This is a genomic window from Bacillus sp. Medicinal_06 (genome assembly GCF_056711665.1).
On record NZ_JBWYHD010000006.1, the window covers coordinates 113,519 to 171,189 of the forward strand.

The window sequence follows — 57,671 nt, forward strand, 5'->3', positions numbered from 1 at the left end:
ATCCCTGCAAAGTATCCAGTAAAGTGACGTACGCCTGGAATAAAGAAGCCGATGAAAATAAGAAAATATCCATATTTATCGAACCACATTCTCGTTAAATCAATTTTTCTTTGTGTTAAAAACACATACTTCCCATATTTCTGCACAAAAGGCATACCAAGTTTATTCCCTAAAAGGTACTGAATTGTCATTCCAACGCTTGTACCAATAAATGACAAAATAATTAAAAGTGGTAATTGTAAATCTCCTTTATGCGCCAAAAAACCTGCATATGCTAATGTCGGCTCTCCAGGAAACGGAAGCGCAATATATTCTAACAGCAATCCTACAAGTACAACATAATAGCCGTATTGCTGAAATAATTCATGAATCCATTCCATGTCGATCTCTCCTTTTCTGTCTTATCTACAGCATTTACCACGCACAAACTGTTACTATTATTGTATAAAAAAAATGTCGAAATAACTATCACAATAACTTACATTTAGATTACATTTTTGTAAGGAAAGTACTAAAATAATCCATATTCATGCAAATTCTCCTAATATCTATTATATATTTGCAAATTTTTTCATTTCTCCTTTATTATATACGAAAAAATTGCGTTTTTCTCTTATTTTCGCATAGTTAACTTTAAAAAAGTTCATTTATCTTTATTTTTAATTGAAAATCTAAAAGAGATTGCTATAAACTAGAGTTATAATAATTATCCAATGTTTTATACCCAAACTCACACAAGATTGTGAGTGGCGGAATTTTGTAGAGTTTCCACTCTGTTTCGTTCGCCCGTTGTCCTGAACTGGACAGCGGGCGTTTTTTATTTATAAAGGAGGATTTTTTGTGGAGAAATTTAAGTTTTCATTATTAGTTTTATTTGGTGCCTGCAGCTATGGCGTACTTTCGACAATTTTCAAGCTGGGCTTTATGAATGGGTTTTCTGCGCATGAGCTATTAGGTGGACAATATGTATTTGGCTGGGTCGGACTTTTATTACTCGTTCTTTTCTTTTCACGTCATAAAATCTCGAAAAAACAAGCATTTTCCTTATTGGCTGTCGGAACAACAATGAGTATGACTGGAATTTTCTACGCTATTTCTGTAGAAGAATTACCAGCATCTATTGCCGTTGTCTTACTCTTTCAATTTACATGGATTGGGGTAGTCATTGAAGCAATCGCGAACAAAACATTACCAAGTCGCGAAAAGGTGATCTCGATTATCATTTTATTTGCCGGAACATTACTTGCAGGTGGTGTGTTCGAAGGTCTTGGCCAAAACTTCTCTACAAAAGGCATTATTTTTGGACTATTAGCCGCTGTTTCTTTTTCCTTTTATATTTTTGCAAGCGGACGCGTTGCTACAAATGTACCACCGTATACGAAAAGCTTTCTGATGACAACAAGCGCTACACTTATCGTTTGCTTAATTTTCCCGCCAACCTTCTTAACAGACGGTGCCTTGCAAGCTGGATTATGGAAATATGCATTCGTCCTTGGACTCTTCGGTGTTGTTGTACCGGTCATTTGTTTCTCCATTGGCGTACCAAAAGTAGGAATAGGACTTGGAACGATTTTAGGAGCAGCTGAATTACCAACAGCAATCATCGCTTCCATTACACTTGTTCATGAAGTCGTATCGCTATTACAATGGCTTGGTATCCTTTGTATATTAATCGGTATTTTCACACCGCAATTTCTTATTGTACGAAAAGAGAAGAAACGTAATATAGAACAAAGCGCCTAAAAAAAGAGCACATCATGTGCTCTTTTTTACTTTAATGCTCCGTACAGCTTTTCTACTTCCCTTTCAATTTGTTTCACATCGATTCTTTCAAACAATGGCTGTACATGACCAATCTGCTTTGGCAACACATTCTTACATTCCCAGCTCACACTCGAAATAGATAATATGTTCCGCACCCTTTCACTAGAAAAAGGTAAAAATGGCTCAAGTAACTGCGCAAAGTTCACAATCAAGTATACACAGGTGTAAATCGTCTCTTCACAAGCAGCAGGGTTTTCCTCTCTTTGTTTCCAAGGTTGCTCTTCATCAAAATATTTATTGGCAAAGCGTACCGTTTCAAAGATTGTTTCTAACGCTACTTTAAAATGAGCTTGCTCAATTGCACGTCCTACACTGCGATATAATCCCTCCACTCTTTCTTGCAATTCTAAATTCACATGACCTTTTGGCACAGCACCATCATAATATTTCTCAATGAACTTTAGTGTACGATTTACAAAATTCCCATATGCCCCTAAAAGCTCACTATTATGGCTATAAATAAATTCGCGCCAAGAAAAATCAGTATCACGATTTTCTGGTGCATTAATTGTTAAGAAATAACGAATCGAATCTGGATTATATCGCTCTAATATATCCGGCACCCATACCGCCCAGTTTTTACTTGTCGATAATTTTCGTTTCTCAACAGTCAAATATTCATTTGAAACGATATGACGCGGGATCGCCTTTTCTCCTATCCCAAGTAATACAGCTGGCCAAATAATAGAATGGAACGGGATGTTGTCCTTCCCGTGCACATAGTATGTCTTCGCACTACTACTCCAGAACTCCCCATCATCTTTCCCTGTTTCTTTAGCCCATCGTTTACTTGCTGAATAATAACCTGACACTGCTTCAATCCACACATAGATTTTCTTATCCTCATATCCCTTAACTGGAATTGGTACTCCAATTGGTAAATCACGTGATACAGCTCGGTCCTGTAATCCTTCTTGTAAGTAACGCTCTGTTAGTTGAACCGCATTATCACGCCATGCTCCTTTTTGTTTCGCAACCGCTACTGCATCTTTCATCTGCTCCTGAAATTTATGCAACGCAAAGTAGAAATGCTCTGTTTCCTTAACTGCTGGTGTACTTCCGCATAACTTACATTTCTTTTCTAATAAATCAAGCGGATCTAAAATGGCTGAGCACGCATCACATTGATCCCCGCGTGCTGGTTCCTGACAATGTGGACAAATTCCTTCTACATATCGATCCGGCAAAAATTGTGTACATGTTTCGCAATATGCTTGTTCAACTGTCTTTTTATAAATGAATCCTTCTCCTAATAAGCGTAAGAAAATCTTCTGTACCGTTTCATGATGGTGCTGTGTATCTGTACGTGTATAACAATCATACGTAAACCCAAGATGCTGAAAACATCGCTGGAATTCTTCATGATAATGGTCTGCAATTTCTTTTGCGCTAACTCCCTCTTGTTTGGCCCGAATCGCAATTGGTGTTCCATTACAATCACTACCTGATACATAAAGGACCTGTTCACCTTTCGCTCTATAATAACGCGCTAAAATGTCCCCTGGTAATAAACTCGCAACATGACCAAGATGTAACGATCCATTCGCATACGGCCAAGCGCCTCCAATAAAAATACTCATCATCTATTCCTCCTTTTAAATATAAAAAAGCCCCGCCCCTATCTTCAGAAAAGATAAGGGCGGGGCTTTATAAACAGTCGCGGTACCACCTTATTTCGCCAGCTATTCACATAACCGACCTCATCAAGTACGGAGCATTACTTACACTCTTATACTGTGGTTTTGATAACGAGAACCAACTCTCGTCGCCGCCTACTATTATCATTTGATAAGTTCAGGACGCAGCTCAAAGGCCATTGTTCAAATGAATATTCTTGCTTCTTCTCAGCTCCCGAAGCTCTCTGGAAAGAATGGTTTCATTCTACTTTTCCTTTTCAACGCTTTTCATATATAACACGTATTTTACGACTAAACTACAGAAAAATCAATTTTTTATTTAGAGAAAAAAAGGAAATAGAAAACCCCTTCCGAATATTTATATGTTCAGAAAAAGGAGGAGTTCTATTGAATCAAAAGCAATTAAGCACAATGAATAAAAAAGGCTGGAGTGCAGCAGCCTATGAAGCATGGACAAATCGGCATGGCATTCCAAAAGAATACGCAAAGAAACTTATGCAAGATCCTGCTCATGAAGTAGCCTACTACTTACCTTATATACAAAACCCCAAAGGGAAACGAATCATCAATTTACTTGGCTCTAAAGGCAATAAAGCTGTCGCACTCGCATTATTAGGTGCTGACGTCACTGTTGTAGATATTTCTGAGAGCAACGCCAAATATGCAAATGAGCTCGCAAACGCCGCAGGAGTATCTATCGAATATATCGTTTCAGATGTACTAGAAATCACACCTTCTCCAACATTTGATGTTGTTTTGTTAGAACTCGGTGTACTTCATTACTTTTTAGATCTCAAGCCACTTTTCAAATTAATCTCAAGACTTCTAAAAGACGATGGGACTTTTATCCTTCGTGACTATCATCCTCTTTATACAAAATTATTAGCAATAGATGATCAAAAGTTTAAGGCAAGCGGAGATTATTTCTCTGAAGAAGTAATAGAGGATAACGTTGCTTATAGCATTCTACTTGATAAAGCGCAGCAAGAATCACTTCCTAAAACGATGATTCGCCGCTGGACGTTAGGAGAAATTATTACAGAAGTTGCAGGGGCAAATCTACGCATTGAAAAGCTTATTGAAGAGCATGGTCCACATCAACGCTGGGTCTTTCCTTCTTCAGCCCCAGAAGGAATGGAAGAACGTATTCCAGGACTTTACACGTTAATTACGACAACAGCATGCAAAAAAGGATCCCTTCACGGATAGGATCCTTTTTGCATGCTTAACGCATATAAGTTGAGGTTGGAGATTACCATAATTCTGTAGAATAGGACACAAGGTATTTCAACATTTTGTCTCTGACTTACGCAGTCAAAAGGGGTATGACCAACATAACGAAGAGTAATGTTTAGTTGATACTGATAATCGTTATCAACTAATTAGAAGTATACATGATGTATCCTAAAAAGACAATAGGAATTTCACATTTTTCTTCGTAAAGCTTTCGGTACATATACACAATAAGGTTCGCTTTCTAAATAATCACCAGTTATCGCATATGCTCTTGAACGAGAACCACCACAAATATAGCGGTATTCACACTTCCCACACTTCCCTTTATAGCCATCTGGATTACGTAATGCTTGAAAAATTGGGGAGTGACGATAAATATCCCGTAAACGTTTTTCTCTCACATTTCCAGTTTGAATTGGTAATAGCCCGCTCGGATACACATCGCCAATATGTGAAATAAAAACAAAACCGTTGCCATCATTCACGCCTTTTGGTGCTCGTCCTAAGCCATCAATTTTGCCGGTTAAGCCATTTTGAAGGGCATCTTCATAACGAATTTCTCGATTCTTTCTTTGTTGCATGATAACGCGCCGATAATGCTGCGCAGCTGTTGTCTTTATATCAAATGAAGCCCTTTTCCCTATTTCATATAATTTACGAAATACAAGTTCATGTTCTACTGGTGAAATCATATCTTCTACACTTCCCCTTCCAGTTGGAACAAGGAAAAACACGCTCCATAGTACACCACCTAACTTTTCAACAAGCGCCGCCATCTCTTCTACTTCATGAATATTGTACTTAGAAATAGTGGTATTGATTTGCACAGGAATCTGTAGCTCATTTAAATATTGAATCGCATCCATCGTAAGCTGAAAAGACCCTGCCACGCCGCGAAAACGATCATGTGTCTCAGCTGTAGCACCATCCACACTAAAAGCCCAGCGAGCAAGCCCAACCTCTTTTGCTTTTCGAATTGCCTCTTTCGTCACATTTGGAGTCGCACTAGGCGTCATCGAAACGCGTAATCCTTTTTGCACTGCATAATCTGCTAGTTCATAAATATCTTTTCTCATAAGCGGGTCCCCACCAGAGAAAACTAGCATTGGCTGATTCATTTCATATATTTCATCAATTAATCTCTTCCCTTCAAGAAAAGTCAATTCTCTCGGGTCTCTCCTATACTGCGCTTCAGCTCGGCAATGCAAACACTTTAGTTCACAAGCTCGTGTAACCTCCCATATCACAATAAAAGGATTTTCATCATAATTCATTTTCCATCTCGCTCCTCCCTACATACTTATAATCAGTATAGGGAAGATTCTAAAAAACACTGTGAGCTATTTCACTGCATCTTTATCTTATTTCCTTTATAATGAGAATGAATATCATTAATATTAGGAGTGTTGTGCATGTCGCAAGAATTCGAAGAGAAATTATATGCCAATTTAGAAGCGGTTATTGATCCTGAATTAGGCGTTGATATCATTAATCTTGGATTAGTATATGACGTTACAGCAGATGAAAATAATAATGCTGTTATTACAATGACGATGACTTCTATCGGTTGCCCGATGGCGGGGCAGATCGTATCAGATGTCAAAAAAGTATTATCGACAAATGTACCAGAAGTAAATGAAATCGAGGTCAATGTGGTTTGGAATCCACCTTGGTCAAAAGAGCGTATGTCACGTATGGCGAAAATCGCACTGGGCATTCGCGATTAGTTAATAAGAAAAGACCTGACTTTATAAAGTCAGGTCTTTTTCACGTCTTATTTTACACCAACTGCATCATAAGCTTTCGTTACAGCTTGTACTTCTTTAGAGTTTTTGCCATATAAATCTGTCGCAGATTGAATTGCAGCTTGACGCATCATTTTAAAGTTAGAGTTTGCAGTTAAATATTTTGAAAGCGCACGGTAATAAATTTTTTCTGTAGCTTCGCGGCCAACGCCATTTACTTTCACACCATAATGAGTGCCACCTTCAGACACTAAATATGCTGCTTTATTATTGATACTACTGTTAATATGAACGCCGCCGTTATCAGCTGTTCCTTTATAACGTTTGTCGTAATGATCTGGATAGCCTTCAGTTGGTTTTAATGGGTTTGGAATAGAAGCAGGATCACTTAAGGAACGTAGTGAATCTCCTGGTTTACCTGGTGTATAAATATCTTCTCCGAGCTCCCAATCATCACGGTCTACCATCGCACCAAAAATATCTGATAACGATTCGTTTAGTGCACCAGATTCATCTTTATATACAAGATTTGCTGTGTGCTCTGTTACAGCATGCGTTAACTCATGGGCAATAACATCTAGACCTGCAGATAATGGAATAAATGTGTTTCCATCCCCATCTCCATACATCATTTGTATCCCGTTCCACGCAGCGTTATTCCAATTTTCCCCTACGTGAACAGAAGAAATTAACTTCGCACCTTGATTATCAAAAGAATTACGGTTAAATACCTTTTTATAATAGTCATATACTTTTCCTGCGTTTACATGCGCATCAACAGCAGCTTTATCTTCAAAGAACTTCGATTTACTTTCTACTTCTTCACCTGTATATCCAAACCATTGTGAGAAGAGATTAAACAAGTTCTCATCCATATTTTGTGCATCAAATGTATGAACACCATTTCCACGTTTACCATCAAATAAATTAAATGCTCCTGTTTTTTCATCTTGAGCAATTTCAAATGATTGTCTTTCTCCTAGCACACCATATCCAAAACCAGTAATATGATCGATTGCATTATATTTCTCAATCACATTTCCATTTGTTGCATCAACAAAGTAATGCCAGTAACCCGGAGCTGGTTTTGAAACAGATGCTTTTACAAGGTATGAAAGATAATATTTCCCATCTTTTTCATACACATATAAATCTTTTTTCACACCATCATATTGATTTACTTTGCCAATTTCTTTCTCAATATCAGCTTTCGCAATTTCTACCGCTTTCTCATCGGTAATGCTCGCTGCAGCTGGAATATTTTTATCTTCTAAATTCGGGATAACTTGCCCGAAGAATGCTTTCACATTATTGTCTTTATCAAGCGCAACTGTTTGATCAGATCCATACACAGGAATATTATTATGTTTCTCTACTAGTTTCACGTGTGTTGTACCCGATTCAGCATCCTTTTCTTCCCCTACAACACTAAAATGACTTTCTATATTTCCTGCTAGTTTAAACATATCCTTTTTGCTTTCTAAATACTGAAATACTGTTTCTTTTTTATCTAATCCTTCTGGTGCTTTCCATTCCTCACCTATGTAAGCTGGTGTTTTAAATTCTTGGTGATATTGAATTTGCCCTTCTGCCGCTTTTGTGTTTGTTGCTCCAAATGCTCCAAAACCTGAGGCGATAACGGATAAAGCTAATGCTGATGAAACGACTTGCTTTTTCAATCTAACACTCCCCATTCCCCAAAAATTTTTTGACACTCTTATACATTTCAAAAAAAGGAAAATATCTCCTGCCAAAAAAATATTGAGAAACATTTTTCTTATAATTTCATCCCCTCAAAAAAGAGAGTGTCACATTAGACACTCTCTTTTCATTCACTCATTATTGTTTTTTCATCTCAATCGCTAAATAATGTGATTGCTCTTTTGCTTGAATGCGAATGTCTTCTTCAACTGCTTCTGCTGCATCTCGCATCACAAGTGTTTCACCATTTACTACGCCACTTCCTTCAATTTGTACAAGGTACACTTGACGCCCTTCATCAACAGGTAAGCTAATTTCTTTTCCTGCTTCTAACGATAGAGAGTATAAGTTTGCATCTTGATGAATAGCAATTGGTGCACCGCCATCAACCGGAGAAACCATATGGAACCATACATTTTCACGCTTGTTCCAATCAAATTTAAACTCACCATAGTTTGGCTTGTGACCAGCACGATCTGGTAAAATCCAAATTTGTAATAAACGTAATGTCTCATTTCCTAAATTATGTTCACTATGAAATACACCTGTACCAGCACTCATATATTGTACATGTCCCCGCTCAATCGTACCGCGGTTTCCCATGCTATCTTGGTGTGTTAATTCACCATCTACAACGTAAGAAATAATCTCCATATCACGATGCGGATGCATATCAAATCCTGTTTGCGCTGCTACTAAATCATCATTAATAACGCGAAGTGCCCCGAAGTGCATATTGTCTGGGTTGTAATAATCTGCGAATGAAAAATGAAAATGTGTATTTAACCAGCCATGATTTGCTCTTCCCATATTTTTATGATCAATTTTTTTAAACATATCCTTCACCTCATATTATCTCGAATTCGAGATATTTATTTAAAATTTTTTATTGTAACTTTCGCAGTAATTCTAATAATTGTTTTTGTTCATTATGATCTAATTTATTAAATTGTTCTGCTTGAAACGTTTCTTGCGGCGGAACAGTTTCTTCATATAAAGTTTTTCCCTTTTCTGTTAACGAAAGATATTTCGTAGTCCCTTCTTGTTCTCGCTTAATCCAACCTAGTTGTTCCATCTTATTTAAAAGCTGCGTAATATTCCCTTTTGTAACAAATAGCTTTTTTCCAAGCTCCTGCTGCGTTAAGCGATCGTTTCCTCCGATTTGGGCTAACACATCAAACTGAGCAGCTGATAAACTCCACTCTTTCAAATGTTGATTTGTCTCGCGAATGCTCCTGTTATAAAAACGTGATAAACGAAACCATAATAACAACCCAAGTCTTTCTTCTGCTTTCATTTCATCACCTCGCTTGCTTGATATACATAGTTTAGAACTAAACTATGTAATTGTCAACTACTTTATTCTAGTAAGTAGAAAGGAAAAGTATAATGATGTTCCCACCACTATACTTTAGTTTATATTCCTGCGCATATATTCATTCATTTTACGTTCAGCAAATGTCCTAGCATCCCTTTCAATCCAACGTGCTTCGTATACTTCTTTTTCGATATACAATACATTGTTTTCATGCTGCATAGAATGACGAAACTCGTGTAATAAAGTTTTGAGCACTTGTTCATATTGTTCCCACATGCAAACAAAAATCATTTGTCTTTCTTTATGATAAAAACCGTTTAAAGGAAATAAAAATTCTTCCTCTTCTTCTCCTAAGTTCACGAGCACATCATTTGTATCACACGTATCGCAAAAAACAACTGGAATGTCGCGCTTCTCAATTAATGAAAACACATCATTTTGCACCTGCTGAATATCCCACGGAAATTCTGAATCCAGCACATACCAATTCCCAGCTTGCTGATATACGTTTTGAAACTGGAGTTCCATTGACCTCCATTCTCCTTTCTAAAATCCCTTTTCCTATACATATGCCACAATACGAAAAAAAATAAACACATATTGCAATATCACATTACACCTAGTTCAAAAAATGTTCAAAAATAATGTTTGGAAAAAGGTTGATTTATACAAATTACTAGATTATAATAATTATAAATTAATAAAAAATACAACATAATAAATAACTCAGAAGGAGATTGATCATATGAACACACAAGTAATCGAAGTATTAAACAAACAGGTAGCAGACTGGAACGTATTATTTACAAAACTACACAACTTCCATTGGTATGTAAAAGGACCTCAATTCTTTACACTACACGAGAAATTTGAACAATTTTATACAGAAGCAGCTGGACACATCGATGAAATTGCAGAGCGCATTTTAGCAATTGGCGGCAAACCAGTAGCGACAATGAAAGAATACTTAGAACGATCTTCTATTCAAGAAGCGGCTTACGGAGAAACTGCAGAAGGGATGGTCGAAGCAATTATGAAAGACTACGAAATGATGCTAGGCGAACTAAAAAAAGGTATGGAAATCGCACAAGACGCTGACGACGAAATGACATCTGACTTACTACTTGGTATCTACACAGAACTAGAAAAACACGTATGGATGCTACGTGCATTCTTAAACTAAAAGCGCAAGCGGCTCGTTTAGAACAGGAGGGCATTGGAACTCCTGATTCCGAGGCGCTTTTTGCCTCGAATGAAGGAGTGAAATGACCGACTGTTCTAGCCGCTGGAGCTGGATATCTCTAAAAGCGTAGGTGGCTCGTTCAGCTCTGAATGGCTAAGGTTCTTTCGCATAGAAGGCGCTTTTTGCCTTCTTATGCGGAAGGTTCTTAGACACGAAGAGCTTGTCACCGGAGCTGGATGCCACTAAAAGCGCAAGCGGCTCGCTCAGAATGTGAGGAGGATGGAGTTTCTGACGTAGAGGCGCTTTTTGCCTCGCAGGAAGAAGCGAAGCCACCGAACATTCTAGCCGCTGAAGCTGGATACCACTAAAAGCGCAAGCGGCTCGCTACGCTAAAGAACCCCATAAAACCCTCTCAATTTATGTTGAGAGGGTTTTATTATTATATCTATATATCTCAAACGTTTTTATGTTAAAATATAGAAAAGTCCGATATTTCCTTCTACGTAATATCATTTAGGTAGATATACCATTAAATGACGGGAGTGGTTCAGTTGAAAGACTATTTGATTCGAGCATTTTTCGCCTTATTAACTGTTGGAATTGCTTTAGGAATAGCGAATATTTTCAATCTGACCGTAGACACAAGAAGCTATCCTTTCCTCATTGTCCTCGCCATCGCTGGTGGTTGGGGCGGTTGGTACTTATATAAGAAAACTAAGAAAGACAACTCTAAAGGCATTCCTAAATGAACGGAATGCCTCTTCTTATTATGATAACTGCTTCCACTTATTCCCCATAACAGGTCGTTTATAATCTTGCATTTTCTGAATCAATTCATCCGCAGTAGTTGCTGAAACAATTAACTCTTTATTAGATGGATTCATAAATCCTTCTTCTGCTGCACGATCGACCATTTGCAGAATTGGCCCGTAAAAATCTTTAATATTTAATAACCCAACTGGTTTATCATGAATCCCAATTTGTGACCAACATACAACCTCGAATAATTCTTCAAATGTTCCATAGCCACCTGGCAATGCAATAAATGCATCCGCAAGCTCTCCCATTTTTGCTTTACGTTCATGCATTGTTTCTACTTCAATTAATTCTGTTAATCCTTCATGAACAATCTCCCCACGAAATAAACCACGAGGCATAACGCCCGTTACACGCCCGCCTAAGCGTAACACTTCATTGGCCACTTCCCCCATTAAACCAACACATGAACCGCCGTATACTAATTCACAATTATTTTGAACCAGCACCTCTCCAAGCTTGATTGCTTGCTCCTTAAACTCAGATCTCTCTCCTAAATTAGAACCTGCAAACACACAAATCTTTCTCATACCTACACCCCAAAACTATATATTGTTATGATACAATTAACATTGTACAACATATTGAGGGGATGAGGAAGAAGTGAATATAGTCGAATTTCAAAGATGGATCGAGGATTTTTACGAAAAACGAAGCTGGTCACAATATAACTCTTTTATTCGCTTAAATTTCTTAGTGGAAGAAGTAGGCGAAGTTTCACGCGTTGTGCGCGCGATTGAAATTGGACGTGATCGCCCAGATGAGCAGGAAAAGCAAGAAGAAGAATTGAAAATAGAGTTAAAAGAAGAACTTGGGGATGTACTTTCCAACCTCATTATTCTTTCTCAAAAATATGATTTAGACTTACAGGATATTATGGAAGCACATGTAGAAAAACTATCTAAACGTTTCCAAGAAACTAAATGAGAATATTTATCAATTATGATATAATATTCCCGATATTATACAAGGGAGGATTTTTATGTTATCTACTAAATTACACGATGCACTTAATGATCAAATGAACTTTGAATTTTACTCTGCCCATGTTTATATGGCAATGGCTGCTTACTGCACGGCAGAAAGCTATGATGGATTTGCAAACTTTTTCCTTGTACAAGCAGAAGAAGAGCGTTTCCACGCAATGAAGCTTTATAATTATATTAATGACCGCGGAGAGCGTGCGATTATTACTGGATTCGAAAATCCGAACAATGAGTACGAATCTGTTTTAAGTGCATTTGAAATCGCACTTGAGCATGAACGTGAAGTAACAAAGCGTATTTATAATCTATCTGATATCGCTTGGGATGAGCGTGAGCATGCAACAATTACGTTCTTGAAATGGTTCGTTGACGAACAAGTTGAAGAAGAAGCTTCTTTCGACAGCATCATTCAGAAACTAAAACGTATTACAAGCGATTCTAACGCTTTATTTATGTTAGATGCGGAATTAGAAAAACGTACTTTTACTCCTCCTGCTGAGTAATAAGCCGATCACCTTAACAAGTTTGTTAAGGTGATTTTTATTTTCTCTCCCAAATATCCACTTACCTTAAGCTTCCATTAAAATCACCTTAAATTTCCATTCATTCTGCATAGGACTTCCATTATTAATGGTATTATTTTCAAAGAAAAACAAAAAGAAAAGGAGAAAAACTATGAAACAACGCCTAGAGGCAATCGACTCAGTTCGCGGCTTTTCTTTATTCGGCATTTTGCTCGTTAATATGACATTAATTCAGTTTGGAATGTTTAGCGCTGACCAACCTACTTATGTGTTCGGAAAGATTGATGAAGGAGCCAACTGGTTTATTGAATTTTTTGGTACACACAACTTCATTTCCCTATTCTCCTTTCTATTTGGTCTTAGTATTATTCTGCTGCAAAAGAGCATTCTCGCAAAAGAAAAGCGTTTCTTTCCGATTTATATACGACGAATTATTATTTTACTAATTCTTGGATATATTCACGGTATATTTATTTGGAGTGGAGACATTTTATTTGCATATGGGATTGTAGGGATTTTCTTAATGATGTTCATCAATCGAAAACCAAAAACATTGCTTATTTGGGCCTTTATCTTACTAGCATTTACTATGTTTATTTCTTACCCTTTTGAGTCCAATGCAAATGTAGATGATTTTTCCTCCTATATTGAAAAAGAACAAACAGTCCACAAAACCGGGAGTTATACAGATCATATAAAATTCCGCCTCTACGAAAATCCATTCGAAGATATTGGAATCACTGGATTTTCCGGGGGATTTCTTCTAACCTTTTTAATGATCATTCTAATGGCTCCGCTGTTCTTGCTAGGAATATATGTCGGGAAAAAAGGATGGCTGTTTGAAATAGATAAACATGTATCTTCCCTCAAAAAACTTTGGCTTATCAGTGGTATCTTTTCTTTCACAGTAAAAATCTTAGCATTATTAACACAGCAACCGATCCTCATTATGCTAAAAGACAGTGTTTCACCATTAGGAATGGCCCTTTTTTACGGAAGCTCAATTATTCTCTTATTCCATTACAAAAAAGCATTACGCTTACTTGAGTATGTGGCTAATATGGGTAAAATGTCAGTTAGTAACTATTTAGCACAGACTATCATTGCTACTACGATTTTTTATGCGTACGGTTTCGGATTATATGGAAAAATCGGTTACTTCTTTGGCATCGTATTGACGATTGGAATTTATAGCATTCAATTATATGCTAGTACCTATTGGCTACAAAGGTATCGTATAGGGCCTGTTGAATACGTATGGCGGCTTGGAACTTATTTGAAAAGGCCTGCTTTTAAGCATAAGGTAATGAAAAAAAAGCAATGAGCCCAAGCTCATTGCTTTCCTTATTTTATAGCATAACCCCAACGATAACCGCTGATAATATACTTACTAACGTTGCACCATACACAAGTTTTAATCCGAAAGAAGATACAACATTCGCTTGTTTTCCATCGATACTCTTCGTTGCTCCTGCGATAATCCCAATAGATGAGAAGTTTGCGAAAGATACAAGGAAGATTGATAAAATACCTACTGTACGAGCTGATAAATCACCAGCTACTTTTCCTAAATCAAGCATCGCAACAAATTCGTTTGTTACTAATTTTGTTGCCATAATTTGTCCTGCTGCTAGCATCTCTGATGTTGGAATACCCATTACAAATGCTAATGGTGAGAACACATATCCTAAAATGCTTTGGAATGTAATGCCGAAAATAGAATCAAATACACCGTTAATTGCTGTAATTAATGCTACGAAACCAATTAACATCGCCGCTACTGTTACTGCGATAGAGAATCCAAGCATAATATACTCGCCTAACATTTCAAAGAACGTTTGCTTTTTATCTTCTTGTAATTCTAAAATGTCCTCTTCTTCACTAATGTCATAAGGATTAATAATATGAACGATAATGAATCCACTAAATAAGTTTAAGACAAGTGCCGTTACTACATATTTTGGATCAATCATTTTCATATAAGAACCGACGATTGACATCGATACCGTTGACATTGAAGACGCACAAAGTGTATATAAACGATTTTTTGGTAATTTACTTAATTGGTCTTTTACTGTAATAAATACTTCACCTTGACCAACGATTGCCGCTGCTACTGCATTATATGATTCTAGTTTTCCTAGACCATTTATTTTACTTAATACGAAACCGACTGCACGAATAATAATCGGTAAAATTTTAATATGTTGCAAAATACCAATCAATACCGCTAAGAAGATAATTGGTAATAATACCGTTAAGAAAAATGGTGCTTGTCCATCATTTGCTAAACCACCAAATACGAAATTAACCCCTGCTTCTGCATATTTTAAAATGGCACCAAAACCATCCGAAATTCCTTTTACTAATACAAATCCAATCTTTGTATTTAATAAGAAGTATGCCAATGCTAATTGAATAACAAGCATAATTGCAATTGGTTTATACTTAATTTTCTTACGATCTGAACTTACAAGGAAACCTAGTACAAATACAACAAGTAAACCAACTAGAAACATAACTAGTTTCATATGTGAATCCTCCACTTCCATAAGTTATCTGTCGTCCAACGAATGACGTCTGACCATTGATATTAAAAAAATAAGAACCCCTAAATACTATTTACTTTAAACTATAACCTAAAATCAGTAAGCGTTTACATAAATTGCAATTTATAACAGGTAGTCTCTTCTTCCCTACCGTATTTAAAGTCTGAAATTGATACCACCTACAAACCAAATTGTAAGCGTTATCTAATTGAAATGCAACATAAATTTCAAAGAAATCATATGTAAATTTATCCCTTCCCTCTCTCTCGATGCAATATACTTCTTGTCGTTATTCGCCGAAACATCGATATCCCTTGTCGAATCGCTGATATATTTTAATTTGCGCCGATATATGCTGAGAAATAGTCGATATATTTGAAAAATCGCCGATAAAATTTCATTTACTATTTTCTCGTCCCCTTCCCATCTATATAGTAACATGTTTTTTCTAATTATATTATTTTTAATGAATACAAAAAAGCAGTAAGCTCATGCTCACTGCTTTTTATTTCTATAACATAACCCCAACAATAATTGCTGATAAAATACTTACTAACGTTGCACCATATACAAGTCTTAATCCAAATGAAGAAACAACGTTTGATTGATTTTCATCAATCCCTTTCGTTGCACCTGCGATAATTCCAATAGATGAAAAGTTTGCAAACGATACAAGGAATACGGATAGAATACCAACTGTACGAGCTGATAATTCTCCCCCTACTTTTCCAAGATCAAGCATCGCAACAAATTCGTTTGATACTAATTTTGTCGCCATAATTTGTCCCGCTGTTACCATTTCTGCTTGTGGAATACCCATTACAAAGGCAAGTGGTGAGAAAATGTATCCTAGTATAGCCTGGAATGTGATACCGAATACAGAATCAAACAAGCTGTTAATTGCTGTAATTAATGCAACAAATCCAAGTAACATTGCAGCTACTGTTACTGCTATTGTAAAACCAAGCATAATATATTCGCTAAGCATTTCGAAGAACGATTGCTTTTGTTTATTTTCTAACTTAAGTGTATCTTCTTCTTCAGTAATGTCATAAGGATTAATAATATGAATAATGATAAACCCACTAAATAAATTTAATACAAGTGCTGTTACTACATATTTTGGATCAATCATTTTCATATAAGAACCAACGATTGACATCGATACTGTCGACATAGACGACGCACAAAGTGTATATAAACGATGCTTTGGAATTTTACTTAATTGATCTTTCACCGTAATAAACACTTCTGCCTGTCCAACAATCGCTGCCGCTACGGCATTATATGATTCTAGTTTTCCTAGACCATTTACTTTACTTAATAAGAAACCAACTGAACGAATGAATAACGGTAAAATTTTAAAGTGCTGCAAAATGCCAATTAATACAGCAAAGAATACAATTGGTAATAATGCTGTTAAGAAGAATGAAACCTCTCCTTTATTAACAAGACCACCAAATACGAAAACGATTCCAGACTCCGCATATGCAAGCAATGCTCCAAAGCCGTCAGAAATCCCTTTTACTAAAATATAACCAATTTGTGTATTTAATAAGAAGTACGATAATGCCAACTGAATAACAAGCATAATCCCAATTGGTTTATACTTAATTTTCTTTCGATCCGCACTTATAAGAAAACCGAGTATAAATACAACGAGTAATCCTACAAGAAACATAACAAATTTCATAGATAAAATCCTCCATTTAAACCTTATTCAACGCTCTAGAAAATTATTTAACGTTGAACGTCTGACCATAGAAAACAAGAAATAATCCGAACTTTTATTTAACACATAAAAATATGTATATTAAGAATTAAAACCGCCTTACCTCTTATCTGGAAAGACCTTATACATTCTAACATAAATTCTAATTCACATCTTCATATTTCTAAAAAAAATACATTTTCTTATAAAACTCAATTTAACGTTCGCTTTTCACCTCATCCCCTCTAACTTATCCCCACCAAAAAACGAGCATCAAGTTCGACTTGATGCTCGTTTTCCATTTCACTATACAGCTTTTTCTTTTTCAACTACTGGCTTGTCCCAACACTCTGTATTTGTTAAACCTGGAATAGAATCTGCACTGAAGACTGGATCTTTTCCTTGTTTCTTTTGCTTTACATAGTCTGCCAACGCAGCATATGCGAATCGGCCAAGAAGCGTAATCGCAATTAAGTTTGTGATTACCATTAGACCCATAAATAAATCTGCCATATTCCATACGACTTGAAGCGTCGCAACAGAACCGAATAGCACCATTCCAACTACCGCAGCACGATAAATCATTAACCAAGTTTTACTTTGTTTAATGAATTCAATATTTGTTTCACCATAATAATAGTTTCCTAGAAGTGAACTGAACGCAAATAAGAAAATAATAATCGCTAAGAAGCTACTTGCCCATGGGCCAATTTGCGAGCTTAGTGCTTTTTGCGTTAATTCAATTCCTTCTAAGTTCGTTGCCTTATATGCACCAGAACATAATACGATAAACGCCGTTGATGTACATACTAAAAATGTATCTACTAAAACTCCAATTGTTTGAATAAATCCTTGTTTCGCTGGATGCGTTACATCTGCTGTCGCAGCCGCATTCGGCGCACTACCCATACCTGCTTCGTTCGCAAATAATCCACGTTGAATACCATACTTCATTGCCGCTCCAATACCGCCACCTACAGCTGAATCTAAGCCAAATGCACCTTTAAAGATTTCTGTAAAAACATCTGGTAGTAAATAGAAGTTTTTAATAACAACAAAGATAGCTACTCCAATATAAAGGATTGCCATTGGTGGAACAATCATTTCTGACATGCGCGCTATACTCTTAACACCACCAAAAATAATAACTGCGACTAATACAGCTAATACGATCCCTACAACATAACGCTCTAAACCGAATGCATTTTTAAATGCTAGCGTAACTGTATTTGCCTGTACTGAGTTAAAAATTAAACCGTAACTAATTGTGATAAGAATAGAAAACCATATTCCCATCCAACGTTTATTTAAACCTTTTTCCATATAATAAGCAGGACCACCACGGAATCCACTGCCATCTTTTATTTTATAAATTTGTGCAAGTGTACTTTCTACGAAACTGGAAGATGCTCCAATAATTGCGATTACCCACATCCAAAATACTGCGCCGGGTCCTCCCATAGAAATCGCTAACGCTACACCAGCTAAGTTACCAATCCCAATGCGGGCTGCTGAACTCATACAGAAAGCTTGGAAAGAAGATACGCTGCCCTTTTTACGTGTCTTTCCAGTTAACCCGTCACTCATCAAACGTACCATTTCCCCTAAATGGCTAATTTGTACAAATTTTAACTTGATAGAAAAATAAAGCCCTAGACCTATTAACATTGCAATAAGAATATATGACCAAAGAATCGTATTCGTTGATGAAACGAACTGTTCTAAAATATTCATACGATTAGTCCCCTCCCTTTTCTCTTCATAAATTGAATTATATTCAAAAAATATTCAAAAATCAACATCTTTCGACAGGATATTACTTCCATATGTTAGATTTCCTAACATACACATGTTATATGGAAGAAAATCTAACTCTTTATTTTTAGAAACGCACATACTATATACAGAAATATTTTTCATAGACAAAGCAATTGACAAAAAATAAATCTGTAACTATAATAGTTACAACTAGTGGTTACAAACCTACTTAAAAGACATTCATTCATTTTTCAGATATACACTTATAACAATTATTTGGAGGGATTCCTTATGAAAATCGGAATTATCGGAGCAAGTGGAAAAGCTGGAAGTCGCATTTTAAAAGAAGCATTAGATCGCGGACATGAAGTAACCGCAATCGTAAGGAACGCTACAAAAATTACAGAAGATGATGTAAAAATTTTAGAAAAAGATGTTTTCGATCTTACCGCTAATGATCTACAAACATTTGATGTAGTAGTGAACGCATTTGGCGCTCCTGCAGGCAAAGAACATCTTCATGTAGAGGCAGGAAACGTATTAATTGAAGCAATGAAAGGTGCACCTAACACAAAATTACTTGTTGTTGGAGGCGCTGGAAGCTTATTTGTTGATGAAGCAAAGACAACACGTGTATTTGACACACCAGGTTTCCCGAAAGAATACCTTGCAACGGCTCAAAATCAAGGTAAAAACTTGGAAATCTTACAACAAACAAATGATATCACTTGGACATTCATTAGCCCTTCTGCCCTATTCGCATTAGGAAAACGTACTGGTTCTTACAAAGCAGGTAAAGATCACCTTCTTGTTAACGAAAAAGGCGATAGCTACGTAAGCTACGAAGACTTTGCCGTAGCAGCACTTGATGAAATTGAAAATCCAAAACATGTGAACGAACGCTTTACAGTTGTTTCTGAAGCTGAGTAATAATAAAAAGTGCTGGCAAACGCCAGCACTTTTTATCTTTTGTACGGTGTAGAAGGTTTATTAGGTTGATTCGGCTTCTGAGGAACTTCAGCTTTTTTCCAACTTACCGCTAAATCCGGGCTTGTTTTCTCTTCACTACGCTCTAATAACACTACTGCATCTTGAATCGTTTCCGTTCCCTTATGTTCAATACCTTGTAATTTCGTTAAATTACCAGATACTTTAAAGCTAAATTCACCAGATGGTGCCGCTTTTGGAATTAAAATACGGAACTTTTCACCTACGTTAAATTGTGTTTTTTCTTCGCCTTTTTCATTCACAAACTTAGCTCCTTGTGGCGCACCAGTTGCTTGCACTGTGTATGTTCCACTCTTTGCATTTGTTTGCACTGTATATAAAACAGTCTCAAAGAACTCACCTTTTAATACTGCTTCTTGTTTTTCCGACGGCGTAACGCTCATTGTGATTTCTTGTACTTCTTCACTACTATTTGCTTTTGCAACAATGTCTTTCGTTAATTTCTCTACATTTTTATTACGAAAATCTAAATCATCGATACTCACTTGTCCAAGCGCATTCCATACAGCAAGTTGCGTCGCATAGTGCGCCTCTCTCCAATCAGATACACCTAATTCTTGTGGACTTTTTTGTGGGTAACCATTTAACAATACACGGTACACACCTATGTCCACCTTACCTATTTCAGGTAAATCTTGACCGCTTGGTGATTTCAAAAACACATCTAAGCAGTACGCTATTTTTCCATCTGCTGTTTTAATAAGTTCCGTTCGGATTGGTTTCTTTAATGATTTACTATAACTCCAATCCATTTGATACTTTGTATGATCCATGACTTCTGCGGATGCTTTTTGGAGTGGGAATAATAAGTTCGCAAATACAAATAAAACACTCAAAAAAGCAACCAATAACTTATACGATTGTTTAATATTCATGTTTACAACCCCTTATGAAATAACAAATTTACTACTGTATAGTATCTAGTTAAAAGAATTTTTTATACATTACTTCCTCTTTCTTAGAACACTAAAAAAACACGCGCAGGAATCAGCTTGCGCGTGTTTCTACCATCATTTAGTTTTCTTGTAACAATAATTTTGAACGCACTAATGCTCCTCGCACTTTTATTCCAATCCATGCAGCTAACGCAGCTTTTATTACACCTACAATTAGGAAAGGAACAAAACCGCCCAGGAAAGCTGCTTGCCATCCTAATGAAGCCACATACTTTAAAAACACAGTTCCAATCGTTAATGTCACAAGCATCCCTAAAATATTTGCCATTAATGAATTCCAAAATGTTAGTTTTGTTTTTTCAGTTAATAAACCAATTAAAAAAGCCGTTGGGATAAAGGCTAACAGAAAGCCACCTGTGGGACCGAATAAAACAGATAGACCGCCACTAAATCCAGCATAAACAGGAATTCCAGTTGCACCAATTAAAACATATAATAATACAGATAAAGTGCCATAACGTGAACCTAAAATTGTAGCAGTAAGACCAATCGCTAGCGTTTGACCTGTTATCGGAACGAGCGGCAAAGGAATTGTAACTTGGGCCAAAATACCAATAATAGCAGCAAATAGTGCAGTAACAATTAACATGCGAAAATGGTTTGTACGATGATTATTCATATGTGCCTCCCTAGGAAAAGTTTATATTATAAATTTAAGATATCTTATTCAATATAAGGAGTAAACACTTTTGTTTGAATATTTAGTTTTCTAATAACACAAAAAAGGGCGCAAATCTTCTTTTTTGCACCCTTTTTTTCTATTCTCTATTAAAAATCAAAGTTATCTGGATCTGGACCAACGCGATGATTTTGGTTTAATGCATCGATTTGTTCCATATCTTCTTTTGTTAATTCAAAATTGAAGATATCCGCATTTTGGATAATACGATGCTCTTTCGTTGATTTTGGAATTGTTACAACTTCATTTTGCAGGTCCCAGCGCAAAATAATTTGCGCAGTTGTTTTTCCGTATTTATCTGCAATTTCTTGTAATGTAGAATTATCTAGTAACTGCCCTTGCATAAGAGGTGACCATGCCTCCATTTGAATACCTTGTTCACGACAGAAGCCCTGTAATTCTTTTTGGGTTAAACGAGGATGGTACTCGACTTGGTTAATCATTGGTTTCACTTCTGCACCTTCCATTACATCTTTCAAATGATGAATTTGGAAATTACTCACGCCAATCGCACGTACGCGTCCTTCTTTATATAGCTTTTCTAATGCTCTCCATGTATCTTTATATTTTCCCTCTACAGGCCAATGAACAAGATATAAATCTAAATAATCAAGCTCCAGCTTTTTCAGACTTTCGTCGTATGCAGCTAATGCTCCTTCATAGCCTTGATCTGAGTTCCAAACTTTTGAAGTAATGAATAAATCTTCTCTAGAAATTCCCGCTTCTTTTATCCCCGCACGAATACCTTCTCCTACAGCTTTTTCATTTCCATAAATTGCAGCTGTATCAATACTACGGTATCCTTCTTTAATTGCTGTTTTTACAGCCTCTACAAGTTCTGGTCCATCCTCTACTTTAAATACCCCTAAACCAAACCAAGGCATCTCTACGCCGTTATGCAATGTTGTTGTACTTTGTAAATTTTTCATTATACTCTTCTCTCCTTTACATTTTTCATTTGATCTCTCTTTTCTAAACTCATACTCCATGCCGTTAAAACAACTGCACCGACTACCATAATCGCACCTACCCACGCTGTATGAATTAACCCTAATGAATTCGTTACAATACCGCCTAAGTAAGCCCCAAGAGCGATTCCTGCATTAAAGGCCGCAATATTCATAGCAGATGCAATATCGACAGCGCTTGGTACGAAGCGCTCAGCTAATATCACGACATATACTTGTAATCCCGGAACATTCATAAACGCGAATAATCCCATTAAAATAATTGTAATTAACCCTGCTACCTTAAATGGCGCTGTAAATGCAAGCACAAATAACACAATTGCCTGAATGAAAAACATAAAAAACAATGCACGAATTGGGTTGCGATTAGATAGCTTACCGCCAATCATATTTCCAATTGCGATTGCAATCCCATACACTAACAAAATAACCGTAACTGTACTTGCTTTAAAGCCTGTTACTTCTTGTAATAATGGGGACAAATACGTAAACGTTACAAATGTTCCACCGTATCCTAATGCAGTAATAACGAAAACAAGTAATAGCCTTCCATTTGTTACAAGCTTTAATTGATCGCGAAAAGATACCGATGCACCTTTTCGTAAATTCGATGGAATGAGCATACCGTTAGCTACTAAAGCAACAACTCCAATTGCCACAATAACCATAAACGAAGCTCTCCAGCCAAATTGTTGACCAATAAATGTTCCAATCGGGACACCTGTAATGGTTGCAACTGTTAAACCCGTGAACATAAAAGCAATCGCACTAGCTCGTTTATGTTCTGGTACAAGAGCTGCCGCAATCGTTGAACCAATCGACATAAATACACCATGAGCAAATGCAGATATAACCCTCGCAACAAGAAGTACACCAAAACTTGTTGACATCCCTGCAATACTATTACCAATAATGAAGACAATCATAATCCACATTAATAACGTTTTCCGTGACATACTAGCTGTTAACGACGTTAAAACAGGTGCGCCAAATGCCGTTCCTAACGCATATAGAGAAACGGTTAAACCAGCCGTTGTAACAGAAACATGTAAATCTTTCGAAATAGATGGTAATAAACCGACGCTAATAAATTCGGTTGTACCAATGCCAAACGCACTAATTGCTAATGCTAATAAGGCAAACATACTTCTTCTATTCGTTTGAACACCAGAAGAAGGTACTGTATATGAATTCAATTGAACTCCTCCTTAATACGAGAAATCCAATCATAATAGTATGATAAAAAGGCCTTTTTATCTTCTAATAAAACAGTTTTACTGCTCATAACTGCTATTATGAATGGTTTCATTCTTTTTTGAAAGAACGCACTTGAAAGTACGGTAGGTACCTAAAAGTAACATAGGCACCTTTTAGTAACGTACTACTCATTTGCCTCTTACGTATGCTATTATGAAACATGTTCAACGTAAAAAACAGTACGTACTTTTAAGTACTATAGGTACTAAAAAGTAACATATGACTAGAAAAGACTCGTTAAAGGGGTTGTAATATATGAAGAAATACAATATTCCTGTAGAAGCAACCTTAGAAGTAATCGGCGGAAAATGGAAGGTCGTTATCCTTTGTCATCTAACAAAAGGGACAAAACGAACAAGTGAATTAAAACGTTTAATGCCTGGCATTACACAAAAGATGCTGACACAGCAATTGCGTGAATTAGAAGAAGATGGAGTTATTCAAAGAAAAGTATATAATCAAGTACCGCCAAAAGTTGAGTACTCACTTACCGACTATGGTTGGTCCTTAGAAGCCATTCTCGATTCCCTTTGCACATGGGGAGAGTGCCATCTTGAAAAGAACGGTAACACATCGATGCTAATTACAGGGGATGAACAATAAGAAAAAGGAAAAAATGAACATAAATTTGTCCATTTTTCCCTTTCTCTCTTTATATATATGTACATTTCTTATCTAAACAAAATAATTTATGCGCTTTCATGCCTTGTCAGTACTAGGTTATACGCTCAATATCAAATAATTAGGAATCATTTTTATGTTAACATAGGTGTATATAGTATATAATATAGGATATATATTATATACACTTTCCGATAAGGGAACTTTCCATTATGCGGACAAGCCATGTATCGGACAGTTCATAAATAATAGGTAAGACATTATGGTTTTGGATTTATGTTTTCAGCTTACTTGCTGTCATAAATTTAAAGGCATTTTATTGTGTTTTGTGAAACTTTGTATAAAGTTTCGCAAACGTTTACTATCTTACTTATCAAAAATAAGAGTATTGCTATCGTAAAGGAGAATTGGAGATGCCAGAAACTATGACTCAAACAAAGCCAGAACAAGAAACTGTACAAATTTCTGCTAGCCAAGGACAACTTGATGTACTTGATCAGTTGTTAAAACCTGAGGTACAAGAATCATTAACAACACTAGTGGAACAGCTTCCAAAATTAACTGAGCTTGTTAACATTTTAACTAAGTCTTATGACTTCGCTCAAACTGTTGCTACTGATGAAGTATTAAAAAGCGACACTGTTGGTGCAATCCAAGAGCTTGTAGAACCTGTAAAAGATACAGTAAAAAGCATGGCTGCAACTGCAATCGAAGCGAAAGATCGTGCTGACGAAAGCAACGAAGTTATCGGCCTATTCGGTCTATTAAAATTACTAAAAGACCCACAAGCACAAAAAATGTTCCGCTTCATCAATGCTTATCTTCAAATTAGTGCAGAACGTAACAATAAATAATTTAACTTATAACAACAATTAGTAAAGACGGGGGATATCATACTATGTCAAAACAAATTGTCATCTTAGGCGCTGGTTATGGCGGCCTTCTTGCCGCTTTAAACGTACGTAAATATTACAGCAAATCAGAAGCACAAGTTACAGTGATTAACCAATACCCAACACACCAAATCATCACTGAACTACACCGCCTTGCAGCTGGTAACGTGTCTGAACAAGCAATTGCAATGCCACTTACAAAGCTTTTCAAAGGCAAAGACATCGATCTTAAAATCGCAACAGTTGAGTCATTCTCAGTTGATAGCAAAGAAATCAAACTAGCTGGCGGCACTACTTTATCTTACGATGCACTTGTAGTTGCTTTAGGAAGTAAAACTGCTTACTTCGGTATTCCAGGACTAGAAGAAAACAGCATGGTATTAAAATCTGCTGCTGATGCAAACAAAATCTACAAACACGTTGAAGACCGTATTCGTGAATACGCTAAAACGAAAAACGAAGCTGATGCTACAATCGTAATCGGTGGTGGCGGATTAACTGGCGTTGAGCTAGTTGGTGAGCTTGCTGACATTATGCCTAAACTTGCAAAAAGCCACGGCGTAAATCCAAAAGAAGTTAAACTTCTTCTTGTTGAAGCAGGTCCAAAAATCCTTCCAGTACTACCAGACCACTTAATCGAACGTGCAACTACTAGCTTAGAAGCACGCGGCGTTACATTCTTAACAGGTCTTCCTGTAACAAACGTTGCTGGCAATGAAATCGACTTAAAAGACGGTCAAAAACTTGTTGCTAACACATTCGTTTGGACAGGCGGCGTACAAGGTAACCCATTAATCGGCGAATCAGGTCTTGAAGTAAACCGTGGTCGTGCAACAGTTGATGCATACCTACAATCTACTTCTCACAAAGACGTATTCGTTGCTGGAGACAGCGCTGTTGTCTTCGCTCCAGACGGACGTCCATACCCACCAACTGCACAAATCGCTTGGCAAATGGGTGAGTTAATTGGATACAACTTATACGCAGCACTAGAAGGCAAAGCATTCGAAGAGTTCGCACCTGTAAACTCTGGAACACTTGCAAGTCTAGGACGTAAAGATGCTGTTGCTACAATCGGAGCAAGCAATACTCCACTTAAAGGTTTACCAGCATCATTAATGAAAGAAGCAAGTAACGTTCGTTACTTATCACATATTAAAGGATTATTCAGCTTAGCTTACTAATCCAAATACTAGCCCGAATCATGATTCGGGCTTTTTTTAAATCCAAAAATCCCTTTCTTTTTGGGCGAAAGAGAGCATCCAGCCATGCATAGGAGCGGTCAGGGCCTTTTTCTGCACCATGCCATGTTTAAAACAAAAAGATACAATGAGTGCAAGGCTCCTTTTTTCTTCGTGGCAATGATTTACCTTTCAAAAAAACAAAGAAATTTATATAGATTACCATGAGTAACTTTTTATAAATATAAATTAAAGAACCAACATAAAAACTTTCCTGTTTGATGGAAGAGAGCATCCGCCCACTTCTTCTATTCTTCGTAACAACGATTTATATATTATTTTTATTCGCCACGAAAGCTAGATAAACCTCCGCAATAATCTTAATATACTGACTTTTTTGTGACGAAATTATGGATATTATAAAAGTAGAAGCAAGAACCCCTCTCACTTCTACTCTATAACAAACTTTAGGCTCCTAATTTCACCAAACTGTAATTCTTTTTACCTTTACGGATAATAATAAATCTTCCGTCGAATGAATTTTCCGCTGTAACATCTGTATTCACATCCGTTACTTTCTCTCCATTCATCAAGATTGCTCCATTATTAATATCTTCACGAGCTTGACGTCTAGAAGGTTCAATTCCTAAATCAACTAACCACTCGACGATATTTTTCGTTTCTTTTGAAGCATGGAAAGTTGGCATATCTTTAAAGCCTTGTTCAATTTCATCCGCAGTTAACGATTTAATATCCCCACTAAATAATGCTGCTGTAATTTTTACTGCTTGCAGTAAAGCTTCTTCACCATGAACAAATCGCGTCATTTCCTCCGCTAAGACTTTTTGCGCTTCACGTTTATGCGGCTCTGTTTGAACTTTAACTGCTAATTCATCAATTCTCTCTTTCGTTAAGAACGTAAAGTATTTCAAGTATTTAACCACATCACGGTCATCTGTATTCACCCAGAACTGGTAGAATTCAAATGGCGTTGTTTTTTCAGGATCTAACCATACGGCTCCGCCTGCTGATTTACCAAACTTCGTACCGTCTGATTTTAATAATAATGGAATTGTTAATCCAAATACTTTTGCTTCATGCCCCTCTAGTTTACGAATTAAATCTAAACCACTCGTAATATTCCCCCACTGATCACTACCACCAATCTGTAATTGGACACCTTCTTCTTTGTATAAGTGATGGAAGTCCATAGCTTGTAATATTTGGTATGTGAATTCCGTAAATGAAATCCCTGTATCCAAGCGGCTTGCTACGATATCTTTCGCTAACATACTATTTATACTAAAGTTTTTACCGTAGTCGCGTAAAAACTCAATAATATTGATTTGATGTGTCCAGTCATAATTATTTACCATTTTCACTTCACTATTGCCACCAAAGTCGAATAGCTTTTTCATTTGCGCTGTTAATGCATCCACATTCTGTTGTACTTGTTCCAATGTTTGCAATTGACGCTCTGTTTGTCGTCCACTTGGATCACCAATCGTTCCTGTCGCGCCTCCAATTAAAATAACAGGATGATGTCCAGCTAACTGAAAACGTTTCATCATCATAAACGGAATTAAATGTCCAATATGCATACTGTCACCAGTTGGATCGACACCACAGTACAAGGAAATCTTTTTCTCTTCTACTAGTTTTCGTAATCCTTCTGCATCTGTTTGTTGATTCACAGCATCGCGCCATTCTAACTCATCAATAATGTTCATGTCTTTCCATCCCCTTTATTAAATTTCCCTTGCAAAAAAACAAAAAGTCCCTATGTCTATACTAGACATAGGGACGATTATGAACCGTGTTACCACCCAGATTGCACAAATAGTACCAACGCTACTATTCATACCACTCTTAGCAATCATATCGTTTGCTACTCCGCTTAGCATTACCTAAGATACTCCAGAGTGTAATTCACAAGTTTGTTTGTGCTAGGTTCCATCAACCCCTAGCTTTCTCGATAACAGTGACAAACTGCTACTGGGCTCTTTCAACGTATTGAATATGTTAAATTATAGCCATTATAGTGAATCAAAAACACATTGTCAATTATACCCAAAAACTTTTTAAAAATTATTTAATTTAAATCTTCTCCAATAATCCGTACTTCTCTCTCTAACGTAACACCGAATTTCTCTTTCACTGTTTTTTGAACAAAATGAATTAAATCAATATAATCTTGTGCCGTTCCATTATCAACATTTACCATGAATCCAGCATGTTTTGTTGAAACTTCCACACCGCCAATTCGCGTTCCTTGCAGTTCAGAATCTTGGATTAGCTTACCAGCAAAATGGTTAGGTGGACGTTTGAAAACACTACCACATGAAGGGTATTCTAACGGCTGCTTCGATTCTCTTTTATACGTTAGATCATCCATTTGTGCTTTAATCACTGCATATTCACCTTTTTCAAGTTCAAATGTAGCTTCAAGTATGATGTAGTGGTTATTAGCAAATGTACTTTTACGATATCCAAAATCAAAGTCGTCTTTCGAAAGAGTAATTAACTCTCCCTCTTTTGTCATGACAACCGCTTTTGTTAATACGTATGCCACCTCACCACCGTATGCACCTGCATTCATATATAAGGCTCCTCCAACAGAACCTGGTATACCACAAGCGAATTCTAGTCCTGTTAAAGAGTGCTCTAGCGCCACTTTTGATACATCAATAATCGCTGCGCCACTTTGTGCTACAATTATTTGCCCATTCACAGTAATATCCGTAATATGTGTCAAACTCAATGTGATTCCGCGAATACCGCCATCTTTTATAATCACATTAGAACCATTTCCTAAAAACGTAATTGGGATGTTATGTTCAGTTGCATACTGTACCACTTGTTGAATTTCAGTATAGGTAGTGGGCTGCACAAACACATCTGCTTTTCCCCCTACTTTTATATGCGTATGATTCTTTAACATCTCATCTTGTTTTACATGTTCTTCTGGTAATACTGTATTTAAATATTCATATACTTTCTGCATATCCATTCTATGATTCCTCTATTTCTATTAATAATTAATGGCCTATCCTCTCGATAGTTCCAGCATTCTTAAAACTATTTCTCTTATTCTCTTCCATTCCGCTTACAAGTTCATTTACTACACTACATGTAATGCCATGCTGAAAATAAGTAGGTAATCGGCCACCACATAGATTACCTGAATAGTTTAGTAAGATAGCTTCCGTCTCTATCTTATCAAAAAATCGAGAAGAAAACTTTACCTTCAAAAATTTTCCGATATAACCAAGTTTAAGGCGAAAAAATTTAAAATCTAATCTCTTCCTTTACAAAACTCTATTATATCGCATGTTAATGTGAAAAAATATGGTTAAAGAAGGAACTTTTCAAACTGATAAAAATGTCTATATTTTGTCACATCAACAATAGATATTATAAAAGTGTAAGGCTCTTGTAATATAAAAGGATGCCTCTTTATATGTTAAGGGCATCCTTTTTTCATGTTATTTTAATTGAATTTTGACTAGCGGTAATGGTTTTTCAGGGTGATATGGTGACATTTCTATTTCTAATACATAATTCTTTAAACTAAAATTTTTCACACCATATTCCCCATCTAGCTGAAACGTCGCCTGGAATTGTAACTTCTCCTTATCCAATACCTTCACATCGCTGCCCTTTATCACATGACCAATCGGTGCAAATTCTTTATCCAAATATGAAGAATCTGTTAAATTCATAACTTCCCCTCGATTGATCAACTCATCCATAGAAATATGTTTTGTATCGACATTTTGAAGTGTATATTGCACAATTAATCGTTGTTTTTTATGTTGGATTTTATTAACAATGATCTTTAAATCGCTACGAGTACTTTGTATTTCAAATGGTGTCTTTTGATTTAAAGCCTGAATAGACGGTTTTTCAGATAACCTCACATTCGGATGTAGCGTAATAAATTCTGCGTTCTCTGGAACTTTTCCAAAAATAGATCTTTCATCAGATTCTATCTGAGTTCCGACTTTTTCTCTTCCAAATTCAATACCTGACGTTTTAAAATCAATTTCATTTCCTTTATCATCCGTCACCTTCCCAATTCTCGCTAAATCATTTTCTCCGGCAAGTGGATACATTGCTTTATAGTCGATTGCAATTGACCCTTTTCCAACTGTAATCTTTTCAAAGTTCAATGTATGTTCTTTATCTTCACTACTTACGGATGCTTGAGGATGAATCATTTTATTTTCCAATTGTTGTACGGGAATATCAAATTTCCAAATCCCTTTTGTGTCTCCGATAGACGTAATGGTAATTGGTAATGTTGTATTTTGAGGAAGCTCTTTTTCTGGATAATCAATATGAATATTCCCGAACCAACCGTCTTTTGTTATTTTCCCATCAAATGAAGCTGCACGCCCCCATTTCGGACTGCCATCAACAAGTTTAAAATCATAGTAAAAGCCATTTGCAAAAGTATTCTTTATCTCTACTTCGTCTGGATTATCTACTTTAAATGTAACACTAATTCTACCACTATCATAATACACACTGTTCATCGTTACACTAATCCCATTACTCACTGCCTGCTGATTTAATTCTGTTACAAGCTTACTTGCCGACAAGTTTTGACCAATTGTATCATGAAAATGCGAATATATTTTCCCGATAATCGGAACTTCCGCCAATACACGGCTCATTTGCGGAAATACAAATCCTGAGCCTAGTACCCCGATACAGATTGAAGCTGCAGTTAACAAAGCAATTTTTCTTCTCTTATATATCTTTTTAACTGGTTTTTCTGCCTTTGCCCTAGCAATCCCTTTTTGGATAGCCAGATTCAGTTCTTGCCCTGGAACTTCAACTTTATTTATTTCGTCATCAAACCGCTGTTTATCCAACTCTCATCACTCCCTCCTAATAATTTTTTTAGAGATTTTCTCGCCCGGTGTAAATATGTCTTTACAGTTCCCTCTGGTACACTCATTTGCCAAGCAATTTGATGAATTGGAAGATCATAATAATAATATAAAATGATTACTGTTTGATATTTTTCATCCAATCTTTGAATTGCTCCCTGCAAATCAATATTTTGCTCAATTTGATGTAGTTTGTTTGGTACCTCACCATATGTATCTGCTTCTCTTCCGTCCTCTATCTTCTTCACTTTTTTCTTTTCACCTAATAGCTGATAGGCATTATGTATAAGAATACGTGTCAACCATGTCAAAAAATAGTTTGGTTTCTTTAATTGCTCTATAGATAGATACGCTTTATATACTGTTTCTTGTACGACATCAAGCGCATCTTCTTTATTCTGCACATACAGATACGCAGTGCGGTACAACTGATCTTGATATAAACTAATGAGCTGTTCGAAAGCTGCATCGTCACCCTTTTTTGCTTTTTTGACTAATTTTATTTCATCCATTGTATCCCTCCTTTCACTTATTAGATAGATACAAGCACCGTTTGGTTTCAAAAAATTTATTTTTATTCCATACAAAAGAGCACACCCAACGGAATGTGCTCTTTTTACACTTAATTACTTATTGTTTTCTTCTTTTTCCTTATCAAACCATAATAATTCCTCATCATCAACGTCACCATTATAGTTGATCAGAATTTCTTCCCCTGCTTTTATATCCTTATAAGCATAGAAATCAAATGTATGATTATCAAAGTTAATTTCATACGTCGCATTTGGTTTATAAGCATGATTAAATAGCATACCGTATCCTAAAAGAATTGCCGAATGATTTATCCCATACTCAAATGCGTAGTCAGCAAGTAACGTTTTCTCTATAAATTGATGCTCCTCATTCGGATACGAGATAACTGGTGCTTCATGTAGAAGCTCCCCTTTTTTTATATCACGCGTTGCAAATACTCCTCTATTAAACTCTCCATCGCTAAGTGTGGAAGTCTTGATTTCAATCATATTCTTCACCTATACATTTCTTTCTCTGCAGTATTTTTTCTTCTTAAGCTTGGCAGATAATGAGAAGAAAAGCAATTGGTTTTATTTTTCCTTTACAATATATCTGCGATTCGACACAGGATATCGACCTTTCGACAAAAATGCTACAAACAATCCTTTTGAATCAATTACATTTCCCTTTTTTAAACACCGAAACGATCGCCACAAACAACACAGAAATAGTACCAGTTAAAAATAATACATAACTTACTGGAACTAAGAAGAAATAAGGTTCTATAAGCAAACCATCTGGTGCCACGCTACTATTTGAGGCATGGATACCAAGACAGATAATCCCTAATAATATTGGTGTAATAGCTAATAAGAATTTCTTTTTCATCATATATTCTCCTCGTTTTAAATAATTAAGATTCATTTTTTTCATATTCTAAAATGTCACATGGTTGGCATTCTAGAACTCAAGCAATAAAAAATGATTAACTTTAATCATACGGATAATTCTTTCTGTTTTATAAAAAAGAAACACCCTTCAATTACTAACCATATAATAATCCGAAGTAAATTATAAATCAACAAAATTTTATCGTAAAACAATAAATTATTATCACTTTAAATAAAAAAGTTTGCGAAACATTTACTGTTCCACAAACTTTTTTCACTTGAATCATACTGTTTTATACAATCAATCGTTTACTAAAGAAAATATAAAAAGCACAAAGTAAAACGAATGTCCCTGCATATATTAATAAACTTTCTACTTGTACAATATCAGCCAGTGGTCCGAATATAATCATCCCTAATGGCAAAGCACATGAGTTAGAAATTTGTACAAAACTAAACACCCTACCGTGCATAGAAGGTTCAACTTCCTCCTGCAATAAGACTGTAATTGGAGTGTTGAAACAAGGCATCGTTATCCCAATTAGGAAGTTAAACAACAAGTATACGACAAATATCGGTGCTATACCCAATCCAACCATTAGTAAACCGTATAAAGCACACGCAAGAGCTGTTGTATGCATGCGATTTCTAAAGCCACCCCACGCAGCGATTAAAATTCCTCCCACAGCAGCTCCAGCGCTGAAGGTCATTTCACTTGCTGTTAACCTCCACATTTCCGCACCAAAGGAACGACTCACCATTAAAGGTGTTAAAAATGCGGCAGGACTTGCTAAAATCATTACGATAATCAATAACACGAGCAATCGCTTAATGAACACATTTTCTTTTAAATAAGCAAACCCTTCTTTTATTCCTTGTACGTTAGACTTTTGTTGATTTTCCTTGTTTATATACGCTGGTACCTGAATCATAAACATGATGCCAATCCCGATGACTGCAGTCATAACATCAATAAAAAATGTAGCCTCAATACTTGCTATAGAGAGAATTGCTCCGCTTGCTGCCGGTGAAAGAAACATGATTAAAGATGTAATGCTACTGTTTACTCCATTTACTTTCATAAGATTATCTTTGGGGACAATCTGTGGAATCAAAGCATTAACAGCTGGAGTTTGTATCCCAGTCCCAGCCGACCGAATTAGCAATACAATGAAAAGTAACCAAATGCTCTTATAACCCGCTACAAATAAAATTGCTAAAATGAATGTCGCAAACGCAATTATCCCATCGGATAACATAATCATTTTCTTACGGTTATAACGGTCTATCCACACGCCGGCGAATAAAGAAATCGCAATTTGTGGAAGGAAACCACAAACAGTAGAAATGGTCAACATCATTCCAGATGATGTTGTAAGTGTGATATACCATATAATTGCGTACTGAACCAATGACGAACCAAACAACGAAATGGTTTGTGCTGTTAGGAATAGAACGATTTTTGTTTTCCAATTGTTATCATACATAAATTTATTTACACCTCTTGTTTCATTTCAAGTATTTTGAATAGGATTTACATTACGCCATTTTCTATATTGAAAATGCTATCTGCCCACTCACGATAAAAATTTTCTTCATGAGAAACGAGTAATACACTTCCCTTAAACCGTACTAAAGCGTTTTGTAAAGCTTTCTTTGCTTCCGCATCCAAATGATTAGTTGGCTCATCTAAAATTAAAAAGTTACAAGGAGTTAGTAACAGTTTGCATAATTTTACTTTTGACTGTTCACCACCACTTAATGTACGAATCTCTTGTGTTACATTCGTGTCTTTTACACCGCACTGCGCTAAATGATGACGAATTTCTTTCATATTCAGTTTTGGAAACTGTTCTGAAATAATCTGAATTGGTGTCATTGCCCCGTTTTCCCATTTCAAATCTTGCTCGTAATAACCAATTTTTATTGGGTCTGCAAAATCAAAATCTCCTGAAATACTCGGAATGCGTCCAACTAAAGTTTTTAATAATGTAGATTTTCCAATGCCATTAAATCCTGTAATAACAAGCTTTTGGCCGCCTATAACTGAGAAATTCAATTTTGGCAAAAGAGCTGAGTCATAACCCACCTCAAGGTCATTTATCGTAAGAACCGTCTGTTTTGAAAGATCAAGTTCACGAAAACGAATAGATGGTTTATGAGTAAAAGCAGGCGGGGCAATTCGCTCCATCCTTTCGAGCTGTTTTCTGCGCCCTTGCGCAATTTTAGAATTAACCCCAGCAATATTTCTTCGAATATATTCTTCCGTCTTTTCAATTTGTTTTTGTTGTGCGTGGTACTGACGAATATAATCCTTTCGTAAATGCTCCTTTTGTCTTAAAAAATCTGAGTATTTACCGTAGTACTTCTTAATTGTTCCAAACTCTATATCACATATACAAGAAGACACTTCTTCTAAGAAATCAAAATCATGAGAAACAACAATAAAAGCACCCTCAAACCCTACTAAATAACCAGCAAGCCATTCAACATGTTCTTTATCCAAAAAGTTCGTTGGCTCATCTAGCAACAGAACATTCGGTTTTTCAAGTAGCAACTTTGCCAAAATCACTTTCGCTCTTTGTCCACCGCTTAATTCTTCGATTCTACGATCCATACCAATCGCATCAATTCCTAAACCAGCAGCAATTTTATTTATTGTGCTATCTATCGAGTAAAATTCCTGTGCTTCAAGCTGTTCTTGATACTCAGCCGCTTGTAACAATTGCTCTTCACCGCCAGTTATCGCACTCTCCTCATATAACTTACTCATTCTTTTTTCCATTTCAAATAAATCTATAAAAGCCGTTTTTAAATATGCTAAAACTGTATGATTCCCATCAATTTCAGCATATTGATCCAAATGTCCAATTTGAATATTAGATTGCCATTTTATATCGCCGGCATCGGGAATAACTTCTCCCATCAATATTTTTATTAAGGTACTTTTTCCTGATCCATTTTGTCCTACTACTCCCATATGTTCTCCTTTGTATAAGTCAAAAGTAGCATTTTCATATAAGATTTTATCTATAAAACAATGTGATACATTTTCAACTTTAAGTAAGCTCATAATAATTCCTCTTTTCCTAAGAATAAAAAAAGCAGAGGGATAGCGTCATCCGACACTAGCCCTCTGCTTCGTAATTTTTGCTATACTACTCCAATTTGTAAAAGCTCATTGGAATACTATACACAAAGGGCCATAGACAAAGCATTGTCTATGGCCCTTTCATCTATTATTCATCAGCTAATAGTCATAACCAAATAAGCATAGCAAAACTACACTTTTTTCGAAGACTATTCAGCCGATGAATATGAGAGACATTATGCTCCCAGATTAAGCTCCGTACAACGCTTCACCGTATACATTTGTGCGGAGCAAAGTTTTCTAACGAGTTTTACAAATTTTATATAAAGCATTTCAAGCACCTTCCTTATTCTTAAAGGGGATTTTAGCATATGTTTCTGCAAAAGGTCAAGAAATAACCAAATACTGTAATCAAAAGCTACATACTTCTATTCGATTTTTTACACTCTTATGCGATTGGCGTTCCATTTGCAACAGGATCATCCGGCTTTAACAGCACAACATCCCCTTCTTCTGGTACACCGCCTACTACTAATACCTCAGATTTAAAACCTGCAATACGTCTTGGGGGAAAATTCACAACTGCAATTACTTGCCGACCAATAAGCTGTTCCGGTTCATATCTTCGCGTAATTTGAGCTGAAGATTGTTTCAAACCCATCTCACCGAAATCAATTTTTAATTTTATAGCTGGTTTCCGCGCTTCTGGAAATGGTACGGCTTCTATTACAGTTCCAACACGAATATCTAATTTCATAAAATCCTCAATGCTTGCCACATGTATTACCTCCCGTTTTTACAATATCCATATTTACATTTTAGACACATACAATGAGATTTTTTTTACCGAAAATCAGTACTTTTTAACCATATGTCATGTATTCGGTGCAAATGAAAAGTTACCTTTCCGATATTGACTTGGTGTGACTCCCTCATATTTTTGGAATAAACGTGTTAAGGAAGATTGGTGCTCTAATCCCACTTGAATTGCAATGTGCAAAATGGATAAATTGGTATTTTGTAATAAGTCTTTCGCCTTATTTAAGCGCACTTCTTGTATATATGCTGATGGAGATTTTCCTGTTTCTTTAAAAAACCAATCTGAATAATAGGAACGATTATAATGCTCAAGCTGTGCAAGTTTTTGTACCGTTATATTCTCATGATAATGTTCGTGAATATATTGAATCGACTTAGGTTGTTGCTCTTGGCGTAAACAATGTGAAATATACGGATAGAGCTCTTTAAGCGCAGGCCTTCCCTGTTCTATTTCATTCAGGATTAGATAGCGAATCCCTTTCCACTGATTCGTAAATTGATAAGAAATCCCCCTATTTTGTAACTCCCCAGCAGGAATCATAAAATGAGGAATATCCAGAACCAAAAATTCATTACGCACAGAAGAATGAAAAGTATGATCACACTCGGGAGGAACAAAAAATAATGTTTGTTGGTCTATGAGTAGATTTTGTGCCCCAGCTTTGATAACAAGTTCTCCTTGAAGGGGTAAAATGAGCTGGGCATAACTATGGGAATGTGTATCTTTAGCAGCTGTATAAATCCGGCGTTCTGCTACAATCTCTTTATATGTTTCCATTGCATTTTCTCCCTTTTCATATTTGGATTCATAATACCAAAAAAAGTAGTGCGAACCAATAGACTGGTCTGCACTACTTTTTTATTTAATGTTTCTTCAAATCCCTCATATTAGATATATATAAAGCAATCACTAAAATGAGAATAGCCCCTGCATATAATAATGTTTCAAATGGCTCTTCATGAGAAACAATAATTAATCGAATGAGGGCTGTGATTCCTATATAAATAAAATACCGTAATGGAAAATGATAATTTGATTTAAAATACTTAATAATTAATGCAATAAATTCAAAGTATAAGAAGTAAACAATAATGCTCTCAACTAATTTATACGATGTATATTTTTTCGTTGAAAATATGTACTGTATAAATGTGATTGTTTCATTAATTAAAAAGATAGATAGAACAATGGACAGGATAATAAGAGCTGTATTTAATATCCATTGTAAAACACTGGCAATAAATTCATCGACATTAAATGATCGCATTTTCTAGCACTCCTCTACAGGTGAATCATACTCATGTATTATAGCAAAATTATCCTGATATATAAATTTCAGAATTATTATATCATTAATCTAATATACCTTGCATTACAAGTTAATTCCATGTTATCTTCATTATAACACTTGTAATACAAGGTATTGTTATAGCCCTTTACCTTGTATTACAAGTTATTAAAAAAGATATACAACTAGGGGGCTAAAATGGCTGACTCAACACAAATGCTAAAAGGAATTCTGGATGGCTGTATTTTAGCTATCATTCAAGAAGGTGAAGTATACGGTTACGAATTAACAGAGAAATTGCATAGCTATGGTTTTCACTCTTTTAGTGAAGGTACAATCTATCCATTACTATTACGCATGCAAAAAGAAGGCTTGCTTACAAGCGAATTAAGAGAATCAACCGCTGGGCCTAAGCGAAAGTACTATCAGTTATCAGAATTAGGAGAGAAAGAATTAACTAGCTTTAAAGAGCGCTGGACCGATTTAAAGCTATCTGTGGAAAAAGTGATGAATAAAGGTGGCGAATAGAATGTTATCAACAAAATCTGAACAATTTTTAATCGAACTCAGAATGTATTTACTGCAGCGCGGAAAAAAAGATGAAGATATAAATGCAATAGTGGAAGAGTTAGAAGTTCATTTAACAGAAGCCGAATCAAGAGGACAAAGTGTAGATCATATCATTGGAAAAAGCCGTAAACAGCATATGAAAAATATCGGGAAAGAACTTCCTACAGACAAAGAAGGGTTGCTCGTAATCATTCCCGCTGCTATTTTAGTTATTATTGCTTATATGTGCTTTGCTCCAGCTCTTAGAGGAGAATTCAAAATTTCACAAAACATATTGTTATTTGGATCACTACCAGTATTCTTAACGATTGCTATATTTGCAGTTGTATTTTTCAAAGGACTTCCGAAAGTATACCCATCTAAGAAAAACTCAATAATTCTTTTAATCACAACGCAGTTCATTACCATCGGTGGATGGTTCGGCTTTTATTTTTGGTTAGATGGACGCCTTGATACAGATTACTTTGTAGCAACGACTATGCAAAATTATGCCATCGCTAGTGTATGTCTTCTTATTTTTATTTCATTCGCATTGTATACAAAATCATGGGCTACAATTTTAGCTGCATTCGTAATTTGTATCGGCCCACTTTTAGAACACGTTATTCCACCTGAAATAAACAAAGACCCGATGTATATTACACTAGCGGTTATCATTAGTGTGGTCATAGGTATTTTGCTAATCATCTATTTCTACAAGAAAGGAAAAGCCACTTCTAATGCTTAAGAAGTGGTTTTCTTTCTATTCCATAAAATTCAAATCATACTTTCTCCCCCTTATTCTTACCTGTATAAGACAATTCCATCATTTAAATTAACCTTTTCGTTACTGAACTCGATTCGATATTTAGAAATTCTTTTACCTCTTTATTTGTAACCGTAGTTCCTAAAAGAAGTGCATAATCTTGCATGGCATATTTGTGTGCTTCTTTCAAAAAGATGACGCAAATAAATCGGTTGTTTCCGCTCTTTTATAATCATTCTAAGCACCCCTTTAAAATATATCGGCGCAAATTGAAATATATCAGCGATTCGACACAACATATCGACTGTTCGACAAAAACACTATACTTTTGGGCTATTAGCTAAATTATACATGTATACATTACAGCTATAAAACATTAAAAAATCACCTTGTCATCAAATGAAAAGGTGATTTTTTGTGAAACTCTATTAAAGTTTTCTAAGTTATACTTAATGAATATCATGCTTTTTGAAATTACCGCCCTTTACTTCTGCTACGTCATATACCGTAATAAAGGCACTTTCATCAATCTCATGAATAATTTCTTTCATTTTACTTTCTTCTAACCGGTTAATCACACAAGTGATTTCTTTAAATTTCTCTCTTGAATAACCGCCGTACACTTCATTATACGTTGCGCTTCGTCCTAAGCGCTCTCGAATTGTCTCTACCATTAATTCAGGCTCTTTTGTGATAATTTTAAATGTTTTAGAACCACTTAAACCTACTTCAACGATATGAATCACTTTAGAAGCGATAAAGTACGCAATTGCTGAAAGAATCGCCCCTTGCAGACCAAATACTGTTGAGACAACAATAAAGACAAACATATTTAAAAATAAGATGAGATCACTTGTCCCAAAAGGTAATTTTCGAGAAAGTAATACAGCTAACATATCGATTCCATCTAATGCGCCACCGTTACGCAATGCGAGTCCCATACCAAAACCGATGATAATACCACCAACAACGGTAACTAACAATGTATCACCGTGGATAATAGTTGGTACGTCATGCATCAAAACAGTACCGATTGCTAATGAAGCAATACCAATAATAGAATAAATAGCAAAATTTCTACCAATCTGCTTATACCCTAACCAAACAAAAGGGATATTAATAACTGCAATTAGCAGACCTAATGGTAGCCCAAATAATTGTGAACTAACGATGCTTAAACCCGTCACACCACCGTCAGAAACGTTATTTGGGATTAATACAGCTTCTAGTCCATACGCGGTTATAAATGCCCCTATAATAATTGCCAATACTTTTAAAACAACTTTTAGTTTATTAGGCCTACGCTTTTTAATTGTATTCATGTCATTCCTCGTTTCAAACTATTTTCTCTTTTTATTCCTAATAATTATTTTAACATATTCTCTTTTTAAGTAGAAACCTTCACAATCTCTTCTAAAATGTAAAAAAGATATCCCATTTTCTTTTAAACTGCTTTTCAATAAAATGGAACAATTGCCTGAACTTTTTTGTTTTTAAATCGACTGTAAATAAAATATTATTTAGACCTTTAACATTCTTTTTTACAGGTAATGTAACAAATGCAAATGAGGGTGGCAGCTAATTGTCAGACAAGATAAAGTTAAAAATTCCATATTTTACATTAAATAAAAAAAGCAAAAGGGACGGTATGCACCATCCCTTTTGAAAAAATTTACTACTTTTTAACGTTTGAATTTCCAGATTTAATAACTCTTTGTTTCCTTTGTTAACGGAAAAGAAGTATTAAACTGTATTTTCAGTGATTTGGTGATAGTGATTGCTTAAAGCAAATTCGCCAAATTTTAGACACTCTTTACCCTAGGAATTCTAATACGAACATTTTGAGATGGATGAATTATTGAATACTGTACACTTGAATAACTTCATTTGTCCCAGCTGTCAAACAACTTTCTTCAGAATAAATAAGAATAGAACGCTGGTGAACATTCTTGTTAAAGCAATGACTTTTTAATACGCAAACGAATAGTTACTAGTTCTAACTAATTATGAGAGGCAGATATAGAGTATGGCTACATAGAAGATAAACATTGTTTCTTTTATATCCTCTCTATTATAGACGTGTACCATCTACCTTAGTTTGCATTGTACAGGCGAAAATACAGGTTATATTATACAACAAGTTTTATAACAATCGAAGGATACATTCTAGTATTTAAGATTTATCACCAAATGAAATTTTATTGGCGAGCTCAAACAGAGACGTTATAAATCAAAAAAATTTGCATATGAGGCAAGATTTATTTCTTGTCACATATGCAAAAAAGTAATCAGGTGAAATGAAATAACGATTTAAGGAGAGTATATATCTAAAATTTGAGGGGAATCCAGTTAATATATATCCAAAAAAACGTTTCATTTACTAATTTCAGTTAGCCATTTATCAGGAGCAGGAATTTTTTTCTTCACATCTTTTGCAACTTCCTGAATTAAGTTCCATAGACTTTCTATATCCTCAGCAGTAGTATGAATATTACCTATAGAAATTCGAATAACATACCCATCTTTAATAGTCGCATGAGAAACAAAGGTCTTTTTAGATTGATTAAGCCTTGTAAGTAATAATTGATTAAGCTCATCAATATATTTCTGTAGTATAATCTTTTGCTGCTCGTTTGCATCTTTCAGCCTTTCTTTTAATTCATAAGGAAAATACCGCAAACAAATAAGTGCATAAGGTGAAGAGGCTGTACATTCAAATTCAGGATGTTTATTTATTTCAGATTCCAACCATCGAGCCTGACGAATACTTTCTTCAAGACGTTTTGATAAACCATCTTTTCCAAAACTTCTAATAATCCACCAAATCTTAAGAGCTCGAAAACTACGTCCTAGTTGCAATGAATAATCCATATAATCAACTGAACCATCTTCTCTTTCAGTTTGTAAATAATCAGGAACTAGGCGAAAGCTATTTGATAGAGCTCCTCTTCTCTTACAAAACAATGTAGTAACTTCCAAAGGTGTATATAGACACTTATGAGGGTTGACAACCAGTGAATCTGCTACACAGAAATCTTCAGTATTCTCCTTTACATCTGGAACTAAATTCCAAAAACCTCCATAAGCAGCATCAACATGAAGCCAAATGTTATATTTCTTACAAATTTGAGAAATTTTCAAAATAGGATCTATAGCTCCTGTAGCAGTTGTACCTGCAGTAGCGACAACCGCTATGGGACAATAACCATTATTTAAATCATCTTGAATAGCTTTTTCAAGTTGATCCTCCATCATTTGATATTTTCCATTCGTAGAAATATGGACTACATTATCCGTTCCAATTCCTAATGCTATAGCTGCTTTATCAACTGAACTATGTGCCTGATCGGAAGTATAAATACGCATCTTAGAAACTCGACTCTCAATTAGTCCCTTTGTTCTTATATCTATCTCGGTACTTTGATCCCTAGCTGCAACCAACGCATAAAAAGTCGCTAATGAAGCTCCATTTAATAAAACCCCCTCCGCAGCTGGAGTATATCCCACCATTTCTGCGATCCACTTGAGTATAACTTTTTCTAATGCCGAAGCAGCTGGAGCTGCTTTCCACACCAAAGCATTTACATTTAAAGAAGAGATTAAAAGATCAGCTAGAATTCCAGGAGAACTGGCTGAAGTACTGAAATATCCATGGAAAGAAGGATGATTCCAATGAGTCAAATGAGGAATAATTTTCTCCCATGTGTCGTTCATTATTACCTCAAATGATTGAGAATGTTCTGGCAATGGTTGATCCAGCATCGCTAGTAAATCATTTGGAGAAATATTAGAAGTTACAGGGATTTCACGTATTTTTTCAAAGTGTTCACGAATCATTCCAAGTAACTCTATACCATGTTCCTCAAATTGTGCAGGGTTCCAGTCCCCCAAATTCTTTATGGAATTAGTCATACTATAACCTCCTTAAATATTTATTTTATTTTGATTAATAGATAACGATCCCTCCACATTCCCTAGTAAATTGCTACTTATTTGTATTATTTAGTAACATGATGATGATGATGATGATGATCATGCTCAACTTCGACTTCTAACTCATGATAATAATGTATTTCTCTCGGCTTGATACAATAATTTTGATTGAACTCAATTAATAACTTTTCTTCTTGATTAGCTAAATCTACATGAAGCTCTTTGCTTTTCCAAGGATATATTACTTTTATTTTATTCAATTCACTATCATCTTGATAAAATGATGCATGCCCTGCCCAACCAGGATGTTCATGTGCAGCTGGACCTAATAAATCATCCATTTGTTGCATTAATTCAATTGCTCGATCTTTTAATTCTAATTTCAAATACCAAGTCTCCATTACAGTAATCAATTCAATTCCTTCTTTCCTTAATTTATTTTAAGTGTTCTTTATTTTTATAAAAATCCTTAAGCAATGAAACACCATCATCTACAAACTCTCGACAAACGAAACCATGATTCTTCCGATTCCTTACTTGAGCCTTTGATAATTCTTCCCAAGACTCTATTATAGCAGCAGGCCATTCGCCCTTAGGACCGAGATGGTTTACTAAGGTTTCATGCAATTCTTTAAACCCTTCTATCATAATTTTATGCTCTTTATTTTGAGTTCCACTAAATCCTGGGCTCAGGAAAGGAGGCATCATAGAAGGCCTTATAAACTCTTCATAAGATTCGACTGGAAAACTCACAGTATACTTCATGGAAACAGTCGCTGCATCATAAAGAGTTGAAAGACGGCCAAGAATAGATTGTAACTTAATAAAATCTCTATATTCCACTGCTTTTATAGCATCATCTAATAATGTATTCATACATACCAAAATAATATGGAACACTTGATGCCCTTGTTTCCACCGAAATACCGCTCTTTCATACGAAGCTGTATTAATATCAATCCTAGTTGTCATTTTTTCTTCTCCCTATTCTTTCTCACAGGATTTTATCCAATTCTCTAAAGCAATTTGAAAAATATTTCCCCAACCTTTTATTATTTCATATTTTTCCCTATCAGTTAAATTAGTTTCCTCTAAATCTTTAATGTGATTTTCATATATATCTATACAACTTTTTGACCATTCTAATAGATCTAATGCATTCCGCTGTAAGCGAAAATAAAGATCATATTCCTCATCAGTTGATACTGCACTTAGTGAATATGGTACTTTAGAATCAGGATGAATTGTTATAGGTTTAATAAGTCCATAATCTGGTAATATCTTCTCTTCATTACTCATATATTCTTCCCCTTCTAAATGTAATTTTAAAATTAATTAGTCTTTCCTTGATACTGATTATATGCCATATAATTTACATAAATTAATTAATATATAAAGCTACATTTTCCAACAAATTATAATACTGTTGCATAAAATTTTGCATGGTATCTTCATTGAATAAAGTAGTATTATATTCTAACTTTAAACGATATATTTCTTTTTCTTCATATACATGAAGTAGTAAATCATATTTAGATGTAAAGTTGCTCTCTAATGATAACTCTATATCAAGGTCATCAGTTTGGTATTTGTAATCAAATTTATTTTGATAATTAAATACAGTTTGAAAAATCGGCGTGTAACTTGGATCTTTCTCTTTTATCTCCTTAATTAACAATTCTAAAGGGATTTGTTGATGTTCCTGAGCCTGTAAGACCACCTGCTTAACTTTCTCCACTAGCCCTTCTAATGTTGACTCATCAGATAAGTCTAGACGCAAAGCTATAGAGTTTGCCAAGTAACCAATCAAATTCTCAGTATTAGGAGTCCTATTTGACATGACAGTTCCTACTATAACTTCTGTTTGATTTGTATAGTTACTAATTAGAAAGCCATATAGAGATAATAAGAGTACATAAGGTGTAACTCGATAATTTTGTGCCGCCCTTAGTAGGTTCAAAGTTAAATCTGATTCTACTACTTTTTCTATTGTTCTTCCATCATAAGTAATACGTGAATGACGCGGATAATCAGTCGGAAATGCTAAAATCGGTAATGTACCAGATAAATTTTTCAACCAATATTGCAACTGCCTTCTAAAACCTTCTTTATTCTCATTAATGAAATAATTTTGCCATAAAATATAGTCTATATATTTTATAGGAAGTGGTTCTAAATCAGATGGTTCGTGTTGGCAAAAAGATTTGTAGTTTGCTAATATTTCATTAATTAGAACTTCTACTGACCAGCCATCAACTACAATATGATGAATAGATACTACCAAAATATGTTCTCTTTCTTTACATTTTAACAATTTAACTCGCATTAATTTTTCAGACTCTAAACAGAATGGAGTATTTATCTCGTTCTCTATATGCTCTTTTATGACTTGTCCCTTTTCTTCTGGTGGTAGGTTAGATAGATCAAAAGTTGGTAGCTCAATAATGAATGTATCTATCCATTGCCGAACTTCATTGTCGATCAAACAAAATCTTACTCTTAACGCTTCATGTCTCTCAATAACTGCTTGTATACTTTTTTGTAAAATATCTACAGATAACTTCCCATCAAATTTTAAAGTAACAGATGTTGTATAAACCGGGCTATTAGGATTGGTTTTATAGACAAACCATTGGCTTTTCTGAGACGGGCTAAGTGGATAAAATTTCTCCTTACTTAATTGAGGTACCGGATGCACTTCTTGTAATGCTTCAACTTTTCTCTTTTGATTCACAAACATTGATAAAGATTCTAATGTCGGATGCTGAAAAATATCACTAATACCAATTATAATTCCATGTTCTTTATTCAAGGCCGTAACCAATTGAAATGCTTTTAATGAATCCCCACCTTTTTGAAAGAAATGATCCTCTAAACCAATTTCATTAGTGTTTAATACTTTTTCCCAAACTTTTTTTAGTTTAAACAACATTCCATCGCTATGATTTTCTAACGCATCATCAATCTTATTGATTGCATTAACTTTCTGTTTAAATTGAATAAAAAAATTATCAATAGACTGTTTTTTTAAAAATTCCTTCAATTCAATATACATTTTTGCACGTGGAACATCTTCTTTCGAAAGGTAATCGATGGTTATTAATTCATTACAATATGAATCATCTGTGAATTTCAAAGCATATTCAGAAATTTCATTTAAGATACTGTCAAATTTCCCCTTTTGAAAATCATCTATCATTCCTAAACGCTGGACTTTCCCTGTCACTGTTTTCCGAAATTCACCTTTCTGTATAGGAATAACATGAGTAGGATGTATTCCTAGGTAGCGTGTGATATGTTTTTTAATGTCTTCAATTACGTAACAACTAAACTCTAGCTCAAAATGCATTGGTGTAAAGAAGACTATTAACTGATCATTCTCTTCTATATGATTTTGCACTCCACCTACCGCTAAATATGTCGGCTCAATCCCATATACTTCTTCAAGGATTGACTCCACCTCATAATTATAATAATTTTTAGCGTTAATAATCAGAATGTCTTTTTCACGACCAGTTAATGTTAATCTCCCTTGATATAAAAAACCCATGTCACCAGTTTTAAACCACCCATCAGATGTAAAAGTTTTTAAATTTTCCTCTAAATTAGAGTAATACCCATCTATAATCATGGGTCCTTTTAATTGTATTCTACCGATTTTTTTCTCATTAACTAATTGATCATTTTTATCAACAATACGAATTTGTAAACCTGGAAGACTTCTTCCTAAGTTTGTCAAGCACTTCACACCTGGATAATTTAAATTTTTATGTTCTATTGTACCTAATGACGAATCCACTTCTACATAATCCCATATCCACTGACTATCTCCAAAAGTAATAGAGCCGCAAGCTTCAGTCATTCCATATTGAGGACAGAAACAATCAATTTTTAGATCATATTTATCCATTAAACTAAAAAATGCTTGAATTTTTTCATATATAATAGACTGTCCACCACTAAAAATATATCTAACACACGAAAAATCCCAATTTTTATCCTCGAAATCTTGAGAACATTCATTCAATAAAGTGAATGCAAACGGAGGAGCCCATGTAATACTTACTCTACATTTATCTATCCACTCAAGCCAGTTAGAAGGTTTATCTAAAAAGAATTCAATACTAGTAAGTACTTGGTTACATCCTAAATACACCCCTAATATATGTTGATTAAATAAACTAGCCCCATGATATAATGGCATCCAATTCATAATTACTTCATTCTTTGTAGCCTGGATAACATTTACAGAAGATATAATATTAAAACAAATATTACTATGTTTATATTCTGCTGCTTTCGGCTTTCCTGTTGTACCAGAAGTTAATAAATATAAGGCAACGTCTTCCTGTGTCGCCTTATAAAGATCTTCTGTTGGTAAATTACTTCGCAATTCAGCAATGGATGTAGCCAAAAAATCCTTATGTTCCCCTTCACTAAACAAGTCATTTAATTTTTCTTTTGCTTCCTGTTCCGCTAGAATTACCGGTTTTCCAAATAATTCCCAACAATTGAGCAACTTTAATATATCTGCATTTTTTTTATGATACTCATTGGGTTCCTTTAATGGTATAGGGGTAATTCCTCCTAGAATACAAGCCCAAAATAAGGGAACGAATATTTCAATTTCATTTACTAATAAAATAGCTTTTTTTGAAGGTCCCAACCCCAATTTATAAAGACCATTTAAAATACATTTAGATTCTTCTAATAATTCTTGATAACTGCAAAATAACTTATTGCCATCCTTTTGGATGTAAGTAATACCCTTTTTTCTATCCATACTAGCCTTAAGAAACATATCAGTTAATGTTTTAACACCTTGATAATTAGAATCAAATTTAGGTTGATAAATGGCTAAAGGTATTTTATTTTCATTAATCTCTATCATACATTTTCAACCTCCTACTTGAACAATTTTATTCAACTGCATTTCATTTTAATTTAAATTCAAACCATTTCTTAAAAACATCCTCTTTTTTAGTTCCCTCTATTCTATCCACCTCTTTGCCTCCTTTAAAATAGAGAATGGTAGGAGTTTCTTTAATTTTATAATCATCCCAGCCTTCTTGAAATTCTAAAACATTATATAAAACAAGATCAACATTAAGGTCTTTGGCTAATGGAGTGACAATAGGGGTAGTCTCCTTACAGTGAGAACATGTTGGGCTGTAAAAGTAGACAAAGCGTTCCTTGTTTTTCTCTAAATCTTCTTGCAATTCTTCCGGTAAGATAATGTTCTGGTAATTGGGATCATCCAACTGTTCAACAGTGGCAGGATGAAGCTTCTCTTTGCCAAAAGGATTATGTTCTACTTTAACCGCTTGCTGTTTATTAGAAACAAAAGCAGTTATAATGAAGATGCCCACGACTAGAACAATAAACACTATTAATTTCTTCACTTTTTAGTTCTCCTTTAATCTTTTATAGATTATGTATGTACATAAGAAAATAATTATAAATGCTATTAATGCAAGGAATGGAATAGTGATAAAACCAAACCAATTAATATATTTCCCACTACAGGGAATCCTTCCACAGGAAGGAGAATTATCAGAGAAAAAAGAAATATTTTGTATAAGGTAATGATAAAAAGATATAATACCACCCATTAAAGATAAAACACTAGCATAGATACTAATCCAATACTCTTTTCTAATCACTGCTATTCCTAAAAGTACAGTGAATGGATACATTACGATACGTTGATACCAGCAGAGGGTACAAGGTTCATACTGCCTGATTTCAGAAAAATACAAACTTCCGAACATCGCAATAATTGCAGTGGCCCACGCTAAAAATAGTAAATTATCATTTGAATTTAACTTTACTTTCATACTATGAATTCTCCTCTTAATCACTTTAAAGATAAAATTGACTTCGTTTGCATAATTTTAGGATTGGCAAACAAGAAGCCACCCTATAACAAATGACTTTCTGCAGGTTCATATGGATTGAAGGAAAAGGCTCATTAAAGCTTGAATTATGTTTCATACATGGGATAAAAAGTAAAGATTAATTTAAATAGGTGCCTTTAACTAATAAAAAACCTCTTTTTTCTACTGCAGACGGCCCTTCCATGCAGTAGAATTCCAACTTATCAATCTCATTTAACCTAGTAAATATCATTTCCCTCTCATTTCTGAGCTGTTCGGCCAGATTTTTTTCATGTTCAGCCAATTGTTGAAGTCTCATTAATAAAGCGTTTCTTTCATTAAATTCCATAGTACTCTCCCCTAATATATGTTTAAACTAATTTTATCATATGTTATTAAATATCTTTTTTTTACAATTCAGTAAAATTATATATAATTTGTGTTTATCAAATTTTCCGAGGAAAATTTTATGAATTTTACAATAAACTTATACAATATTCACCAATTAAATCTCTTTATTTCTCAAACTATATATAAATGACTAATTTTTTCATCTTCTTATGCCTAAGCTTTCAAGTTATTATCTATACTGTTTGATAAGAAAAGAGGTACGGAAATAGAAAGACCTATGAAGCAGCTAGAAATTAAAAATCCCCATGGTATAGAAACTTCTAGTCTACGAAAACTTGAAAAACAAGAGAAAAAAGTCGATTCTCGAACACGAATTGAAGTTGTACCAATTATAATGTAAGGAAAAGTTGGTAAAGAAGCAGCCGAAATTTGTAATATACATCTTCAGTTTGTTTCCAAATATGCGAAGAGTTTTAATGGAGGTTAATGAAGGTGGACTAGAGCTCTTTATTGGATCGTAAAATCGCTCCCTCCAGGACGTAAAAGTTTCCTTAATCAAGGTCATCAAAAACTCCTTAAAGGAAATAATTCTTACTAGTTTATCAAATGATCACGAACTAGGAATAACTCTATCTTGGACTATGCTAATTCTGAAAGTGTATATCCGTCACACCTACGATAGTGAAATAAGTGCAACTGGAATTTTACACATATTATTTCGTTTGAAAATTCAGTAGAATCACCTACCTTATACGCTTGCTAAAACCGCTTTGAAAAAACAGCATTTTTTTCGCATCAACCCCATATAACTTTAAAAAGCTGTTAACCGACAATATGGTACTCTTATATCAGGATGAAATGCATGCCAGTGTGACTATCTTTGGTACCGAGGAGGCACAAACAGGGGAAATCGTACACCGAGTCGCTTCTTCATGTAGAGAAGGAGATTTTTTAACAGTCCTTTAGTATGTATTAAACAAGTATAAAAATAAATTTAATTTTCATAGTTACAGTTGATGTTAAAATTAAGCATTTTAAGGTCGTTCAAGTTTTTATACGAGAACATCGTCATCACCAACACAAGCATCTATCAAAGAAGCGGTACAATCATTTTTTGAATAAATTTCACAGGTACCTCAAATCCGTACTACATAGGCTTGACTTAAGCTAAAGTAAATGTCAAAAATTCAAGTCAATTATATAGTGTACTAACTGTTATTCCCTATGTACATATACTGTCCATGGGTAGCTTTTACAATATTATCTTCCTTTTTCATTAAATTTGTCATAAATAAAGAAATATTGCTTAGTTCTACCCCAGTTTCTGTTTCAATTTCTTTCTTCAATTCCTTCAACGGCATTGCTACCTGGTGTTGTTTCAGTATATCTATAGCTGCATTTCTAAGAATCCATGTTTTTTGGTGATACCCTTTTTTCCTAAACTCATTTTTTTCCGAACTCTCTTGAATCTCCTCATCTAAGTTGTGCATTTGTTCATATTTGGTATCCTCTGCTTTACCTGAATGCCCCACTGTATAAGTAGATAATCTATCCTGGTTGTCCAGTTCCCTTAACCTGTTAAAAATTTCTTTCCTTTCTTCTTGAAACATTTTCCGATTTCTTTCTTCCATTTCAACAAGCTGTTCAAGCCTTACTTTTAAAGCTTCTCTTTCATTAAACATATTAACCTCCTATAAAAAATTTTATATGTTATAGACATTGAATCAATTCTATAACTTTGGAAATGACGTGCTAAAGGCTTCTAAGCACAAAAGATGGAGTATCTATCCAAAATTTCCAAATGAATAAGTACCACATAAATTCTAATATTGAAAGAAAACTCCTTATGACTATATTATACGACATGAAATCCTGTTTGACCTACAAGAGATTTAAAACCAATCCAACGATTTGAAGCTATTTTTTCTATTAATGACATTGATACCATCGTCGTTGTGATAACTAAGAAGTTACATTTTTATAAACTAATCGAACTTAACTATATGGCAATAAATTATTCCTTTTTCACTATAATTATAAAGAGGATTCCATTTATATCTAATTTTATCAAATGGTGCATCAAGCTGTTATTATTTATTATATTTTTGACAAAAACACCAAACAATTAAATACATTAGCTAAAGGAAATATCGAGATCCTCCTTTAGCTAATGATGTTCTCTATCAAAAGGTATACAAAGTGAAAATCGCAACTACTTAGATTCCTTCCAATACCAATAAAGTTAATTATATCAAAAATAAACTCGACAGCTATGTTTAGAATAATTCTATTTTTCCCGTTTTCATTACTTATTTTATGGATACAAATAAATTCTTTTTTTCTTTTTTAGTGTACTTAAAAAGCTTCGTGTCAGTGTAAAATTATGTGCACCTGTTCCACATTTTTCATGAACATACTGTGACATAACTTTATCTACACTCAACGCATATAACCATTATGTTCTTTTCACTTTCGGTTTATCTAGTCCATGGAATGAAAGTGGTTTATGACTGTTTGTAGAGTTTTTAATGTAAAATTCAAAAGCCGAAGCACGATTTGAAACAACTTGAAGTTATGGGGGAGATATTCAATTGTTTTTTCTTGTGATTTGAATAGGTAATATACTTCATTAGGCCTTTGATTATAAACTTCTAAAAATTATTTGTGGTTCACACACTTTCCCTCCTACTTTTTATATTTTCAGTGTTAACAAGAATTTGTGCAGGTAAACTTAAAAATCAATATAGCTCTTAGAAGATATAGAACACCAGTTAGAGTATCAAAAGTTTAGAAAACTATATTTAAGTGCCGCACCGCTCTGGAATGTGTAAATGCTTATCTCACGCAATTATTTCAATTGAACAATGTTCATTATTGAACGGGAAAATACACCAAATTTTACTTTTAACTAGTGACGTTAATTTACAATGTTTCAAAGTTAGCTGCCAACTGAATTAACGCTATCTTAAATCAACACCAAGTGACTGAGGCATAAAAACTTCAACAGAACCTAAATTCTGAGAGGATGTGCTTTTAGAAAATGAATTTTCCTGAAATATTAAATTCACTCTTTAAAATATTACAACATTTTTGTATACTAATTATTGTAAAAAAAATATTATCAGAGGGGTGAAATTTTGCACGTAGGGCAAAACATTAAATTTCATCGTACAAAAATGTCTCTTACTCAAGAAGAATTAGCATCAGGATTAATTTCCGTTTCCTACTTATCTAAAATTGAGAATGGCCAGATTACTGCTAGCTCTGATATTATAGAAGAATTGTTTAACAGGCTAAATATTACGGAGGATGTTCAGCAAGACCAAAAGCTGTGTGAGGAGATTCGTTTGTGGTATCAGCAAATAGTCGATAGAGATATAGAAAAATCTGCTGAAACCTATAATAACCTCTCAAAAAAAATTACAATTAAAAGCTCTTTTGAACCATACTCTCTATTTCAGCTTGTCAATATTAGATTTCTTCTAACTTTAGGAAAGCTTCAAGAAGCTAAAAATCTTTTCAAGAAAATTTCAGAAATTTCAAATAATTTTTCAAAAGAAATGTCTTTCTATTATTTCAAATTTAAAGGTAACTATGAATATATGAACAATGAGTTTGAAAACGCTTTTGATTCTTATAAAGAAGCTGAATCCCTTTTTAACAGTGATACACCTTCTCTTGAAAAAGCAGATGTTCTTTATTCATTAGGGCTTACTGCAACTAAAATTGAAAAACACTTTCAGGCAATCGTTTTTACCAATCAAGCACTTGACATATTCAGAGAGATTTATAATCTAGACCGTAGCAGCGAATGTCACCTACTTTTGGGTATTCTTTATCAGCGGATGGAACAATTTGATGAAGCTGAGACAAATTTCAACTGGGCAAACATACTTGCAAAGAAGGTCAGGAACGAAGAGGCTTTGGGCATTATCGAACATAATATAGGGCATTTTTATTATCTAAGAGGCGATAAAACCAAAGCATTAGATCATTACAAAAAGAGTTTGGATCTTAAACAGGAACATAATTACGATGGAAAATTAATAACTATATTATGTATCATAAAAGCACTGTATAACAAAAAAGAAAATAGACAATTACTTTTATGGATACAAAAGGCAGAAATATTAGAAAGGAAAACAAAAAATCTAGAGTTAAAACACGAGTATAAACTACTTAAGCATTTACACAACAAAGAATTTGAAGAATTTGTATATTACGCAAAAAAAATTGCACTTCCTTATTTTGAAAAGAACAGCTTGTACCGTAATGCCATCTACTACTCAGAACTATTAGCAGAATATTTTAAGAAAAACCAAAAATATAAGCAGTCTGCTCATTATTTTGAGTACTGTAAAGAAATTCTAAAAAAAATTAAAAAGTAAGGGTTTTTATCATAAAAATACTTACTTGCTTTTTCCATGATTATCCTAATTTTTGTTTGCTCTACGCAAGGAGTTTCCTCACCCCTTAACATTAACATAGTATAAAATAGAACTAGAATAAATTAATCGTAAGAGAAAACTGTTGTGAAATTCTCGATAGCCTTCTCTTACAATTAATTAAGTAGTTTTGATAAAATTTACTAAGAAGACCGAAACATTTGGAAGGGATAACCCTTCCTCCAAATTTTCATAATCGCACAATATACAATAGGTTGTATGTAATAGGGCGAAAAACCGGAATCATGTAACTCTCAAATGGTTTAGCAGTCACAAATTCCCCATAAATTTCTCTAATTCCTAATAATATCCCCCTGTCCTTACAAATGATATGGGGTGTCAAATCTGCAGGATTGCCCCCTAGTTTGTAGCCATGAAAAACTCTATATAGATTTTACTTAAAATTAATCAAGTTACCGATGCTAATCTTGCAATTGGAATTGGAATGGATATAGCTAAACGAACTCATTACCCTAATCATCATTGATGAGCCAGGTCTTGTGCTACAAAAAGCATTTCCTGTTTCTTATGCAAGAAGGAATTGGACTGTTCTATCGGCGTATATTGGCAACTATGAAGGAATTTGACAAGACAGAAGTAATGATTGGAATCATTAACATTTTTTTAAGGATACAGATATCTTCTAAGAAATTTCGGGTGAAATTGTTCTCTATCTTTTTTACTTCCACCCGATGAGTAATTGCCCCTTCCCCCTTGAGATTAATAAATTCATTGATCCTTTCAATTGTAGAAAGGAGAAAACTATCTAGATCTCTGATTCGAGGTTTAAAATAAAAACCAAACATTCTTAATATACAGAAAATACCTTAGGTATAACTTACTGTACCTTCGGAAATCATAGTTATCTTCCTTTCATCATAAATCCTTACTTCCTTAGATTTTTTCTCCATGTTGTATATTTTGCTTTGCATTTTGTTGGAATTTATCTACTTTGAGTTGGATGAACAAAACTCCAAACAGTGTGACTCCCCCACCTATAACGGTAAGTAAAGTCGGTACCTCTCCAAGCCATATCCATGCAATAACAAATGCAAGAGCCGGTGTTAGGTAAAGAGAACTTGTAGCTTCCGAAGCACCAACACGTGATGTAACGTACGCTAATGCAAGGTAAGGAATAACCGTAGGGAAGAGACCTAAGTAAACAATGCTAAGTGTTGATTCTATAGATGATTTCATCATTTCACTCGTTAGTCCTGGGAGAAAAAAAAGCATAAAAAATGTCCCTGCCCAAATCGTATAGGTTGTAAATGCAAAAAATCCATACTTTTTTAAATAACGTGTTTGAAAAACAAAATATACACTTTCTGAAAAGGATGCTAAAAGAATAAACAAAATCCCACTAGTAATTTCAACATCTCCCTCTGTAGCAAATGAAATCAAAGCTACTCCCAAAAAACTTATAACAGATCCAGTCCATCTCGATAATCCAAACCGTTCACGCAGAAACCAAACAGCTAAAAGAGCCGAAAAAATAGGAGTTGTTGAAACAAGAAGACTCGCAACACCTGCACTCACTGTTTTCTCTCCAATGTTTAAAGCTGTATGGTAGACAGTAAAACCTAAAAAACCTAACAATAAAATAGCAGGAATATCCTTTAATTGTGGTAATCGCATACGAATGATTATAGCAATAAATACAAGCAATGCAGAGCCAATTAGTAATCGAAAAAGAGCAAGATGTTCAGGTGTATAGGATTCTAATCCAACCCGTATTCCTGGAAAAGCTGAAGCCCATAGAAAAATAGTAAGACCATAAGCCACTATAACACGAAAATCCCATTTGATTTCCATCTCATCACTTCCTCTTATAGAATTAGAAAGCAGCCAATATCTTTTCTACTTCGTTAATATTTCTCATCTTAATAAATACTTAGTAAAATGTCTCCAACCAGTTGAACAATTACTAACTCAACCACTTTGAATCGAAAACAATATGAAAGGAGAGTTTTTAGTGAGTAGTATCGTTTGTGAACACACCAAAATTTTCTTTAATATCAATAATTTTCTAATTTTAAAAAAAAAAAAAAAAAACGCCTACGGAGAATAACCAATTAGAAGTAAAATTCCGAACCGGTGAAAATTAGCCGAGTCGTTTAAAGTAAACCGAAGTACTGTCATCACTGCTTTAGAAGAATTAATAGCAAATGGAGTGATTGAGGGAAAAATGAGAACAAGGATGTAACTCGTCACATATAGGAAGCGCATAGAATAAAGACCAGATTAAACTAGCTATCTACATCTGGAAAAAATAATCTATTCAGTATAGAAAAGACAAAATGAAGTCGTACAGACTTTACTACTGCAGATTGCTATAATCAAGAAATATAAGTGAGTAGGCTATCCTCACAGCCACTTTATAAAATATGGAAATGTTAATAAAAAATGCTGTTACAAGAAAAAGCATCCCTTTCTCAACAAGCAAAGGACCGTCAAAAATGACAGTCCTTTTCAAAATTAAGGAATGTTTTTACCTTGTTTTCTGAAATTTATAGGTTAGTTCTTCATTAACTACCTTAAGCAATTTTTTTTCATTTTCATAGATAAAAAAATGATCTCCCGGAAAAAGGTGCATATTAAAATGGTTTGTCGTAAGTTCTTTCCAATGTTTCAATTCCTCTGTTTTGATTGACGGATCATCTATACCACCAAAGACTGTTATTGGACAACTTAACATGCTTGATTTTTCATATTGATAATTATCGACAAGTTCAAAATCAGCTCTTAGAATCGGTAAAAACAGGTCCATTATCTCATGATTATCCAATACTTCTTCTGGTGTACCATTCATTTTTCTAAGTTCCTCGATAAATTCTTTTTTCGGAAGATTATATGTGGGTGTCTCCCTTTTAGACACTTGAGGAGAACCTTTCCCTGATAAAAATAGCCTTATAGGCATCTGCCATGAACGTTTTTTCATTTCTATAGCCAATTCGTAACTTATTAAAGCCCCCATACTATGACCAAAGAAAGCGTACGGTATAGGGCTGTTAAGAACAGGCTCCAGTTCATCTGCAAGGAAAGAGATTAACGTTGGCAGAGACCGAATAGGCTCTTCTGCTAGTCGATTTTCTCTTCCTGGAAGCTGTACCGGGCAAACTTCTACTTCTTCAGCAAGAATTTGATTCCATTGGCGGTAAGCCAATGCACTACCTCCTGCATAGGGAAAACATAAGAGCCGGACCAAAGGTTTTTTTTGAGGTTTATAATAATAAAAACTATTTTTATTGATACTCAAGCTGACTCCTCCTTTTTTATTTTTCTAACCTTGAATTTTATTATATTTTTACTTATTCATTTATACTGACATAGCTTGTCGACATCTGCCCGCTTAATAAGTCTGAGGCATCAAGAAAGTTTAGGGATTCAGGGAAGGGCAGTTTATCTGTACAAACCGCTAAACTATATCCCTTATCCAAATAAAAATCTTTACAATACCAAGAAGTGATAAAGTTCCCACCCAACAGGTAAACTTGATAACTGTCAGAAGCTGGTATAGGAACAAACTCCACTTTTTCCAAAGGATAGGATAATCCTGTTCCTAATGCTTTCACAAATGATTCTTTTCGAGACCATAAACTAAAAAAAGTAGGGATGGAATCTTCCTTGTTACCAGTAAGTACTTCTAACTCAGTTCTTGTAAGAACACTCTTAAATAAATTTATATCAATTTCCTCAATCT

General features: G+C 34.8%; 54 protein-coding genes, 1 pseudogene and 2 other annotated features (2 of these 57 running past the window's edge). Of the genes and pseudogenes, 16 read left to right on the plus strand and 39 right to left on the minus strand.

Annotated elements, in window-relative coordinates:
* Positions 1-380, minus strand: partial view of a DedA family protein gene (locus AC1M36_RS16195; RefSeq protein ID WP_336453386.1) — the 5' portion only. 235 nt of this gene lie to the left of the window's left edge; 380 of the gene's 615 nt are visible here — the first part of the coding sequence; its start codon is at positions 378-380; the stop codon falls past the left edge of the window.
* Between the two features lie 460 nt (positions 381-840).
* On the opposite strand from AC1M36_RS16195, the gene AC1M36_RS16200 reads away from it, so the two are divergent.
* Complete coding sequence (locus tag AC1M36_RS16200) at positions 841-1,743, plus strand: EamA family transporter (RefSeq protein ID WP_479846042.1); 903 nt, start codon at positions 841-843, stop codon at positions 1,741-1,743.
* Positions 1,744-1,769: 26 nt separating this feature from the next.
* Here AC1M36_RS16200 and metG read toward each other — a convergent pair whose 3' ends face one another.
* Positions 1,770-3,404, minus strand: a complete 1,635-nt coding sequence (metG, locus tag AC1M36_RS16205) for a methionine--tRNA ligase (RefSeq protein WP_336453384.1) — start codon at positions 3,402-3,404, stop codon at positions 1,770-1,772.
* A gap of 52 nt (positions 3,405-3,456) precedes the next feature.
* Positions 3,457-3,731: a binding site (T-box leader), on the minus strand.
* Between the two features lie 117 nt (positions 3,732-3,848).
* On the opposite strand from metG, the gene AC1M36_RS16210 reads away from it, so the two are divergent.
* Entirely contained in the window at positions 3,849-4,670 is an 822-nt protein-coding gene (locus AC1M36_RS16210; RefSeq protein WP_336453383.1) for a class I SAM-dependent methyltransferase, read from the plus strand.
* A gap of 215 nt (positions 4,671-4,885) precedes the next feature.
* Here the strand turns inward: AC1M36_RS16210 and AC1M36_RS16215 are convergent, their stop codons facing one another.
* Positions 4,886-5,971 (minus strand): TIGR04053 family radical SAM/SPASM domain-containing protein, encoded by a 1,086-nt coding sequence (locus AC1M36_RS16215; RefSeq protein ID WP_336453382.1) that lies wholly within the window; start codon positions 5,969-5,971, stop codon positions 4,886-4,888.
* 138 nt (positions 5,972-6,109) lie between these two features.
* Here AC1M36_RS16215 and AC1M36_RS16220 point away from each other — a divergent pair, with 138 nt between their 5' ends.
* Positions 6,110-6,424, plus strand: coding sequence for a metal-sulfur cluster assembly factor (locus tag AC1M36_RS16220; RefSeq protein ID WP_000076465.1), 315 nt, complete (start codon positions 6,110-6,112; stop codon positions 6,422-6,424).
* Positions 6,425-6,471: 47 nt separating this feature from the next.
* Here the strand turns inward: AC1M36_RS16220 and AC1M36_RS16225 are convergent, their stop codons facing one another.
* From AC1M36_RS16225 to AC1M36_RS16240, 4 genes are all read right to left on the minus strand, one after another.
* Positions 6,472-8,121, minus strand: a complete 1,650-nt coding sequence (locus AC1M36_RS16225; protein ID WP_336453381.1) for a M4 family metallopeptidase — start codon at positions 8,119-8,121, stop codon at positions 6,472-6,474.
* A 160-nt stretch (positions 8,122-8,281) separates the two neighbouring features.
* Entirely contained in the window at positions 8,282-8,980 is a 699-nt protein-coding gene (locus AC1M36_RS16230; protein WP_336453380.1) for a pirin family protein, read from the minus strand.
* A 49-nt stretch (positions 8,981-9,029) separates the two neighbouring features.
* Positions 9,030-9,440 carry a MarR family winged helix-turn-helix transcriptional regulator gene (locus AC1M36_RS16235; RefSeq protein WP_336453379.1) on the minus strand — a complete coding sequence of 137 codons (411 nt, stop codon included), beginning with the start codon at positions 9,438-9,440 and terminating at the stop codon, positions 9,030-9,032.
* Positions 9,441-9,554: 114 nt separating this feature from the next.
* Positions 9,555-9,989: a DUF3920 family protein gene (locus AC1M36_RS16240; protein WP_336453378.1), complete on the minus strand. Its 435-nt coding sequence runs from the start codon at positions 9,987-9,989 to the stop codon at positions 9,555-9,557.
* A 217-nt stretch (positions 9,990-10,206) separates the two neighbouring features.
* Between AC1M36_RS16240 and AC1M36_RS16245 the strand changes: the two genes are divergently transcribed.
* Together AC1M36_RS16245 and AC1M36_RS16250 are read left to right on the plus strand one after the other, a co-directional pair.
* The gene (locus AC1M36_RS16245; protein WP_336453377.1) at positions 10,207-10,644 is read left to right on the plus strand and encodes a Dps family protein; all 438 of its coding nucleotides are present in this window, start codon (positions 10,207-10,209) and stop codon (positions 10,642-10,644) included.
* A 551-nt stretch (positions 10,645-11,195) separates the two neighbouring features.
* Positions 11,196-11,393: a hypothetical protein gene (locus AC1M36_RS16250; protein ID WP_336453376.1), complete on the plus strand. Its 198-nt coding sequence runs from the start codon at positions 11,196-11,198 to the stop codon at positions 11,391-11,393.
* 18 nt (positions 11,394-11,411) lie between these two features.
* Here AC1M36_RS16250 and AC1M36_RS16255 read toward each other — a convergent pair whose 3' ends face one another.
* Complete coding sequence (locus AC1M36_RS16255; RefSeq protein WP_336453375.1) at positions 11,412-11,990, minus strand: LOG family protein; 579 nt, start codon at positions 11,988-11,990, stop codon at positions 11,412-11,414.
* Positions 11,991-12,063: 73 nt separating this feature from the next.
* On the opposite strand from AC1M36_RS16255, the gene AC1M36_RS16260 reads away from it, so the two are divergent.
* From AC1M36_RS16260 to AC1M36_RS16270, 3 genes are all read left to right on the plus strand, one after another.
* A complete protein-coding gene (locus AC1M36_RS16260) occupies positions 12,064-12,387 on the plus strand; it encodes a MazG nucleotide pyrophosphohydrolase domain-containing protein (RefSeq protein WP_479846043.1) in 324 nt (107 codons plus the stop codon).
* Positions 12,388-12,442: 55 nt separating this feature from the next.
* Positions 12,443-12,949, plus strand: coding sequence for a ferritin (locus AC1M36_RS16265; protein WP_016112449.1), 507 nt, complete (start codon positions 12,443-12,445; stop codon positions 12,947-12,949).
* Between the two features lie 172 nt (positions 12,950-13,121).
* Entirely contained in the window at positions 13,122-14,294 is a 1,173-nt protein-coding gene (locus tag AC1M36_RS16270; protein ID WP_336453373.1) for a DUF418 domain-containing protein, read from the plus strand.
* 25 nt (positions 14,295-14,319) lie between these two features.
* Here AC1M36_RS16270 and AC1M36_RS16275 read toward each other — a convergent pair whose 3' ends face one another.
* The 3 genes from AC1M36_RS16275 to AC1M36_RS16285 all read right to left on the minus strand — a co-directional run bounded on the left by AC1M36_RS16275 (position 14,320) and on the right by AC1M36_RS16285 (position 18,964).
* Positions 14,320-15,501 (minus strand): NupC/NupG family nucleoside CNT transporter, encoded by a 1,182-nt coding sequence (locus AC1M36_RS16275; RefSeq protein WP_336453372.1) that lies wholly within the window; start codon positions 15,499-15,501, stop codon positions 14,320-14,322.
* A gap of 529 nt (positions 15,502-16,030) precedes the next feature.
* Positions 16,031-17,212 (minus strand): NupC/NupG family nucleoside CNT transporter, encoded by a 1,182-nt coding sequence (locus tag AC1M36_RS16280; RefSeq protein ID WP_336453371.1) that lies wholly within the window; start codon positions 17,210-17,212, stop codon positions 16,031-16,033.
* Positions 17,213-17,536: 324 nt separating this feature from the next.
* Positions 17,537-18,964 (minus strand): alanine/glycine:cation symporter family protein, encoded by a 1,428-nt coding sequence (locus tag AC1M36_RS16285; RefSeq protein ID WP_336453370.1) that lies wholly within the window; start codon positions 18,962-18,964, stop codon positions 17,537-17,539.
* A gap of 315 nt (positions 18,965-19,279) precedes the next feature.
* Here AC1M36_RS16285 and AC1M36_RS16290 point away from each other — a divergent pair, with 315 nt between their 5' ends.
* Entirely contained in the window at positions 19,280-19,918 is a 639-nt protein-coding gene (locus AC1M36_RS16290) for an NAD(P)-dependent oxidoreductase (protein WP_336453369.1), read from the plus strand.
* 32 nt (positions 19,919-19,950) lie between these two features.
* Here the strand turns inward: AC1M36_RS16290 and AC1M36_RS16295 are convergent, their stop codons facing one another.
* From AC1M36_RS16295 to AC1M36_RS16310, 4 genes are all read right to left on the minus strand, one after another.
* Entirely contained in the window at positions 19,951-20,871 is a 921-nt protein-coding gene (locus AC1M36_RS16295) for a thioester domain-containing protein (RefSeq protein ID WP_336453368.1), read from the minus strand.
* A gap of 139 nt (positions 20,872-21,010) precedes the next feature.
* Entirely contained in the window at positions 21,011-21,571 is a 561-nt protein-coding gene (locus AC1M36_RS16300; protein ID WP_336453367.1) for a biotin transporter BioY, read from the minus strand.
* A gap of 149 nt (positions 21,572-21,720) precedes the next feature.
* Entirely contained in the window at positions 21,721-22,560 is an 840-nt protein-coding gene (locus tag AC1M36_RS16305; protein WP_420792370.1) for an aldo/keto reductase, read from the minus strand.
* Entirely contained in the window at positions 22,560-23,744 is a 1,185-nt protein-coding gene (locus AC1M36_RS16310; RefSeq protein ID WP_336453494.1) for an MFS transporter, read from the minus strand. The genes AC1M36_RS16305 and AC1M36_RS16310 overlap by 1 nt, the downstream gene beginning before the upstream one ends.
* 367 nt (positions 23,745-24,111) lie before the next feature.
* Between AC1M36_RS16310 and AC1M36_RS16315 the strand changes: the two genes are divergently transcribed.
* The 3 genes from AC1M36_RS16315 to AC1M36_RS16325 all read left to right on the plus strand — a co-directional run bounded on the left by AC1M36_RS16315 (position 24,112) and on the right by AC1M36_RS16325 (position 26,554).
* Positions 24,112-24,459 carry a winged helix-turn-helix transcriptional regulator gene (locus AC1M36_RS16315; RefSeq protein ID WP_336453366.1) on the plus strand — a complete coding sequence of 116 codons (348 nt, stop codon included), beginning with the start codon at positions 24,112-24,114 and terminating at the stop codon, positions 24,457-24,459.
* A 431-nt stretch (positions 24,460-24,890) separates the two neighbouring features.
* Entirely contained in the window at positions 24,891-25,331 is a 441-nt protein-coding gene (locus tag AC1M36_RS16320; protein WP_336453365.1) for a DUF1641 domain-containing protein, read from the plus strand.
* 44 nt (positions 25,332-25,375) lie between these two features.
* Positions 25,376-26,554 carry an NAD(P)/FAD-dependent oxidoreductase gene (locus tag AC1M36_RS16325; RefSeq protein WP_000043198.1) on the plus strand — a complete coding sequence of 393 codons (1,179 nt, stop codon included), beginning with the start codon at positions 25,376-25,378 and terminating at the stop codon, positions 26,552-26,554.
* A 464-nt stretch (positions 26,555-27,018) separates the two neighbouring features.
* Here the strand turns inward: AC1M36_RS16325 and tyrS are convergent, their stop codons facing one another.
* The 11 genes from tyrS to psiE all read right to left on the minus strand — a co-directional run bounded on the left by tyrS (position 27,019) and on the right by psiE (position 38,030).
* Positions 27,019-28,281 (minus strand): tyrosine--tRNA ligase, encoded by a 1,263-nt coding sequence (gene tyrS, locus AC1M36_RS16330; protein ID WP_336453364.1) that lies wholly within the window; start codon positions 28,279-28,281, stop codon positions 27,019-27,021.
* A 66-nt stretch (positions 28,282-28,347) separates the two neighbouring features.
* Positions 28,348-28,569, minus strand: a binding site (T-box leader).
* A 74-nt stretch (positions 28,570-28,643) separates the two neighbouring features.
* The gene (gene murB / locus AC1M36_RS16335; RefSeq protein WP_336453363.1) at positions 28,644-29,561 is read right to left on the minus strand and encodes a UDP-N-acetylmuramate dehydrogenase; all 918 of its coding nucleotides are present in this window, start codon (positions 29,559-29,561) and stop codon (positions 28,644-28,646) included.
* A 475-nt stretch (positions 29,562-30,036) separates the two neighbouring features.
* Positions 30,037-31,431, minus strand: a complete 1,395-nt coding sequence (locus AC1M36_RS16340; protein WP_336453362.1) for a DUF4179 domain-containing protein — start codon at positions 31,429-31,431, stop codon at positions 30,037-30,039.
* Positions 31,401-31,961, minus strand: coding sequence for a sigma-70 family RNA polymerase sigma factor (locus AC1M36_RS16345; RefSeq protein WP_336453361.1), 561 nt, complete (start codon positions 31,959-31,961; stop codon positions 31,401-31,403). The genes AC1M36_RS16340 and AC1M36_RS16345 overlap by 31 nt, the downstream gene beginning before the upstream one ends.
* A gap of 114 nt (positions 31,962-32,075) precedes the next feature.
* Positions 32,076-32,471, minus strand: coding sequence for an SET domain-containing protein (locus tag AC1M36_RS16350; protein WP_336453360.1), 396 nt, complete (start codon positions 32,469-32,471; stop codon positions 32,076-32,078).
* Between the two features lie 163 nt (positions 32,472-32,634).
* A complete protein-coding gene (locus AC1M36_RS16355; RefSeq protein WP_420792369.1) occupies positions 32,635-32,895 on the minus strand; it encodes a DUF3955 domain-containing protein in 261 nt (86 codons plus the stop codon).
* Positions 32,896-33,145: 250 nt separating this feature from the next.
* A complete protein-coding gene (locus tag AC1M36_RS16360) occupies positions 33,146-34,339 on the minus strand; it encodes an MFS transporter (RefSeq protein ID WP_336453359.1) in 1,194 nt (397 codons plus the stop codon).
* A 47-nt stretch (positions 34,340-34,386) separates the two neighbouring features.
* Entirely contained in the window at positions 34,387-35,925 is a 1,539-nt protein-coding gene (locus AC1M36_RS16365; RefSeq protein WP_336453358.1) for an ABC-F family ATP-binding cassette domain-containing protein, read from the minus strand.
* Positions 35,926-36,391: 466 nt separating this feature from the next.
* Entirely contained in the window at positions 36,392-36,721 is a 330-nt protein-coding gene (gene csaA / locus AC1M36_RS16370; RefSeq protein ID WP_098508589.1) for a chaperone CsaA, read from the minus strand.
* Between the two features lie 96 nt (positions 36,722-36,817).
* Positions 36,818-37,540 carry an AraC family transcriptional regulator gene (locus AC1M36_RS16375; protein WP_098508590.1) on the minus strand — a complete coding sequence of 241 codons (723 nt, stop codon included), beginning with the start codon at positions 37,538-37,540 and terminating at the stop codon, positions 36,818-36,820.
* Positions 37,541-37,625: 85 nt separating this feature from the next.
* On the minus strand, positions 37,626-38,030 hold the full coding sequence (psiE, locus tag AC1M36_RS16380) for a phosphate-starvation-inducible protein PsiE (protein WP_098508592.1): 405 nt from the start codon (positions 38,028-38,030) through the stop codon (positions 37,626-37,628).
* A gap of 219 nt (positions 38,031-38,249) precedes the next feature.
* Here psiE and AC1M36_RS16385 point away from each other — a divergent pair, with 219 nt between their 5' ends.
* Together AC1M36_RS16385 and AC1M36_RS16390 are read left to right on the plus strand one after the other, a co-directional pair.
* Positions 38,250-38,579, plus strand: a complete 330-nt coding sequence (locus AC1M36_RS16385; protein WP_098508593.1) for a PadR family transcriptional regulator — start codon at positions 38,250-38,252, stop codon at positions 38,577-38,579.
* Between the two features lies 1 nt (position 38,580).
* Entirely contained in the window at positions 38,581-39,348 is a 768-nt protein-coding gene (locus AC1M36_RS16390; protein WP_336453357.1) for an NADH dehydrogenase subunit, read from the plus strand.
* A gap of 467 nt (positions 39,349-39,815) precedes the next feature.
* Here the strand turns inward: AC1M36_RS16390 and AC1M36_RS16395 are convergent, their stop codons facing one another.
* The 10 genes from AC1M36_RS16395 to AC1M36_RS16440 all read right to left on the minus strand — a co-directional run bounded on the left by AC1M36_RS16395 (position 39,816) and on the right by AC1M36_RS16440 (position 51,208).
* Complete coding sequence (locus tag AC1M36_RS16395) at positions 39,816-40,688, minus strand: YitT family protein (protein WP_336453356.1); 873 nt, start codon at positions 40,686-40,688, stop codon at positions 39,816-39,818.
* A gap of 1,051 nt (positions 40,689-41,739) precedes the next feature.
* Positions 41,740-43,278, minus strand: a complete 1,539-nt coding sequence (locus AC1M36_RS16400) for a pyridoxal phosphate-dependent decarboxylase family protein (RefSeq protein WP_336453355.1) — start codon at positions 43,276-43,278, stop codon at positions 41,740-41,742.
* Positions 43,279-43,364: 86 nt separating this feature from the next.
* On the minus strand, positions 43,365-43,712 hold the full coding sequence (locus tag AC1M36_RS16405) for a hypothetical protein (RefSeq protein WP_336453354.1): 348 nt from the start codon (positions 43,710-43,712) through the stop codon (positions 43,365-43,367).
* A 22-nt stretch (positions 43,713-43,734) separates the two neighbouring features.
* Positions 43,735-44,271 carry a hypothetical protein gene (locus tag AC1M36_RS16410; protein ID WP_479846044.1) on the minus strand — a complete coding sequence of 179 codons (537 nt, stop codon included), beginning with the start codon at positions 44,269-44,271 and terminating at the stop codon, positions 43,735-43,737.
* 12 nt (positions 44,272-44,283) lie between these two features.
* Positions 44,284-44,598 carry a hypothetical protein gene (locus AC1M36_RS16415; protein ID WP_098508601.1) on the minus strand — a complete coding sequence of 105 codons (315 nt, stop codon included), beginning with the start codon at positions 44,596-44,598 and terminating at the stop codon, positions 44,284-44,286.
* Between the two features lie 82 nt (positions 44,599-44,680).
* Positions 44,681-48,190 carry a condensation domain-containing protein gene (locus tag AC1M36_RS16420; protein WP_479846045.1) on the minus strand — a complete coding sequence of 1,170 codons (3,510 nt, stop codon included), beginning with the start codon at positions 48,188-48,190 and terminating at the stop codon, positions 44,681-44,683.
* A 43-nt stretch (positions 48,191-48,233) separates the two neighbouring features.
* Positions 48,234-48,701, minus strand: coding sequence for a thioredoxin family protein (locus AC1M36_RS16425; protein WP_479846046.1), 468 nt, complete (start codon positions 48,699-48,701; stop codon positions 48,234-48,236).
* Positions 48,702-48,704: 3 nt separating this feature from the next.
* Positions 48,705-49,136, minus strand: coding sequence for a disulfide oxidoreductase (locus AC1M36_RS16430; protein ID WP_098508606.1), 432 nt, complete (start codon positions 49,134-49,136; stop codon positions 48,705-48,707).
* Between the two features lie 178 nt (positions 49,137-49,314).
* The gene (locus AC1M36_RS16435; RefSeq protein ID WP_226608114.1) at positions 49,315-49,524 is read right to left on the minus strand and encodes a hypothetical protein; all 210 of its coding nucleotides are present in this window, start codon (positions 49,522-49,524) and stop codon (positions 49,315-49,317) included.
* 1,210 nt (positions 49,525-50,734) lie between these two features.
* Positions 50,735-51,208 carry a Rok-like winged helix domain-containing protein gene (locus AC1M36_RS16440; protein WP_098508609.1) on the minus strand — a complete coding sequence of 158 codons (474 nt, stop codon included), beginning with the start codon at positions 51,206-51,208 and terminating at the stop codon, positions 50,735-50,737.
* A 1,455-nt stretch (positions 51,209-52,663) separates the two neighbouring features.
* On the opposite strand from AC1M36_RS16440, the gene AC1M36_RS16445 reads away from it, so the two are divergent.
* Positions 52,664-53,914: a helix-turn-helix transcriptional regulator gene (locus AC1M36_RS16445; protein ID WP_336453352.1), complete on the plus strand. Its 1,251-nt coding sequence runs from the start codon at positions 52,664-52,666 to the stop codon at positions 53,912-53,914.
* Between the two features lie 951 nt (positions 53,915-54,865).
* Here the strand turns inward: AC1M36_RS16445 and AC1M36_RS16450 are convergent.
* The gene (locus tag AC1M36_RS16450; protein ID WP_098508614.1) at positions 54,866-55,783 is read right to left on the minus strand and encodes a DMT family transporter; all 918 of its coding nucleotides are present in this window, start codon (positions 55,781-55,783) and stop codon (positions 54,866-54,868) included.
* A gap of 256 nt (positions 55,784-56,039) precedes the next feature.
* Here AC1M36_RS16450 and AC1M36_RS16455 point away from each other — a divergent pair.
* Positions 56,040-56,159 (plus strand): annotated as a pseudogene (locus AC1M36_RS16455) (GntR family transcriptional regulator); the annotation flags it as partial.
* 300 nt (positions 56,160-56,459) lie between these two features.
* Here the strand turns inward: AC1M36_RS16455 and AC1M36_RS16460 are convergent.
* Positions 56,460-57,227, minus strand: coding sequence for a thioesterase II family protein (locus AC1M36_RS16460; RefSeq protein ID WP_336453351.1), 768 nt, complete (start codon positions 57,225-57,227; stop codon positions 56,460-56,462).
* Positions 57,228-57,279: 52 nt separating this feature from the next.
* Positions 57,280-57,671, minus strand: partial view of a 4'-phosphopantetheinyl transferase family protein gene (locus AC1M36_RS16465; RefSeq protein ID WP_336453350.1) — the 3' portion only. 340 nt of this gene lie beyond the right edge of the window; 392 of the gene's 732 nt are visible here — the last part of the coding sequence; the start codon falls outside the window, past its right edge; it ends in the stop codon at positions 57,280-57,282.

What these genes read in the sequence shown, in the direction of transcription:
- AC1M36_RS16390 (WP_336453357.1), top strand. Translation starts at nt 38,581, where the DNA reads ATGTTATCAACAAAATCTGAACAATTTTTAATCGAACTCAGAATGTAT.
- AC1M36_RS16350 (WP_336453360.1), bottom strand. Translation starts at nt 32,471, where the DNA reads ATGATTGAAATCAAGACTTCCACACTTAGCGATGGAGAGTTTAATAGA.
- AC1M36_RS16400 (WP_336453355.1), bottom strand. Translation starts at nt 43,278, where the DNA reads ATGACTAATTCCATAAAGAATTTGGGGGACTGGAACCCTGCACAATTT.
- AC1M36_RS16265 (WP_016112449.1), top strand. Translation starts at nt 12,443, where the DNA reads ATGTTATCTACTAAATTACACGATGCACTTAATGATCAAATGAACTTT.
- AC1M36_RS16325 (WP_000043198.1), top strand. Translation starts at nt 25,376, where the DNA reads ATGTCAAAACAAATTGTCATCTTAGGCGCTGGTTATGGCGGCCTTCTT.
- AC1M36_RS16365 (WP_336453358.1), bottom strand. Translation starts at nt 35,925, where the DNA reads ATGAGCTTACTTAAAGTTGAAAATGTATCACATTGTTTTATAGATAAA.
- AC1M36_RS16360 (WP_336453359.1), bottom strand. Translation starts at nt 34,339, where the DNA reads ATGTATGATAACAATTGGAAAACAAAAATCGTTCTATTCCTAACAGCA.
- AC1M36_RS16280 (WP_336453371.1), bottom strand. Translation starts at nt 17,212, where the DNA reads ATGAAATTTGTTATGTTTCTTGTAGGATTACTCGTTGTATTTATACTC.
- AC1M36_RS16435 (WP_226608114.1), bottom strand. Translation starts at nt 49,524, where the DNA reads ATGGAATTTAATGAAAGAAACGCTTTATTAATGAGACTTCAACAATTG.
- AC1M36_RS16240 (WP_336453378.1), bottom strand. Translation starts at nt 9,989, where the DNA reads ATGGAACTCCAGTTTCAAAACGTATATCAGCAAGCTGGGAATTGGTAT.
- AC1M36_RS16295 (WP_336453368.1), bottom strand. Translation starts at nt 20,871, where the DNA reads ATGAATATTAAACAATCGTATAAGTTATTGGTTGCTTTTTTGAGTGTT.
- AC1M36_RS16275 (WP_336453372.1), bottom strand. Translation starts at nt 15,501, where the DNA reads ATGAAACTAGTTATGTTTCTAGTTGGTTTACTTGTTGTATTTGTACTA.
- AC1M36_RS16305 (WP_420792370.1), bottom strand. Translation starts at nt 22,560, where the DNA reads ATGAAAAATTTACAAAGTACAACAACATTGCATAACGGCGTAGAGATG.
- AC1M36_RS16430 (WP_098508606.1), bottom strand. Translation starts at nt 49,136, where the DNA reads ATGAAAGTAAAGTTAAATTCAAATGATAATTTACTATTTTTAGCGTGG.
- AC1M36_RS16410 (WP_479846044.1), bottom strand. Translation starts at nt 44,271, where the DNA reads ATGACAACTAGGATTGATATTAATACAGCTTCGTATGAAAGAGCGGTA.
- AC1M36_RS16345 (WP_336453361.1), bottom strand. Translation starts at nt 31,961, where the DNA reads ATGGATGAAATAAAATTAGTCAAAAAAGCAAAAAAGGGTGACGATGCA.
- AC1M36_RS16235 (WP_336453379.1), bottom strand. Translation starts at nt 9,440, where the DNA reads ATGAAAGCAGAAGAAAGACTTGGGTTGTTATTATGGTTTCGTTTATCA.
- AC1M36_RS16245 (WP_336453377.1), top strand. Translation starts at nt 10,207, where the DNA reads ATGAACACACAAGTAATCGAAGTATTAAACAAACAGGTAGCAGACTGG.
- AC1M36_RS16385 (WP_098508593.1), top strand. Translation starts at nt 38,250, where the DNA reads ATGGCTGACTCAACACAAATGCTAAAAGGAATTCTGGATGGCTGTATT.
- AC1M36_RS16420 (WP_479846045.1), bottom strand. Translation starts at nt 48,190, where the DNA reads ATGATAGAGATTAATGAAAATAAAATACCTTTAGCCATTTATCAACCT.
- tyrS (WP_336453364.1), bottom strand. Translation starts at nt 28,281, where the DNA reads ATGAACATTATTGATGAGTTAGAATGGCGCGATGCTGTGAATCAACAA.
- AC1M36_RS16440 (WP_098508609.1), bottom strand. Translation starts at nt 51,208, where the DNA reads ATGTTTAATGAAAGAGAAGCTTTAAAAGTAAGGCTTGAACAGCTTGTT.
- AC1M36_RS16375 (WP_098508590.1), bottom strand. Translation starts at nt 37,540, where the DNA reads ATGGAAACATATAAAGAGATTGTAGCAGAACGCCGGATTTATACAGCT.
- AC1M36_RS16320 (WP_336453365.1), top strand. Translation starts at nt 24,891, where the DNA reads ATGCCAGAAACTATGACTCAAACAAAGCCAGAACAAGAAACTGTACAA.
- AC1M36_RS16255 (WP_336453375.1), bottom strand. Translation starts at nt 11,990, where the DNA reads ATGAGAAAGATTTGTGTGTTTGCAGGTTCTAATTTAGGAGAGAGATCT.
- AC1M36_RS16450 (WP_098508614.1), bottom strand. Translation starts at nt 55,783, where the DNA reads ATGGAAATCAAATGGGATTTTCGTGTTATAGTGGCTTATGGTCTTACT.
- psiE (WP_098508592.1), bottom strand. Translation starts at nt 38,030, where the DNA reads ATGCGATCATTTAATGTCGATGAATTTATTGCCAGTGTTTTACAATGG.
- AC1M36_RS16290 (WP_336453369.1), top strand. Translation starts at nt 19,280, where the DNA reads ATGAAAATCGGAATTATCGGAGCAAGTGGAAAAGCTGGAAGTCGCATT.
- AC1M36_RS16315 (WP_336453366.1), top strand. Translation starts at nt 24,112, where the DNA reads ATGAAGAAATACAATATTCCTGTAGAAGCAACCTTAGAAGTAATCGGC.
- AC1M36_RS16310 (WP_336453494.1), bottom strand. Translation starts at nt 23,744, where the DNA reads ATGTTTGCCTTATTAGCATTAGCAATTAGTGCGTTTGGCATTGGTACA.
- AC1M36_RS16355 (WP_420792369.1), bottom strand. Translation starts at nt 32,895, where the DNA reads ATGAAAAAAATGAATCTTAATTATTTAAAACGAGGAGAATATATGATG.
- AC1M36_RS16395 (WP_336453356.1), bottom strand. Translation starts at nt 40,688, where the DNA reads ATGAATACAATTAAAAAGCGTAGGCCTAATAAACTAAAAGTTGTTTTA.
- AC1M36_RS16285 (WP_336453370.1), bottom strand. Translation starts at nt 18,964, where the DNA reads ATGAATATTTTAGAACAGTTCGTTTCATCAACGAATACGATTCTTTGG.
- AC1M36_RS16220 (WP_000076465.1), top strand. Translation starts at nt 6,110, where the DNA reads ATGTCGCAAGAATTCGAAGAGAAATTATATGCCAATTTAGAAGCGGTT.
- murB (WP_336453363.1), bottom strand. Translation starts at nt 29,561, where the DNA reads ATGGATATGCAGAAAGTATATGAATATTTAAATACAGTATTACCAGAA.
- metG (WP_336453384.1), bottom strand. Translation starts at nt 3,404, where the DNA reads ATGAGTATTTTTATTGGAGGCGCTTGGCCGTATGCGAATGGATCGTTA.
- AC1M36_RS16300 (WP_336453367.1), bottom strand. Translation starts at nt 21,571, where the DNA reads ATGAATAATCATCGTACAAACCATTTTCGCATGTTAATTGTTACTGCA.
- AC1M36_RS16215 (WP_336453382.1), bottom strand. Translation starts at nt 5,971, where the DNA reads ATGAATTATGATGAAAATCCTTTTATTGTGATATGGGAGGTTACACGA.
- AC1M36_RS16230 (WP_336453380.1), bottom strand. Translation starts at nt 8,980, where the DNA reads ATGTTTAAAAAAATTGATCATAAAAATATGGGAAGAGCAAATCATGGC.
- AC1M36_RS16415 (WP_098508601.1), bottom strand. Translation starts at nt 44,598, where the DNA reads ATGAGTAATGAAGAGAAGATATTACCAGATTATGGACTTATTAAACCT.
- AC1M36_RS16270 (WP_336453373.1), top strand. Translation starts at nt 13,122, where the DNA reads ATGAAACAACGCCTAGAGGCAATCGACTCAGTTCGCGGCTTTTCTTTA.